This is a genomic window from Vibrio sp. 10N.222.52.C3 (assembly GCF_041474195.1).
Lineage (GTDB): Bacteria > Pseudomonadota > Gammaproteobacteria > Enterobacterales > Vibrionaceae > Vibrio > Vibrio crassostreae_C.
In genome coordinates, this window is the sequence record NZ_JBFRTQ010000018.1 from 1 (window position 1) to 57671 (window position 57671).

The window sequence follows — 57671 nt, forward strand, 5'->3', positions numbered from 1 at the left end:
CTTCAATTATTTGGTCATAAATAATTTCTAGATCTAAAGCTTTGACTAGCAAAGAACGTATCTCTTGATAATTCTCCGCATCAGAATCTGATACGTCAAAAACTCGGTGCTCTGCTGTTTCAGTATTAAATACAACGATATTTTTCATAACTCTCTCAACTGATCTTGAACATCAACACTCTGCCCGACTAGACAGGAACAACCAACAGCACACTTTAATTCACATATGCACCTAGAGTCACCAACTGAATGATAATTCTGCATTTCTTTTGTCCAAAAACAAAAAGCCCCGGTTATAGGAACCGGGGAAACAGGGTGGGATGAGTTTGGTGCGTGCCCGAAACCAAACTCTCCCCAAGCCTCACCTAAGACTCATGCTCTTAGGTAAAGGATTTCACATCATTATTGAAGCGTAGCGCCTTGCTCTACCCAAGTGCCGATGAGTGCGCGCTCTGCGTCGGTCATTTGAGTCATGTTGCCGAGCGGCATCACCTTGGTTGTTACGGTTTGAGCAACAATCCTTGGGACGTTGGCTTTGATCTCTTCTGGGGTATCAAGCATGACACCTGCTGGCGCAGCAGCAAAAGCGGCGTGGCTCGGGGTTGCAGAGTGACACACTGAACAACGCTCTTGAATGACTTTGTTAATGGTTTCAAAGCTTACACCTGCGCTAGCCGTTTGCATTGCGTGGTCTGCAGGTACAACTGGGGCATCTGCCGAAGTTGAAGCAGTGCTGTTCGAAACAGCCTCTTCTGTCGCCGATTCAGTCGCGCTTACTTGCATTTCTTGAACCACAGGAGCTTGCACAACCGGAGTCATCTGCTTTTTCGCGTAAGGTGAGGTAACAAACGCGAGAGTAATCATACCCAATGCCGCTACAGGTACAGTCCATGCAAACTTTTGGCTACCATGACGTGTGTTGAAGTAGTGACGCACTAAGATACTGAAGATCGCTAGCCCAGCAAGAATCAACCAGTTGTACTCCGAGCCATAAGTACTTGGGAAGTGGTTACTGATCATGATGAACAGCACTGGCAGTGTCATGTAGTTGTTGTGACGAGAACGCAGTAGACCTTTCGCTGGCAATGCAGGATCCGGTTCGCGCTTCTCTTCAATCGCTTTCACCAAGTTGCGCTGTGCAGGCATGATAACGCGGAATACGTTACCCACCATAATGGTACCAATAATCGCCCCTACGTGGATGTAAGCACCACGGCCACTGAACACTTGAGTTAGGCCATATGTTGCAGCGACTAGTAGTACAAACAGCACAACGCCAAGCAACACGGGGGTTTTACCTAATGGCGAGTCACACAGTAAGTCGTAGATAAACCAACCGGCAACGAATGAACCAATACCAATCGCGATTGCCGTTTTTGAATCAAGGCCAGAGCCTGGTGCAATCAGGTAGATTTCAGCGTTGAGGTAGTAAACCACACCCAGTAAACACACACCGGTGATCCACGTGAAATAAGCTTCCCATTTGAACCAGTGCAGGTGCTCTGGCATCTCTGGTGGCGCAAGTTTGTACTTCTCTAGGTGATAAATACCACCACCGTGAATCGCCCATAAGTCGCCTGAAAGGCCCGTTTTTGGGTTTACTCGGTTAAGGTTGTTCTCTAACCAAACAAAGTAAAATGATGCGCCTATCCACGCAACACCAACAATCATGTGAGCCCAGCGTATTGCTAAATTCAACCATTCTGTAATATGCGGATCCATAATAAACTCCTGTATCACAACGCTTTAGCTAAGCGTTGCTCTTCCTTATTGTCGTCCGTTGGCAAGTCGTCCAAATGCAATGCCACTCGGTCGCTGTCGAAATAAACTTCGTCACAGTTATGCCCTTCGCCGCCTCTATCGACGATCAAGAACTGGTCTTGATCGGTGAGGGCGAGAACTGGGTGATGCCACACCCCTTTGTGATAGTTCACTCCTTGACGGCCGTTGCTCAAGAAAGCTCGGCTATTGGCTAATGTTGGATCGTCGCCTTTTGGCGCAACAACAATTAAATAGGGTTGACCAAGTAATGGAATGAATGCCTGAGAGCCAAGTGGATGACGCTCTAACATTTTGATGGTCAGTGGGTAGCTCAGCGGTGTGGCTTGGAAGATGCTGATGATGGCTTCTCCGTCTTGGTCTTGCACATCCGTTGTCGCTAGCTTGTGGTAGCGACGTGTTGATCCACTGTTGATCATGAAGAAATCACTATTATCGGACTCGATAACATCGCCAAACTCTGCAAAAGCCTGCTTGGTTAACGGTTCGATAGATAAACGACGTATTCCATTACTCATACTCATTTCCTTACCTATTTCGCTTTCGTACCAAATAGACGCAAACGGCTGATACCACCATCTGGGAATATGTTTGCACGTACGTGGGTAATCGCACCAAGGTCGTTTACCTCAGAAATGAATTCGTGAATCTCATGCGCTTGCAGCTTTTGTGCTGGCAAGAGTTCACGCCAGAATAGGCTTTGTGTTTCCACTTGGTCATCGGTGCCACCTTTCACGTAAGCCGCTTGGATTGAGCAGCTGTCTGGGTAGTTACCTTTGAAGTGTGCCGTATCCACAACGATACGTTCGATGTTACCTGGGTGACCTAATGCCACGATAACCCAGTCGTTACCCGGTGTACGACGACGCGCTGTTTCCCAACCGTCCCCCATGTTTTCACCGCGGCCTGGACCTAAGATGTTGGCTTTGTTGCCGTAGTGCTCGTCACTACATGCGAGAGCTCGGCCACCGTGTTCAACGGCTGCTAGGTCGACTTGTTGCTGAGAATCAATTGCGTCCCAATCCACGCTTGGTCGGCCATAAACACGTAAGCGTGCGACACCGCCGTCTGGGTAGATGTTCAAACGTAGGTGCGTAAATACTTGGTCACTTTCGATTTCTTCAAGATGATGATGATCACCTTGTAGTGCCATTGAAGGCAGAATTTCTTGCCACTCTGTTGAGTCTGTTGGCTCACCTTGTGGTGAATAACACGCGTCAATTGATGCCGAAGGTGGGAAGTTACCTGTGAAGAATGAGGTATCAATATCAACGCCAGCAATGGTGCCAGCTAGACCAAGGCGAACGACACAGTAATCGTAACCTTCGCCGCGTTTACGTCTGCTTTCCCAACCGTCCATCCACTTGCCGTTGTCGTCATATAAGTCGTCTTTCCACTCTGGGGCTGCGTGGCTGAGAAGACGGCTTTTATCCGCGAAAAAATCGTCGGTAGCAAAGGTAGCTTCTGCACCGAGTTTTTCGTCTGCAAGGTTTATGTATTGTTCAAATGTTTGGGTCATGTCCGTGTAATCCTATCCAATTAATCAAGTAATAATAAAATGAGAACTTAGTGGTTTATTCGCTTATAAAGCGTGCTCTTAGCGCACTAAGACTGGGCTGAGATAGCTGTTAACTCCGTTAACTTACATATCCCAGAGACGAAACATCGCGATCTTGTTGATCTCTTGAATCGCCGTAGCAAACTCAGTTTCACTATCATTTCCTAATCGCATCTCGAACGACTCAAGAATTTGGTAACGATTGGCTCCCTTCACCGCCATGATAAAAGGGAAATTGAAGCGACTTTTGTAGCTGTTGTTGTAAGAAGTGAATTTTTCAAATTCTTCGGCGCTGCACTGGTCGATGCCCGCCCCCGCTTGTTCTTTGGTCGACGACTCGGTGAGTTCGCCGTTTACTGCTGCTCTGCCCGCTAAATCTGGGTGAGCATTGATCAAAGCCAACTGTTTGCCTTGGTCGGCATTTAACAAGGTTGATGCCATTTTTAGATGAAGATTCTCGATATGATCATCTTCGGCATTCAAACCTTGGTCATAAACCGCTTCAGCAACCCATGGGCTGTGTTCGTACACATCAGCAAAGTGCTCGACAAAGGTATCGCGGTTCATGGTTGTTGGTTGGCAAGATCGAAATTCAGTCACGTTAAGCCTCCTTGCTGTTCGTTCTAATTTTGTTGTTCGTTGTATGGGTGATGTTGGTGCCAGTGATTGGCGATATCGATTCGACGACATAGCCACACGCTGTCATGCTGTTTTACGTAATCTAAGAAACGTCTTAATGCAGCAATACGACCGGGACGACCAATAAGACGACAATGCAGTCCTACCGACATCATTTTCGGTGCGGTTTCGCCTTCCATATAAAGGGTGTCAAACGTGTCTTTTAAATACTGGAAGAACTGCTCACCCGAGTTGAAGCCTTGCGCGGTTGAAAAACGCATGTCGTTCACATCAAGTGTGTAAGGGATCACCAATTGCGGATGACCAGTTTCGGTGTGCCAATAAGGCAGGTCATCATCATAGGCATCTGAGTCGTAAAGAAAGCCGCCTTCTTCTGCCACTAAGCGACGCGTATTTGGCCCAGTTCGACCTGTGTACCAACCTTGTGGGCGTTGACCCGTCACTTGTTGGATGATCTCAATCGCTTTGGTCATGTGGTCGCGCTCTTCTGACTCATCAATGTATTGATAGTCTATCCAGCGATAACCGTGGCTACAGATTTCGTGACCCGCTTCGACCATGGCTTTGGCAACCTCTGGGTGACGCTCAATCGCCATTGCAACCGCAAATACGGTCAGTGGGATTTCATATTCATCGAACAAGCGAAGAACACGCCACACACCCGCACGGCTACCATATTCATAGATGGATTCCATGCTCATGTGACGTTCGCCTTTGATCGGCTGTGCTGACGGGATCTCTGAAAGAAAAGCTTCAGACTCGTCGTCTCCATGTAACAAACAACGCTCACCGCCCTCTTCATAGTTCAATACAAAAGAAACCGCGACGCGCGCATTACCTGGCCATTGAGGGTTTGGAGGGTTAGCTCCGTAACCGATCAAATTTCTTGAATAATCCTTATTCATCCAAGTACTCCTAACATAAGTGGTTGGCTTAGCCGCTCTTTAAGTAAGTCACCAAATGATTCAACCAAATGGATTCTCGATAAACAGAGCAACCTTACCCCTGTACATTTATTGTATACAATTATTTATCTCAATGTAAAGATTTTGTTATTCAAGTTAAATTTACGCACTATTACTAATTAAAAACAACAACTTAATAAAACCAAAACTCACCAAAAAACGATAATCAAGATCTATAAAGTCAGAAAAAACGACACAATAGTTAACATTTTTCCAACAATTAGCTTTACTAATTGTGTACAGTTCGTACATAGTTAGTGATAACAAAGTGACCAGTTGCATTCTTTGCAAGGTCGAAACAGACAGATAAACCACGGAACAGAGGAGCGCCAAAAGCGCTATTAAAGGACTATGGGAAGATTAACAACACACGTATTAGACACAACTCACGGCTTACCGGGTGCAGAGATCAAGGTAGAGCTTTATAAGGTCAATGAAGACTCAACAGAAAAGTTGGCGACGGTAATCACTAACTCCGATGGCCGAACCGATGCGCCAATTCTGGCAGGGAATGATTTCCGACCGGGGAAATATCAATTGGTGTTTTACGTAGCCGATTACTACAGAAGTAAAGGCGTGGAATTGGATGGCGTGCCTTTCCTAGACGATGTTGTTATTCGCTTTGGTCTAGATGATCCAGAAGCGCATTATCACGTTCCTCTTCTCGTCTCGCCTTACAGTTTCTCAACCTATCGGGGCAGTTAGTCCCGTGTCCTAGAACTTCGAACTAGGCCCAACCATCGAATAATAAACAGATTCGTGCGTGCATCTAAAATGATGCGCGCTCATTAAACACGCTCATATAAAAATACTAATAACGTTATTAGTTAGAAGTTGATGACTAATCAACTGATAGCTAAAGAAATAGCGGCTAGGAAAAAACCTTAAAACTTAATATTGAAATCTCGCTGTATTCAATAAATGGATCACAACATAAAAGGACTTGCTGACATGAGTGAGAGTAAAACAGAAATACTCAACCAAGATGCGAATAACGGAATTTTAGAGAAACTCTTTAAAATTAAGGCACACGGAAGCAGTGTGAAAAATGAGTTGGTCGGCGGTGTCACCACCTTCGCAACCATGGCTTACATCATCTTCGTTAACCCACAAATCATGGCCGCATCGGGTATGGATGCAGGAGCGGTATTCGTCGCAACCTGTATTGGTGCAGCTATCGGTTGTTTGTTAATGGGGTTATTTGCGAACTGGCCTGTCGGACTTGCGCCGGGCATGGGCTTGAATGCCTTCTTCTCGTTCACGGTAGTAAGCGAAATGGGCTACAGCTGGGAAGTGGCACTGGGTGCGGTGTTTATCTCAGGTATCTTGTTTGTCGGGATGAGTTTCTACAAAGTCCGCCAATGGATCATTGAAAGTATCCCTGTGAGTTTACGTTACTCCATGACTGCGGGCGTTGGTTTGTTCTTAGGTCTAATTGGTCTTAAAACAGCAGGTATCGTCGTCGAAAACCCAGCAACACTGGTATCACTAGGTGACTTCACTAAACCTGAAGCGCTACTGGCCGCTATCGCTTTCCTTATCATCGCTGTTCTGAGTGAGCGTAAAGTATTTGGTGCGGTGTTAATCGGTATTTTGAGTGTAACGCTCGTCGGTATGATGCTTGGCTTAGTGCATTACAACGGCTTCTTCGCGGCGCCACCAAGCTTAGCGCCTACGTTCCTAAAAATGGACATTATGGGCGCTCTCGATGTTTCAATGATCAGCGTTATCTTGGCTTTCCTTTTTGTAAACATGTTCGATACCGCGGGTACTTTGATGGGCGTGGCTGAGCGTGCAAACCTAACTAACCCTGAAACGGGAAAAATTGAAGGCCTGAGCAAAGCGCTCAAAGCCGACAGTATCTCAAGTGTGGCAGGTGCGTGTGTGGGTTGTCCGCCAGTAACCAGTTACGTAGAAAGTGCAGCGGGCGTTGCAGCAGGCGCACGAACAGGCCTATCTGCGATTGTGGTTGGGGTGTTGTTCTTAGCGGCAATTTTCCTATCTCCACTAGCAGGCATGATCCCCGCTTACGCAACCTCTGGCGCGTTAATTTACGTAGCGTTCGTGATGATGAGCAGCATGCAGCACGTTGATTGGAAAGACTTCACCAACGGTGCTCCCGCAGCCATTACAGCGTTGATGATGCCTCTGACCTTCTCTATCGCGAATGGTATCGCACTGGGTTTCATTACCTACACAGTGCTGAAACTGGCGACAGGTAAAACAAAAGACGTCTCGATTTCGATGTACTTCTTAGCGGCTATTTTTGTCGCGAAGCTCGTGTTCATCGGTTAATCACCCAACGTAACTATCGCTTGGCTTGTTCGCAGGCCGAGCTATCAAGACACATGCTAGAACAACATTTTTAAGAAAAAGCTAATTGTGCTAATCAGCGGAGCGCAGGCGCATTCCGCTCGGTTAGTGCACCTTTTTTATGACCCTACGCAGTTTGTAGAAGTCATTATTTGACCGCCAATCGCCTGTAAACGGAAACACAGGCAGAGGAATATCAAATGAAACTTCTGTACACCCTAAATGAAAGACCGCCTCACGGCTTAACCTTCCTACTCGCATTACAGCACATGCTCGCCTCGATTGGTGGCATCGTCGCTGTTCCCCTTATTGTCGGCGCGTCAATTGGCTTGCCTAACACCGAGATCGTTTCGCTGATCAATGCTGCGCTGCTGGCTTCAGGTATTGTAACCGTCGCTCAATGTCTCGGTTTTGGCCCTGTTGGCATTCGACTGCCCGTGGTGATGGGTTCGAGCTTTGCCTTTTTGGGCGTCGCCATTTCAATCGGTAACGAAGGTGGTGTCGCCGCAATCATGGGCTCAGCGCTTATCGGCTCGTTCGTGGTGATTGGTGCCAGCTTCTATATGGACAAGGTTCGAAAGCTGTTCCCAACCGTGGTAAGTGGTGTAGTGGTTACCTTAATCGGCTTAACCATTTTACCGGTTGCCATGAACTGGGTCGGAGACTCTCCTGCCAACACAGAACAATTCGCCACACTACCTAAACTGTTTCTAGCCCTTGTATCGCTAGGCATCGTGGTCGGCGTATCGGTTTACTGTAAAGGCGCGGTTGCCGCTTCAGCCATCGTGATTGGTTTGGCGGGCGGCTACATTGTGGCGCTATCACTCGGCATGGTCGACCTTGAGCAAATCAGCTCTGCCGCTTGGATCGGTGGACCTGAGCCCTTCAAATATGGCTTTACCTTTTCTGCGAGTGCCATCATCAGCATGAGCTTGGTGTACATCGTGGTTATCGCCGAAGCAACAGGTGACTTCATGGCACTAGGCAACAACTGCCAAACCCAAGTCAGCGGTAAAGACTTAAAACGTGGTCTATTGGGCGATGGACTTGGTAGTACCTTATCTTCGATTTTGACGGCAATGCCATTGGCGTCGTTCAGTCAAAACGTCGGCATTGTAGGTATCACAGGTGTAGCAAGTCGCTATGTAGTGGCTGCAACCGGTGGTTTACTAATTTTAGGCGGTTTATTCCCGAAATTAGCCGCCATTGCCGTCACGATTCCGAAACCTGTTCTAGGTGGTGTGGGTTTTGTGATGTTCGGAATGATTGCCTACGCGGGTATCCGCATGTTGATCAAGGCCGCAGACACCAAGCGAAATGCCTTGGTAATCTGTGTTGGTTTAGCGTCTGGCTTAGCCGTCACTTTCGAACCAAGATTGCTGCAACACTTACCGCATGATTTGGCGAACTTCCTTCACTCTGGCATTACCACGGGCACCATCATGACGGTTCTTCTAAACCTTGTGTTGCCGAAGTCTTCACGAGCAGAAGAGCAAGAAGCACTGGCCGAAAGCCAAGCGCAAGTTGAGCTAGAAATGAAAGAACAGGCTGAAGAAGAACGACACTCAGACGAGCAATTAGAGATTCGACAAGCAAGTACAGAAACAGACGTTCAAGCGGCATCAGAAAATCCTGAGCCCAAAGCGAACTAACTAGCTAACTCTCGAACTAATTAAGTCTGGAACTAACTAAGTCTCAAATTAACTGAGTCTAGAACTAACTGGTTCACTGACTAACGTAAAACCGATTTTCACAGAATCAGGGAATGATTAGAGCATTGAACGTTTTCACGCCCTGATTCGAATTTATCTTTCAACAGCAAATACCAATAAAGACCCTCTTCCCTGAAAAGGCTGAGATGGCTAAGGACTACTATGAATGGAAACCATCTGGATTAAGAATCCTCTCGCAATCTACACTGGCTCACTGGCTGATGCAGAAGGCGGTATTGTCATTAAAGGTAATACAATCATCGAGCTGGTTGGCAAACACAAAGAACCGACCTTACCCGTAGATTACAGCGTCGACGCCTCGCGTCATGTTGTGACTCCTGGGCTTATCAATGCGCACCACCACTTCTATCAAACCCTAACGCGTGCCTACCCCGGCGCACTGAATAAAGAACTCTTCCATTGGCTACAAAGCCTCTATCCAGTTTGGGCCAACCTCGATTCGGAGATGATGAGCCTTGCCACAGAATTAGCTCTGGTTGAGTTGATGATGTCGGGCTGTACCACAGCGTCAGACCATCATTACTTGCTGCCAAACGGGCTAGAGCACGCCATCGATTTACAAGTCGAGGCCGCAGAGAAACTAGGTGTAAGAGCGATATTTACGCGCGGTTCCATGAGCCTTGGGGAAGATGAAGGTGGGCTACCTCCACGACACACCATTCAAGCCGAACAAACCATCATTGATGACAGCCAACGCTTGATTCGCGATTACCACCAGCGTGATGAAGGGGCGATGATTCAAATCGCACTCGCGCCTTGTTCGCCGTTCTCGGTCACCACCGATCTAATGAAAGAGACCGCCAAGATCAGTGAGCGTGAGAACGTGATGATGCACACTCACCTATGCGAAACGCTCGATGAAGAGGACTTCTGTATCGAGAAGTTCGGTCTACGCCCTGTCGATTACCTAGAAGATGTGGGCTGGCTGAATGAACGCACTTGGCTTGCACACGGCATTCACTTCAATCCAGACGAGATCAAGCGCTTGGGTAAAGCAGGCATTGGCATCAGCCACTGCCCGACGTCCAACATGATGCTGGCTTCTGGTATTTGTAAGAACAACGACCTTGAAGCAGCTGGCGTTAAAGTCGGGCTAGGTGTAGATGGTTCCGCGTCAAACGATGGTTCGAATATGATTGCTGAAGTACGCATGGCGATGTACTTACAGCGCCTGCAGTATGGCTCTGCCAACGTTTCACACTTTGATGCACTGCGCTGGGCGACATCCGGTTCTGCCGCGGCAATGGGCAGAACCGACATTGGTACACTAGAGGTTGGCAAACAAGCCGATATCGCGATGTTCAAGCTCGATGATATTCGTTTTTCTGGCAGCCACGACCCACTGGCCGCATTACTACTTTGTGGTGCTCAACAAGCGGATAAAGTGATGGTTGCAGGTAAGTGGCGAGTGAACGATGGCGCTGTGATTGGCGTAGACATGGAACAACTAATGCACCGTCACCATGCAGCTGCGATGAAACTAGGAAAACTGGCAATGAATAATTAAATACTCTCTAACTAGAAAAGCGAAAAAAGGCCGACGTGATGTCGGCCTTGTTCATTCAGTTCGATTTTTAGAAACCGATTTACATCTTAATCCATCAAGCTCTTCGACTTAATCGCCTTCTTAGAAAGCTCTTTGGCAAAGGCTTTGATATCTGTTTCAAACTCATCGACGCTTTGGCGGATTTCATCCAGTTGAACGGTTTGCATTACACGGTTTTCCATTACGATTTGGCCGTTCACAATCGTCGTGTCGATGTTGCTTGGGTTCGCTTGGTAAACCAAGGTCGCGTAAGGGTCGTAATTTGGCATCATGTTCGCTGATGTTGTCTCTACAATCACGATGTCTGCCTTCTTACCCGCTTCAAGAGAACCGATTTGATCTTCCATGTGTAGGGCTTTCGCGCCACCTAATGTCGCCATCTCGATAACTTGCTCAGGAATCATGATAGTGCGGTCAGAATGCTTTAAACGTTGCATGTTCGCTGCGTAGCTTAATGTGCGCATGATATCGACTTGGTTAGAGCTCATTGGGCCATCTGTTCCTAAGCCTACTCGCATGTCAGCACGGTACATATCCCATGCTGGTGCGATGCCAGTTGCACCTTTAGCGTTCGCCATTGGGTTGTATGAGATCCCTGCGTCAGCTTGCTTTAGAAGCTTTTGATCGTTCTCCGAAAGATGGATACCGTGAGCAATGACTACGCGCTCGTCCAGCACACCAATTTCATCCATGTATTCGACTGGCGATGTTGCCTTAGTTTCATCTTTGATGCGTTTCTCTTCATTTGGGAATTCAGCAACGTGAATCAGCACCGGCACATCGTATTGAGCAGACAGCTTGTTGATTTCTTGCAGCTTATCTTTGCTCACGGTGTACACCGCATGTGGCGCATAAGCAGGCGTGATTAGCTCATCGTTTTTGTATTGTTCGATAAAGCCTTTGGCGTATTCAATGCCGCCGTAAGGTTCTTTGGCATCGACCACTGGGAACTTAATCACGGTTTCGCCGAGCACAGCGCGTAAGCCGACTTCTTTGGTCGCCTTGGCCATTTCATCCATGTGGTAATACATATCGGCATAAGTGGTTACACCGCTTTGTGCTAGTTCGATAGAGCCAAGCTTGGTTGCGTTGTAAATCAGTTCACGGCTTAGCTTTTCGGCTTCTAGAGGGAAGAAGTAAGCGAACAGACGATTCGAAATACCCTCTTCCCCTAAGCCACGAAACGCGATCATCGGTAAATGGTTGTGCGCGTTCACCATACCCGGCATGACGATTCCATCTTGAGCATCAATCACTTTTTCTGCGCGATATTGAGTCATTAAATCCTCGGTACCGACTGCGATGATCTGGTCGTTTTTCACTACAACAACACCATCTTCAATCACATCCATTTCTGAATTGATGGTGAGAACCTGTCCGTTGGTGATGATCAGATCAGCGTTGTATGTTTGCGTCGCGACCGTTGAACCGCAACCTGCAAGCAGAACTGCGCTGATGGTGCATGCCAAGCTTTTAAGCGTCATTGCTAAACCTTAATGTTGTGCGTGTAATATTGTTAGCGGCTTCATCTATAAGTTTCCAGCTTTTCGCTTTTCAGAAGAGTAAGTGCCGCCAATTTTCGCGATACTATAACCTGTCATTTAAATAAAATGGCATACCTAATCGAACCGAATTCAAGATAAATGAGTTATTGCACAACAGGTCACAAAAGAGGTTCTGTGCTTATAGTCACTCACACACCTAGATAAACGTTCAAACAACATTAGCTTTTCACACCACAGCCTTTAATCACCAACTGCGTGATGAACTGAGCGGCATCGGCATAGTCTTTATCATCGAGCTGTTCTTTCTGCATCACGCTGCAAATCTGCCAGCCAAAATCGGCGTAAGTTTGCGTAGCCGCCCAAATGGTGAACATGAGGTGGTGCGCAGGGACGTCGTCCATTAAGCCTTGCGCTGACCATGTCGAGAACTTATCAAGAATCATCTGGGATTGCTTATACAGCTCGTCACCAATCTCTTTCGGCAATACTTTAGCGCCAGACATCACTTCATTGGCAAATACCTTAGAAGCATGTGGATGGTCGCGAGAAATGATCAGCTTGGTTTGAATATATTGAGACAAGGCTTCAACAGGATCGCTCAACTCTTCAATCGGACGAGACGCTTCTAGTAAAGGCTGAGTGACGGTTTCAAGCACAGCGTTGTAGAGCTTATCTTTTGAGCTGAAATAGTAGAAGACGTTGGGTTTGGGAATGTCGGCCGCTTTTGCGATATCAGCCATTTTTGTTGCGGCATAACCATGAGTGGCGAATTGTTCACACGCGACTTCGATGATTAAATCTTGATTCTTTTGTCTGATCCTAGACATATTGCATCCTTTACAGCTCGTTACTAAAATCATAGTAATCAACGTGCTTCATTAGTCCAGAAGATAATCTCAGAACTCAAGGTCACCGCATTGATAACAATAAAATGGCCGCTCTATTTGTTAAGAAGCGACCATTCCATACCGTGTTTTTGAACTGTTCAAGTTAAAGAATCAATATCGCGCGGAAGTCATTCACATTGGTCAGCGTTGGCCCCGTGGTTAGAAGCACATCGACTTGCTTGAAAAAATCGTAGCTGTTGTTCGCATCGAGATAGTCTTGCGCTTTAAGCGACAGGCTAGAACCTAGTTGCCATGTTTGAGGCGTGATCCATGCTCCCGCATTGTCTTCAACACCATCAATCCCGTCGGTATCAGCAGCCAATGCAAATATGTTGTCTTGGCCTTTAAGCTCGTTATACAAGCTCAACAAGAACTCACAGTTACGCCCACCGCGACCATTCCCTTTAACGGTTACCGTGGTTTCCCCGCCGGAAAGTATCACGCAAGGCGTCTCAAATGGGTGCTTGTTATTAGCCACTTGTTTGGCTAGCGCAGCATGCACCTTCGCGACATCTCGCGCTTCTCCCTCTATGCAATCACTCAACACATAAGCGGGAATACCCAAGCCTTCAGCTTCTGCAGCAGCGGATTCCAATGCCGACATCGGGGTCGCGATAATATGGTGCTCTGCATTTTTCCAACATACGTCATCTGGCTTTACGGTTTCTGACTCTGGATTATTTAACCATTCAAATGCCGTGCGTGGTGTTTCTATTTGGTAACGCTCTAAAATTGCCATCGCATCAAAACGCGTGGTGGTGTCGGGTACGGTTGGGCCCGATGCAATCACACTGATGCCATCGCCCGGCACATCTGAAATAGCTAAAGAGACCACTCTTGCTGGGTAAGCAGCCTTTGCTAGTCGCCCACCTTTGATTGACGATAAATGCTTGCGCACACAGTTCATCTCATCAATGGCGGCGCCTGATTTAAGCAACGCCTTATTGATTTGTTGCTTCTCTGCTAGGCTGATGTCACCACCGGGCAAACTTAGCAAAGCAGAGCCACCGCCTGACAGTAGGCAAATAACCGTGTCGTCAGCACTCAAACTACTCACCAATTGCAGCATACGTTGGCTTACCTCTAAGCCCATCGCATCTGGTACTGGATGCGCCGCTTCAATCACCTCAATGTGTTCGCAAGGTGCGGTGTGCTCATAACGAGTCACCACTAAGCCTTCAAGATCACGCAGTGCGAGATCTTGCTGTTTCTTTGACTGCCAAACCGCTTCAAGCTCTGCGGCCATCGACGCGGCTGCTTTTCCTGCTCCTATCACCACAGTACGCCCGGCTTGATTAGCAGAGCGATAAAAAATGTCTTGAGGAAGAAAAGGTTCGATGTGATTTTTAGGTAGCGCCTGATTAACAGCACTTGAGAAAAGGGTTTGCAGAAACTGCTTAGCATCAATGTCCATCATCCACTCCTTAGTTGACGGAGAAAAAAAGAACCCCGATACAAGGCCAAAGGGTGCCTGCTAAGATCAAGTTGGAAAGGAACAACTTCAACCTTTGCCTCGTATCAGGAACGCGTATAAAAGGAGACGAAACTACGCGATTTATAAACAAACTGTTGGGCTACGCATCGATAGCAGCCCTAATTAATTAACGAATCGAGTGGTCAGAACGTTTCTCAATCGCTTGGATAAGCGCAGAGTGGTCCCAACCTTCACCGCCCATTTCGGCGCACTCGCCAAATAGCTCTTGAGCGTTAGCCGTATTCGGTAGTGCGACACCTAATTCTTGTGCGCCCGTTAGCGCAAGATTCAGGTCTTTCTGGTGAAGCGAGATTCTAAATCCAGGATCAAATGTACCTTCAACCATGCGCTCGCCATGCACTTCCAAGATCTTAGAGTTAGCAAAGCCACCTAATAGCGCTTGACGAACTCGTGCTGGATCAGCACCAGCTTTTGAAGCAAATACTAACGCCTCAGACACGGCTTCGATATTCAGCGCCACAATGATTTGGTTTGCGACCTTACAGGTTTGACCTGCACCGTTATCACCCACCAGCGTGATGTTCTTACCCATGATTTCGAAAAGAAGTCGTGCTTTATCAAAGGCGTCTTGCTCACCGCCCACCATGATAGTCAGAGCCGCGTTTATCGCGCCAACTTCACCACCTGAAACCGGAGCATCAAGGTATGAAGCACCACCTTCGTTGATTCGAGCGGCAATGGCTTTGGTTGCGATTGGCGAGATTGAACTCATGTCGATAACCAGTTTCCCAGTTGCTCCGCCCGCCGTGAGGCCTTTCTCGACGCCGTTGTCACCAAACAGGACATCTTCAACTTGAGGGGTATTCGGCACCATTAGGATAATGATATCCGCTGCTTCAGCCGCTTCTGCTGGTGAGTGGCAGACCGTTGCGCCTGCTGCCACAAGATCGGCAGGTGCTGCATTAAAGTGATCCGACAGAATCAAATCGTGACCTGCTTTTTGAAGGTTACTCGCCATAGGTTTACCCATGATGCCAGTTCCGATAAATGCAATTTTAGACATGTTGTTCTCCTTAACGTTTGAGGGTTACCAGACGCAATTAACGGTACTGGTGTAGCCAACCAAGGCCTTCTGTCGTTGTTGTTTTCGGTTTGTATTCGCAGCCAACCCAGCCTTGATAGCCAAGCTCATCAAGATAATTGAGCACAAATGGGTAATTGATTTCTCCGGTACCCGGTTCGTGTCGGCCTGGATTATCCGCCAGTTGCACGTGTGCGATTTGGCCAATGTTCTGCTGCATGGTCGGCGTTAGATCGCCTTCCATAATTTGCATGTGATAAATATCGTATTGGATAGAAAGGTTATCGCTCCCTACCTCTTTGATGATCGCTTTGGCTTGCTCTGTGGTGTTTAAGAAGAAGCCCGGAATATCACGGGTGTTAATCGCTTCTATCACTAAGCTGATGCCTTCTGCTGCTAGCGCGTTCGCCGCGTAATGCAGGTTAATCACAAACGCCGATTGCGCGTCTTGTTGGGTCACACCTTGCGGCACAATCCCGGCCAAGCAATTCACTTGAGTACAACCGAGTGCTTTTGCGTAAGCGATGGCTTTAGGTACACCTGCTTGAAATTCTTCAACTCGTGCTGGGTCTACCGCGATACCACGGTCGCCAGCGTCCCAATCACCCGCGGGCAAATTAAATAGCACTTGCTCTAGGTTATTAGCGTCAAGCTTTGCTTTGATTGCCTGAGCATCAAAGGCGTAAGGGAAAAGATACTCCACACCTTGAAAGCCCGCTTCTGCGGCAGCTTCAAAGCGATCCATAAAATCAACTTCCGTGAATAACATTGACAAGTTTGCTGCAAATTTTGCCATGACTCTGTCCTTATTCTTTATCTGTAAAAATCTGGTTGTTTGTAGTAAAGCCTCGCTCTATCGGAGGCTTTCCGTAGAGCTAAGCCTCTGCTCTACGGATACACATTACTTAATGATTACTTGTACGCTAGCGCGGTTGGAGCATCGTCGCGGCTTTCGGCAAGTGGTTCAAATTCGTTGATGGCGTTGATCTCTACGCCCATCGCAATATTGGTCACTCGCTCAAGAATCAGCTCAACAACAACCGGTACCTTATGCTTGTTCATCAGCTCTTTAGCTTGCTCAAACGCAGCGGCAATTTGCTCTGGTTCACGAACTCGAATCGCCTTACAGCCTAGGCCTTCAACAACTGCAACATGATCAACACCGTAGCCTTCAAGCTCTGGCGCGTTCTGGTTATCGAACGCTAGTTGTACACAATAGTCGATATCAAATTGGCGCTGTGCTTGGCGAATCAATCCTAAGTACGAGTTGTTCACCAACACATGAATGTATGGCAAGTTGAATTGAGCACCTACCGCCAGTTCTTCGATCATAAATTGGAAATCGTAGTCACCAGAGATAGCAACGATATCGCGATCTGGATCGGCCGCTCGTACACCCAATGCGGCGGGTGTTGTCCAACCCAATGGGCCAGCCTGACCACAGTTGATCCAGTTACGCGGCTTATAAACATGCAGGAACTGAGCGGCAGCAATTTGCGACAAACCAATCGTGCTCACATAACAAGTGTCACGACCAAATGCCTTGTTCATCTCTTCATAAACACGCATCGGTTTCATTGGCGCTTCATCGAAATTGGTTTTACGCAGCATGGTCGATTTGCGTTCCTGACACTCACTTGCCCAAGCATTTCGGTTTGGCAGCTTGCCAGCGTCACGCCACTCTTGCGCCACTTCAACCATCAGCTCTAGCGCTGCTTTCGCATCAGAGACAATACCTAAATCTGGACAGAACACGCGACCGATTTGGGTTGGTTCAATGTCTACATGTACGAACTTTCGGCCTTCGGTGTAAACATCCACAGAACCGGTATGACGGTTAGCCCAGCGGTTACCAACACCAAACACAAAATCAGAATTAAGCATGGTTTCATTGCCATAACGGTGAGAAGTTTGTAGCCCTACCATACCCGCCATTAGCTCATGATCATCTGGGATTGAGCCCCATCCCATCAAGGTTGGAATCACTGGTACACCTGTGATTTCAGCAAACTGCTGCAACAGTTCAGATGCGCCTGCGTTGATCACACCACCACCGGATACAATCAAAGGTTTCTCCGATTGAGACATCATGGTTAATGCTTTCTCAACCTGAGCGCGGGTTGCTTGTGGCTTGTAAGGTTCAAGTGGCTCATAAGTATCAATATCGAACTCAATCTCAGCCAGCTGCACATCTAAAGGCAGGTCGATCAGCACTGGGCCGGAACGTCCAGAACGCATCAAATGAAAGGCTTTTTGAAATGCGCGTGGTACTTGAGCAGGTTCCAGCACCGTGGTTGCCCACTTAGTGACTGGCTTGGCAATCGATTCGATGTCGACCGCTTGAAAGTCTTCTTTATGAAGGCGAGCACGCGGAGCCTGACCAGTGATACATAGGATAGGGATCGAGTCAGCGGAAGCAGAATAAAGACCCGTGATCATGTCCGTTCCTGCGGGGCCAGAAGTACCAATACACACACCAATATTATCCTGATTAGTACGTGTGTAGCCTTCAGCCATATGGGATGCACCCTCTACGTGACGAGCTAAGACGTGGTCGATTCCTCCGAGCTTTTTCATAGCCGCATACATAGGGTTAATTGCTGCGCCGGGAACACCAAATGCGATGTCTACACCTTCACGTTTAAGCACCTCTACCGCTGCTTCAATCGCTTTCATAATTGCCATTCGAACCTCCAATTCAGATTGTATACAATTAAACCAACTTTTGTGTACTATGAACCATCCTAGCTATTTATCAACCCCAAAATGAAACAATTTTGTTACATCACACAGCCGATTTGAGTAAGCACTAACCCTGAAAAGCTTACAATTCATTGCTTTACATAAAATATCTTTACGTAAAAATAAATTACAAAAAGACCAAATGATAAATAAATGTTAAATACCCTTTGCTTGTTTACAATTTATGCAATATAAATACCCTTAAAAAGAGCATTTTGTATACAAAGTAACATCGTATTGTTTAAAGGAGACAACAATGATGAATGACGTAAAAGAGAGAGAAGAAGTACAATGTATGCAGGTACTTGGGAAGATGGACAACTCCGAGTACAAAGAGATCTTGTCTAAAGATGCATTAAAATTCTTAGAAGCTCTCGTCAATAAGTTTGGAGATCGCCGTCATACCCTGCTAAGTGACCGCGACGTAAAACAAGCTCAATATGACGAGGGTGAGTTACCCAATTTTAGAAAAGACACCATTTCCATTCGTCAGAATAAAGAGTGGAAGGTAGCAACACCGCCACCAGAGCTGCTTGATCGCCGCGTAGAAATCACCGGACCTATCGAAAGAAAGATGGTGATCAACGCGCTAAACTCAGGCGCGAAAGTCTTCATGTGCTGCTTTGAAGATGCGTCTTCCCCGACTTGGGCCAATATGGTCGAAGGGCAAATCAACCTAAGAGACGCCAACCTTGGCACCATTAGCCATTTCGATGAGAAGAAGCAGAAGCGTTACCAATTAAACGACGATCCTGCACTGCTGATCGCTCGTCCACGTGGTATTCATTTACCTGAGCAGTCCATTCAATTCAACAATCAGCCTATCGGCGGTTGCTTGATGGACTTCGCCTTGTACTTTTTCCACAACTATCAATCACGAGCACAACAAGGTTTAGGGGTTTACTACTACATTCCCAAGCTTGAGAGCATGGAAGAAGCACAATGGTGGGACGATATTTTCAGCTTCACCGAAAACTATTTCCACGTACCCAAAGGCACCATTCGTGCGACGGTTTTGATCGAAACGCTACCAGCCGTGTTCCAGATGGAAGAGATCTTGTATGCAATGCGCGATCATATCGTAGCGATGAACTGCGGCCGTTGGGATTACATCTTCAGCTATATCAAAACGCTGAAGAACCATAAAGACCGCATCCTGCCAGATCGTCACGGAATCGGCATGGATCAAGAATTCCTCAACGCCTATAGCCAACTGTTGGTGCGCACTTGTCACGCTCGTGGTGCACTGGCAATGGGTGGTATGTCAGCCTTTATTCCAGCGAAAGACCCACAAGAGATGGCGCGTGTAACTGCCAAAGTAATTGAAGACAAACAGAGAGAATCTCAAAACGGACACGATGGCACATGGGTCGCGCACCCTGCACTGGTTGATTTGGCAATGTCGATCTTTGATAAGCACTTAGATGGCAAAGTAAACCAAATGGATTTCCAAAGCCCAGAGCATGTGATCAATGCAGACTCTCTGCTAAAACCTTGTGAAGGCAGCCGCGACGAAGCAGGAGTACGTAAAAATATCCGCATCGCGCTGTATTACATCGAAGCATGGATTCAAGGCTACGGCTGTGTACCTATCTACGGTCTTATGGAAGATGCGGCGACCGCTGAGATATCGAGAGCCAATATTTGGCAATGGATCCACCACGGGGTAACACTCGATGATGGCCAAACCTTTACCAAATCACTATTCCACTCTTGGCTTTACCAAGAGCTAGACACCATAAAACATGAAGTCGGAGACTCGCGCTATGCAGCAGGTCGATTTGAAGAGACAGCTGATCTTTTCTATCAACTTTCTACAGCCGATGAGTTCGCTGCCTTCCTAACTTTACCCAGCTATGGGCTGTTACAAGAGTCCAGTTAGGACTCTTGTACCGAACTGAATCAGTCAATGATGCTCACCAACAAGAGTCATGATTGGCTGACTTAGCTTGGTACACGGCCCCTTGAAAAACTAGGAGATAACATGGGAAGTTTGACTCTACAACAAGCGTTAACCATCATCGATGGAACCTTAAAAGCAGGAAACAAAATCCACACAGAACCTTTGACGGTCGCCGTCTTAGACAGCGGTGGCAAGCTGATTTCTCTGCAACGTCAAGACGGCTCTAGCATGATGCGACCAGACATCGCGATCGCTAAAGCGTGGGGGGCACTCGCACTGGGTTGTTCCTCTAGAAAACTCGCCCAAGATGCTGACAACCGACCAGCATTCATCTCCGCCGTAAACGTGCTCGCACACGGAAACATGGTGCCAGTTCCAGGGGGGCTACTGATTCGAGATAAGGATAAAACGGTACTTGGTGCGATTGGGGTCAGCGGTGACATCTCAGACATCGACGAAAGTTGCGCCATCAACGGCATTGGTTGTGCAGAACTGTTCAGTGACGAGATGCTGCAAGCTTAACTCGCCAATTCGCTGTACTTGAAGTTCTTAAACAAGCACAAAAAAACCGAAGCGATTAAGCTTCGGTTTTTTATTGAATCTAAAGGAAGATCAGAAAAACTACTCGTACGCGCTCAACCATGTTTTCAGAAGTTGGTTGGTGTTCTTCTTCTGACTCGCAGACAATGATTTAACCAGTTTTTTCTGCATTTCGACATGTTCAGTCATCATTTGGTCAATCAGAATAAGACCATCTTTAGTTAACTGGACACTCACGCTGCGTCTGTCTTCTTTGCTGTGTTCACGACTGATCAGCCCTTTGGCTTCTAGCTTATCAAGGCGATTGGTCATCGCGCCAGATGTCAGCATCATGGATCCAATCAGTTCAGATGGCGTCAGTCGGTAAGGCTTCCCAGAACGTCGCAACGTCGCCAGCACATCAAACTCACCCAGCTTCATGTCGTATTTTTTATGAAGCTCGGCAACTTGCGTCTCCATATACTTGGCAATACGCATAATCCGACCCATCATTGCCATAGGCTCAGTATCTAGTTCGGGCTTTTCCTTTGCCCATTGCTCTACTACGCGGTCGATAGCATCCATTTGCAATCTCGCTCCGTTGTTAGTCTGATTACTTCAAACTAGTTTAACATAAAGATACTTTACAACCACTAGTTCTCAGTATACAGTTCACACAATAGTTATCTTAACGTAAAGATATTTTAAATGAACATATTATTAGCAATGATCCCCGCGTTCTTTTGGGGAACAACCTATGCAGTGACGCAATTTACGCTACAGGAGTGGCCACCATTATTATTGGGTGCTTTGCGTGCGTTACCTGCTGGTTTGTTATTGCTAGCAGTAAAACCAACACTGCCTAAAAAAGGCGAGTGGCAAATCATTTTCACACTGGGCCTTATCAATATCGCGACCTTCTTTGGCTTGATCTTCGTGATGGCGCTAACGCTGCCTTCGGCAATCTCTGGCGTGGGCATGATCTCCGTGCCGGTGTTCGCGATGATCTTCCACTGGGTAGTAAAAAAACAGCGCCCGCATCTGATTCAAGCCCTTTCGGGTATTGGCTTGATCACCTTAGCGTGGATACTGTTTAACCCAAGCCAAATTGCTCTGAACCCAATCGGTTTAGGCGCAATGTTTGCCGCAATAATGTGTATTGTCATCGGCAGCAGCATTACCAAGTCACTGGGTAACCGCATGCACTGGTGGAAGGTATTAACATGGCAACTGATTCTGGGCGGTACGATTTTGTCTGTCGCGTCTGGCGTTCATGCATTCATCGATCCGCAGCCTTATATTAACGCTGTCACTCATTTCGATACTCGTAATGCTATGGGACTCGTATGGGTTATTGGGCTAAACACAGCGCTGGGTTACGGCATGTATGTGTGGTTGCTACAGCGTATGTCGGTGGTTGATTTCACCTTCGGTGGCATCGCAAACCCAGTAGCTGGCATCGTGACCGGTATGGTGTTGATGGGTGAATCATTCACTGCAGTACAATACTCACTAATGACCGGCATGATAGTGATGTCACTGCTACCACAACTTATCCTTGCGGTAAGACAATCCAAACAAGTTAAGCCTGTTACGCAGTAGACGCAGCCTCTTAAACGTATTGCTCAAAAACGCGCCTCATTAAGGGCGCGTTTTTTGTTGCTACGCTAACAGCAATAACCCAACAGCCATACTCGTTGAGTTGACCATTCCTTAAGTTAAATTAAACCTCACAAAGAACAATGACTTTACTTTAACTATCTAAAGCGAATTTATTTTCTATAAAATAATCATACTAGAGATTTAATTTCCACAAAAAACTCAAATTAGAGATAAAAAGACAAAACTTTTCTCCGACTACCTTTCTATACTGTGCCACGTCATTAAGGCGCTACAAGCCTATGATTTAAAATAATTATTAATGAGTAGTCACCATGAATTCGAAGTCTCTAACTATCTTGCTTTTTGTCTCTGTTTGCTTAATTTGGGGAACCACTTGGTTCGCTATGGAAGTAGCATTGCATTCTATCCCACCTATTTTTGCTACTGCGTTACGCTTTTTACTTGCAGCACCTCTGCTTGCGGTATTAGCGAAAGTCTTCAACCAACCACTGCTGTTCCCTAAAGGTAAGCGCCAATGGCTGCTTATTGTTGCGCTGATGTATTTCGCGATTCCGTTTACGTTGATGATCTATGGCGAGCAATACATCTCTTCAGGTTTAGCGTCGATCATCTTCGCCAACATGCCTGTGGTTGTGATGCTGATGTCTGGCTTATTCTTAGGTCTACGACTGGCGAAGCACCAGATATTCGGTTTGATTACTGCTGTTGTGAGCCTATGTTTAATCCTTGGCAACGAAATGCAGATGGGTGGCGATGACTACCTAATTGGCACGGTTTGCTTAGGCCTTGCTGTTGCGATTCACGCAGTTATGTATGTGCTGGTTCAAAAGCACTGCAAAGGTATTGAAGTACTAACCTACAACGCCGTACCGAGCCTGATTGCTGCTTTATTCTTATTCGCTGTTTCAGCTGTAGGTGAAAACGTGAATGTTGAATCCTTCACTGGGGATTCAATCTCAGCCGTGGTTTACCTAGGCTTTGTCGCGAGTGTTGGCGGCGTTGTGGCTTACTTCAAATTAGGACAGGTTTCGACACCTTTCCAAGCATCTATCTGCTTCCTAATTTTCCCTGTGGTTGCACTACTGATCTCTTGTTACATCAATGGTGAGGTTCTATCTGAACAGTCACTTGTAATGATGATTCCTCTACTTTGCGGCATCCTGCTAACCAAAGTACCAAAGGGAATCTTCAAGCTGCGTACCGAATTAAAAACCGTAAGAAACTGATCCGCGTGAAACCTATTTTGCGGATTAGATATACATATCCCACATAAACAAAAAGCTCCAATATCACTATTGGAGCTTTTTGCTTATTTCATAATATCGAGACCAACATTAGCGCCAGCTAAACATTCGCACTTCGTTGCCCTCTTCAGGTTTCTTAGGAATGTTTAAAGATAGCGCTAGAGAAACCACGGCCATCACTGCACCAATATAGAAAACCGTTGCAGGAGAAGACAACCAAATCACACCAAACACCACTGGAATAACGACCGCTGCAATATGATTGATGGTGAAAGAGACACCAGCAGTTGATGCCATGTCTGCCGGGTCTGCGATTTTCTGGAAGTAAGTTTTGATCGCTAGCGCCAATGCAAAGAACAGGTGATCGATCACGTAAAGTGCCGCCGCCCATTCCGCGCTTTGCACCAAACCATAACCGACAAACACACCAATCAAGCCAACATACTCGAAGATCAACGCTTTACGCTCGCCAACCACACCGATAAATCGACCAATGCGCTTCGCAAACAAGAAGTTAAATAGGTAATTAACCAAGAACAACAATGTGACGTCGGCAGCCGAGTAACCAAACTTCTCTACCATCAAGAAGCCTGCAAACACAGTGAAGATTTGTCTTCTCGCACCGCTCATAAACGTTAGCGCGTAGTAGAGCCAGTAACGCTTTCGCAGCACCAACTTCTTATTCTGTGGCGTTTTGGTCTGAAACTCAGGGAAGCCAAAGGTCATCACCAAAACCAGAATAAAACCAATGCCGCCAGTAATGCCGTACACCCAAGCAAAGTCGAGCTTCAGCTGTTCTAGCATCACCCAGATAGATCCGTAAGTGATTAAGGATGCCAACGCGCCAACGGAGATCATTTTACCCAGCATCTCGGGCGCTTCTTCTTTACTCAACCATTGCAGTGACAGAGACTGCTTCAGCGTTTCAAAATAGTGAAACCCCGTCGACATCAAAACCGTAGTCAGCAACAAGCCTGTGAGTGAAGGGAATAAACCGGTTATCGCCGTGCCCACGGTCAGCATCGCCAGCGATATCAACATAAAGCGTTGCTCTCGAATGAAGGCTAAAACAAACACCACGGTAAACGCTAAGAAGCCTGGGATCTCACGAACACTTTGCAACAAACCAATATCGGCGCCATCAAAGTTCGCTTTCTCAATCACGAAGTTATTAAGCAGAGCCATCCAGCTCGAAAACGCGATAGGGACAACAATCGAAATCAGTAATAAGAAGTTTTGCGGCGTTTTCCAGCTCGCGGTTCTATCGAACATTGACGGACTCCTGTTCGTCTAATTGAGTGAGCACTCGTAAGGTCAACTGCTCAGTATAAGGGTTGATCTTCCAGTGCTCTGGGCTCCAACCTTTTACGAAGCGTTGGAAATCGGACCATGCCACGTAAAACATTGGTCGCCATGCGGCTTCGACTTCATCAAATGAAAGCTGTGGTTGATAGTGCGCTAATGCTTCTTTCAAGTGCTGGAAGTAAGCACCTAGTACTTCTGATTCAAGCTCTGCGCAATCTTGTGGCCTAATCGCGCTGCTCATGAACAAGGCGACATCTTTCATCGCACAGCCGTGACCCACATATTGGAAATCGACCGCAGCCGCGCGTTCGCTTTTCGAATCAAAGCAAAAATTGGCGAGCTTAGCATCACCATGGACTAAGGTTTGATATGGACATTCTTTTAATAAACGGTCGATGTGCTTGGCTTGGTTCTTCAATGGTAAATCAGCCAAGGCATTGAGTTCATCAGGGCGTGTATCTAGATGCCAATAAGTACCGACTTGCCACAATGATGACAACTGCTCTTGATTGATATTGATGTGCTTTGCGTGAAAGTTAGCAAGCCATTTAAGGCAAGCATTACGTTGTTTTTGCTCTTCTCTTGTGTAACTAGATGCCTGATAGTCAGAAGCAGCAAGCACATCAAACTGAGAGATCAACGGGAAGCCAATATCCGCTAAGTCTTGCATCACTATCAGCCACTCATTCTCTTCTAGTTCACATTGCAGCCCAACAGGTACAGGGCAGCGCTCGTCCCATTGTTGGGTGAATGACTGATACCAAGCTGTTTCCACTTGGTAAGAGTGTACCTTTCGTTGGTGAGAGAGTTTGGTATTCCAACCCTTTGGGTGTTCAGCTTTATCTGGCAACGCGACATGTTTAACAATCACACTCTTGAGTTCCGCACTGCTTTCTTGAGAAAAGACTAAGCGAACTAACTCGCCATATCCACCCCATAGGCGTTGAATCACTTGGACATCAAACCCTTCATGACAACCCAGCGAGGTCGCTATTTTTTGATAAAGCTCATTTTGATAAAACTCTTGTTGATAAAGCTCTGGCTGATTTTGACTTGAACCCGCTTCAGGTTGAGCTCGATTATTCGACGATATTGATTGAGACATATTACTCGTTGTTATGCTTTATCGGATAGAAGGTGTGACCACTGTGGCTGCCTATTCATGTAGTGAACCACATAGCTACAAACCGGCACAATTTTGAAGCCCGCTTGTTCAATTTCAGGCAATACCGACTCCATCATCACCTTACCAAAGCCCTTGCCTTGCAGTTCATCAGGAATGCGTGTCGACGTGATATGTAGTACATCTCCGTCCTTTTGATACTTAACGACCGCGAACTGGTTGGGTTCTAACTCTACCGTGATCTGGTTCACTTCTTGATCCCATTTTACTGCCTGCATTCTCAACTCCTGCAAATAATTGATACGACAAACAATAAAAGTTTGAAGTATGAGTTCCTTGTAATAGACTAGCGCAAGTGCATATAAATAAAACTAAGTACTTACAAACACAGCAAATAATTCAGTGCAATCGGCTTAATATAAAATCAGCAATGATAAAAGGCACTCTATAAATCTATGTGAGTACGTCCACTAAATCTAGCACGTAATAACCCCTTGTTAGCAAGTTACCAGTATAACTAACAGACGCATGTTGGCGCATGGAGAACATATAATGAACGCACCCCTGAAGAAGCCTTTGGAGCATAATCAGGCACTTCAAGACCCTCGTAATCGCACCGTTTCCACCATCAATAGCACTGATGCACTGGCCATGATTGAGCACGGCAGTGAGCTGACATTAAATGTCTCGACTCCCGTTGGCACGAAGTTTCTCGCCACCACCAAGTTTATCGGAACGCACAGTGATAACTGTATTGTGGTTGAGGTTCCCGAGGTATCCAATGAAGATCTGAACTTTTTCTTTCAAGAAGGTTTTTGGATGACCGCTCGTGCGTATTCTCTACGAGGTGAAGGCGCGCTTATCCACTTTAGAAGCCAAATTCACCATAAGATTGGTGAACCCTTCCCTATTCTAGTGCTGTCTACACCAAGCACGATGCAAGTGACTCAGCTACGTAAAGAAACACGCTATGAAGTGAATCTGGCTTCAAGAATCATCTTCAACGACCAGCGAGCAAACTGTGAGATACGAGATTTATCGAAAAGTGGTTGTCGTTTCGTTACCTCACCAACCTCTCGTGCGATTCAGATTGCCGATCGAGTGTCTATTGAGATAACCCCTGAGAACTACAACGGACCATTGATTCCGCCATTGCGAGGCATCGTCTGTAATCTGCAGAAATCGACGCACTACGCTCGATACGGTGTTGAATTTGATGATATTGGCCGAGCTAACGCCAAACACCTTTTGGCAAAACTGAAGTTCGATGGCACCAAGCTCTGCTTGCGAAACGGTTAACACCATTTAACACGCAACTTTTACCGAATACCGTAAGCTGACCAAATACAAATAGCTCACTGGCAAACTAAACCTCAACCAACAAAAAAGCCATCGATTCTAGAATCGATGGCTTTTGCGTTTTGGCTGTTTGTTTATTTGTTTAGCTATCTAGATATTCAAACTATTTGCGCAGTGCGTTCAGTTTAGCTTGGGCGATACCAAAGATAGTATCAATTGGATAGCTACCCTCATCACTCGCCTCACCAGCGGCTTTGCCTGTGAACAGTTCAATCGCCTCTGTTACATGGTCAATCGCCCAGATATTAAACTCGCCCTTTTCAACCGCTTTCACAATATCGCTACGCAGCATCAGGTTGTGAACATTTGAACGTGGGATGATCACCCCTTGTTCGTTTGAACGCCCTTTGATTTCACACACATCAAAGAAACCTTCAATTTTCTCGTTCACACCACCAATTGGCTGAGACTCACCAAACTGGTTCATCGAGCCTGTAATTGCGATATCTTGACGGTTTGGTTGCTTAGAGAACGCTGATACAACCGCACAGAACTCGGCCATACTCGCACTGTCACCATCGACGCCACCATACGATTGCTCGAAGGTGATGTTAGTGGTGAGCGGGACTTTGGCTGTCTTACCAAATACGGAAGAAAGGTAAGCCGACAAGATCATCACGCCTTTTGAGTGAATGCTGCCACCTAGGTCTACGTTTCTTTCAATATCAATCACTTCACCATCGCCGTAAGCCGTGGTGGCAGTAATTCGGTTTGGCGCACCGAACATGTGATCGGTGGTGCTTAATACAGACAGAGCATTCACTTGCCCAACCGCCTGACCATCAACATGGATCAGTGTTGTGCCGTTGGTAAACGTCTCCATCACACTGTCTTGCAGTCGTCCGACACGCATCTGTTGGTTAGATAACGCTTGGTCGACGTGTGTTGCTCGAATCAGGTTCGACTTTGAACCTCTCGCCACGTAGTTTGACTCACGAAGCAGATTAGCAATGTGTGCCGAGTGCAGAGACAATTTACCTTGGTCACCCGCCTGACGAGAGCTGTGCTCAATGATGCGAGCGATCGCTTTACGGTCACAATGCAGCATGTTGTTGTCGTGCACGATACTCGAAATAAAGCGCGCGTAGTGCATTTCAGAATCGGGAGTACGCTTCATCTCATCTTCAAAATCGGCCGTCACACGGAACAATTCACCAAACTCTGCATCGTAGTGTTGCAGCAGTTGGTAAGTTCGGTAGTCGCCAAACAGGATGATCTTGACGTCCAATGGAATCGGCTCTGGATCAAGCGATACCGCGCCCGTTAAGGTCACCTCTTTCTCTAATGAAGTGAAGCTCAATTGACGTGAACGCAGCGCTCGTTTCAAGCCTTCCCAAACGTACGGCTGCTCAAGTACCTTCACCGCATCCATCAGCAATACGCCACCGTTAGCTCTGTGTAAGCTACCTGCACGAATCAATGAGAAGTCTGTAAAGACAGTGCCCTTGAACGTTGCCGTTTCTACATAGCCAAACAGAGAGTGATAATTTGGATTCTCTTCCACCACGATCGGCAGAGTCTCCTCCTTTTGGCTCACAATCACGTTAACCTTGTAGCGACGCGGCATTTTCTTATCCAAAGAAGCGGTTGCAACTTCGGCTTGCTCAGTGCTCTCTTCTAAGAAGATGTCAGCGTTGTCGACAATGTCTTTACGCAGTGCCGTTAGGTACTTTTTAATGTCTGGATATTGGCTGTAATCCTTCTTCAATTGCTTGATGAAGTGCGTGATCACGTCTCGCGCCGTATCATCATTCAGTTTTTGAATTTTCTCAGTGTACGTTTCTTCAAGTTCCGTCAACTCACGAGAAATGGTTCGCAGACCGACTTCCAATCCATCAATGGTTTTATCGAACTGGTCTTGCTCTTCCGGCGAAAGCAGATCAAAGCTCTCTTCGGTATGAAGATCATCACCATTCATGGCCACAAACTGGTAATCACCCTGAGTGGTGATCGTCAGGTTAATGCCCTTGTCTTTCGCTTCTTGGCTAATGCTTTCTAACGCGGCTTGTTGCTTAGCTGCTAATTGGTTTTTAAGCCTGTCAGCACGGCTAAAGTACATCTCGTTATCAAATGCTAGAGGCATACCTTTCAGCAGTTTACGCATCAATTTTTCAATATCTTGCTTTAAGCTGCTGCCAACGCCACGAGGCAATTTCAGTACCTTAGGTGTACGAATATCTTCGAAATTCGCGATATAACACCAATCAAAAAGCTCCTGCACTTCTTGAGGGTGACGGTTCAGATAGCGCAAGATCATGGTGCGTTTACCCAGACCATTTCGCCCTATCGCATAAATGTTGTAACCCTTTTCCTTGATTGACATCGCGAACTCAACGGCCTTTTGTGCACGTTCTTGCCCGACGATTTCGTCAATTGGAGCCAGTTCTTTGGTCGACTTACATGGTAGCTTATCGAGTTCCGCTACCTTATACAGCTGTTCTGTATTGAGTCTTTGCATCGCCATCGCCGCCTCCTTAGTCCTTCATTACTTGGGTGTAGATAAAATCAGTGTAGATGTAATTTCCTATAAATTTAGTGACTTACGCAACATCGCTGTTCAACTGAGCAAATAACGCACAATTTGAGCCATTTTTAAGAATAACCGGCCACTTTATTTACCAACTTAACATGTGAATGATTTTAGTTTGCATTTGATAATAAATATCATTAACATTTTCAGATATTATAAATTGAGGATGTGGATATGGAAATTGAACGATGCTGGATGCACTACCTAAAAGCTGAACAGTTAATGGAACAAGGTCACTGGCCAGAAGCACAGCGCCTGTATGGTGATGTTCTAACGTCTCTTCCTCACCACATCCAAGATGCTGCATACCAAAGCGACATCAAGCCCTGCCAATTTGCCTGTCTACTTGCAGGGCTTAGAGACGCAAGTGTCGCTCAATCAGAGATTTTCAACCGTTTAGGCCATCATCAGCAAGCCTTCGACACCTTGAATCAGTCTTACGCACTGATGCAATTTATCTCTCTCGAAAGCACAGAACTGATCCAACGCACCTATTCACTGCTGGAAAAACAGAGTGAAGATCTACTCAATCACTTGATCGCTTTTTGCAGTACTCAACGCAGTTCGTATTGGATGCTCGAACTAGAACAAATTCAACGTGCTCATCACCATTTTGGGCAACTTAAAACCACGTCAGAAGTGAAATCTTCACCTAATGTCTTAAATTGATAAGGATATATCATGTCGGACCGGGCCATTCTTAAAGTCAATAACCTCTCCGTTAGCTTCACAACCAATGATGGAATCATTGATGCGGTAAAAAAGGTTAACTTTACCCTTAATTCTAGCGAAACCTTGGCCATTGTTGGTGAATCAGGTTCAGGTAAATCAGTCTCTTCTAACGCACTCATGCGTTTGCTCCCTGATAACGCCATCATTGATGCTCAATCTGAAATAGAATTTGAGGGGCAATCAATACTTGGCAAGACTGAACGAGAAATGCAGTCGATTCGTGGCGACAGAATCGGTATGATCTTTCAGGAACCGATGACCTCTCTCAACCCATACCTGCGCGTGGGCACACAAGTGGCTGAAGCCATTATGTGCCACCGCAATGTATCGAAATCAAAAGCAAAACAGCGTGTGCTAGAGCTCTTCAATCTTGTGCATTTACCAATGCCAGAACAGGCTTACAACAAGTATCCGCATGAGTTTTCAGGCGGTCAGTTGCAGCGCATCATGATTGCAATGGCTTTGATCAACGAGCCCGATATTTTGATTGCCGACGAACCCACCACCGCATTGGATGTGACCGTACAAGCGGAAGTGCTTTCTCTTATCAAAGAAATCCAAAACAAAATGGGCATGGCAATTTTGTTCATCACCCATGACCTTGGCGTCGTGAAACATTTTGCCGACCGTGTTTTGGTGATGTGCAAAGGTGAGCTAGTTGAAGAAGGGATGACTCAAGCCTTATTCGAGAATCCAAGACACGATTACACACGCATGCTGATTAACTCGATTCCTAAAGGCGCTAAGGTTCCTGTTGAGGCGTCAGCCCCAGAGCTATTGTCTGCTGACGATATCCGAGTTCAGTTCTTGGTTAAATCACATTTCATCAAGAGTAAAAGTCAGTACTTCGAAGCCGTAAAAGGCATTTCGTTGAATCTTAAACAAGGCGAAACGCTAGGCATTGTGGGTGAATCAGGGTCAGGTAAATCGACCCTTGGACGTGCATTAATCGGCTTGCTGCCAAGTACCGGACGTATTGTTTACAAAGGCCAAGACGTTAGCTTATTAAATGATAAAGAGCCTCACAAGCTCAAGAAAGATGTCCAAATGGTGTTCCAAGATCCTTATGGTTCTTTATCACCACGCATGACAGTTGGGGAAATCATCACCGAAGGCTTAACGGTGCATCAACCTCATCTATCCAAGCAAGAACGTTTAGAAAGAGCGCGCAAAGCATTGATTGAAGTTCGCTTAGAGCCGAATTCAATAAACCGTTATCCACATGAGTTCTCTGGCGGACAAAGACAACGTATCGCGATTGCTCGCGCACTGATTCTAGAACCTTCTTTCATTTTGCTGGATGAACCGACTTCAGCACTCGATCGCTCAGTACAACTGACCGTGATTGACCTGCTAAAAGACATTCAAGCCAAGCACAATATCGGCTTCCTGTTCATCAGCCACGATCTCTCGGTAGTGAAAGCACTGTCGGATCGTGTATTGGTGATGCAGAAGGGTGAAGTGATGGAAGAAGGGTCTGCAGAAGATATTTTCAACAACCCGAAAAATGACTACACCAAGAAGTTAATCGCAGCGTCATTCGCATTCGACTTAGAAAATAAATCGAAAAAAAATGCGGCGTAACGGGAACTAATCAACATTAACAGCGTCTTATAATTACATTCTGAATAATCTCCTAATGGATTGAAATCTAGAATGGATATAGCAAAACTGGTTTGGCCGCCAAAAGAGAAATGTCGCATGGATGCGACATTTTTCGTTTCTGAAGGGAAATAATGTGTCTTTGACTGTAACTCCCTATGATTCAATCATTTCACAACTAACGATACAGAGACTTGGTCGACTCTCTGACGATTAAATCTATCGGTGGTAGTCGTGCTTCATGCCTCTCACCTGAAAGTAAGTTCAAAATCGACTGAGCACACACCTCTCCAATCTCTTCAATTGGCTGCCTTAATGTTGTTAACGCAGGTGTGAAATACTTAGACGTTGGCAAGTCATCAAACCCAATCACTGACACATCTTCTGGCACTTTGTAGCCGTGATCATGGAGCGCCTTAATCGCGCCGTAAGCCGTTTGATCATTGGCAGCAAACAGGGCTGAGAAGTGAATCTTAGATTCAATTAATTCCACGGTTTTCTCATAGCCAGTTTCACTACTGAAATCCCCTTGCTTGACGAGCTTTGGCATCACCTTAATGCCCGCCTCTTGCAGCGCTTTCTTATAGCCTTCAAAACGATTACCCGCATCTGGTTGACTCGAAAGCCCTTTGATATGGGCGATGTTCACATGCCCTTGTTGTAATAAGTGAAGCGTCGCCATGTAACCGCCTAGCACATTATCGATATTGATTGAACGAACGTTGTCTTCAGCGAAATCATAACCGACCGCGACAATCGGGATGTCTTGCGCGTACTTGGCAATATCCTCTTTGGTGATGCTGCCTGTTACGATGATCATTCCATCGACATTGCTCTTAGCCAGATACTCTAAGGCGTGTATCTCGAGCTTTTTTTGCCAATGCCCGGTTGCTATCACTAACGAATAACCTTGAGCGATCAGTGTTTTCTCCATGTCATTGAGAATACGGCTGGTATAAGGGCTGTCAGGGTGTTGCACCAATACACCAATGGTGAGCGAGCGTCGGTTGGTGTTTTCTTGCATTTGGAAGTTAGGTTTGTAGCCCGTGTCTTTAATGGCTTGCTCAATGTTTTGGCTTTTATCATCCGACACATAAGTGGTTCGATTAAGGAAGCGAGACACGGTGCTGGGAGAAACGCCAGCTAGCCTCGCTACATCGTATACGGTGGTTTTTTTAGTTTTAGTGCGCATCTCGATACCCTAATCCAGTGACATTTGGGGAGCCCTAGAGCTCCCCATCAGTTTCAACTCAACATTGCTCAATGTTGAAACCCATACTATTTAATTAATATAAGTAGGCGAAAATCATCCCCGGTCGGAAGTAGCGACCTGCGGTGTATTTCAACCCAGTGCTCAATAACCATTTATGAAGAACCATAGCTTGCTCCGCTGAGATTTCGCCTTGCAGCATACTAACAAATTTATCACTGTCTTTAGTCAGCTCAGGATTAACCCGACCGTCAGACAGCACACAGTTTTGCAACTTAAGTGCATTAATCCACTTTTTCGCATCATTTTGTGACAATTTAAAAGACTCTGAAAGATCTTTCTCATCAAATGAGACTGAACAATTGAACCCTTCTGGTGCGGCAAATGGAATCTTTGAATAGTCATACAGCGCGGTGTACACAGTATCCATCAATGTTTCTGCTTGCTGGTTTTTACCTGCCAGACTCAACGCCGTTGCGACACTAAACTGCACACCAATCCACACATCTTGAGCCTGAAATGCCTCATGCGGCGAACCATCGGCCAACGTCATATTCGCAACCCCAAGCTTAGGGCTGTTAATTTCGAAGTTATGCTTATAAACATAGTCTAGTGCGCGTTGGATGTTCTCTTGCGGGAAAATACCTTCTAAACCGATGAGCTTTAGGTAGCTGTCAGCCAATAAAGCATCGCCAAAGCTGTTGTCTGAATCAGGTACTAAATCTAAGTAGTCTTGTGTAAAGGCTTGAGGCGCGGTCTCGCTCAATAAGCGCTTCTTAGATACTCTTTGAGACACCTTGCTGATGCTGATTGAAGTATCTGTTTCATTGAGATAGGTATTGAGCGTGTTCTTATCGGCAATCGCATCGCCCGTCAAAGTTAGGCCTAAGGTTTCCAGAGCTTGGTAGCCTTCACCCGTTAGATGCTTGGCTTGAACTGGCGTCACGAAGAAGTGGTAGTAACCCTCTTTGTCATCCCACAAGCTTTGCTCAACCGTGGCTAACGCCTTTTTAGAACGTGTTAAGTAACCGCTAGCTCGCTCGCTTTCACCCATCAATTGTGCAAGTTCGCTCGCGGCTTGCAGGCCAGCAACCCACAGGCTCGCACAATAAATAGAGATGCCGTGAGAAGCTAGGTTATCAAAGGTATCGTCTGTGCCTCGGGTTAGTGGTAAATCGTCACCCTCAGCGATCAAATTCGATAAGAAATCGATGCTTTCAGTTACCGCTTGCCAGCACTCATTAACCACAGAGAGATCTTGGGTGTTTTGATAATGGCGGTACACCATCAGAATGTATTTCGGCGCTAAGTCCTTCCATTCCTTAACATTATGCCAGCTATACGCGTCAGGCTGAATGTCGAACGGGCTACCCAAATCGTGGATTACTGCACCTCGAATCGCACGCACACCTTGGTACTTTTCATCAATCAATTCGGCATTCGGGGTCGCTTCATATTCCCAGTAACGGCGCTGAGTGAAGTCTTCAGCCAAAATCGCTTTTGAGAACTCTTTCATTACGCAGCCATCAAGCTCCGGCAGCAAGTAAAGCAGTGAAAATGAGCCGTAAAAATACACATCCAGAGAGTTAAAGAATGGGTAATCAACACACTCTTTCACTAGGAACTTATCTTCTTTATCCCATACCGTAGATTCGGCTAAAAACGATAGTGAGTTCATCGCCATCGTCGCATAGCGCAGCGCTGATTCAGGCTGTGATATTTTGCTTTGAGCTTGCTCTAGGAAAGCGATCTGTTGCTCAATAATCTTCTGCTCAATCACCTCAAGCTTTGGCAAAACATCTTGTAACATCGGTAAGGCAGGCTTTGCTTGTGGGTAGAATTGCGTGTAAGCCTTGTCTGAGTGCCAGCCATTGAGCATAACTTTACTGTGTGCCATCACCTGTGCGAAACGCAGGTCAACGGATTCGCCCGGCTCCAACTCAACCTGAACCACGACCAATGCACTCAATGCTTCGCGCCCAGTGTAGATCCCAGTTTGGAATTCTGTATTAGTACGGCCTGTTTTCAGTGCGAACTCGGTTTGCTGGGTCACTTTCGAAGTATAAAGCGTTGGCTTAACAGACACCGATACCTTGCCAGATTTAGTCAAACGGTTTTCGGCTTGAACACCAAACACCACCTCACCCTCAATGTCACTTTGATAAGGGGACTGACTAGTGAGCTGAACACCAGTAAAACTGTGGCTTTCATCATTGACCTTCACCGCTTTATGCTGCTGAGCAATCGGGTTTTGAGATAAGGTACACGCCGAATCTTGAATCCCATCACGACCTTTTCGGTAGGTTGAACCAATCAAGTTTTGTAGCGGCTGAGCAAGCGTAATCACGCGTGGTTGCGATGAATTATTGGTTAATTCGAAGTGATTCCAGTGCATCGGTAAAGAGCAAAGGCGTTTGTTCTCTTTAACGATCGGAGAGACTACCTTACGCTTTATATTAATATCGTCGAAGCTATTGTATTTATATTCAGCCAGTGGATATAAAGCTTGGTATTCTATATCCCTGCCATTAACGCTATCTATATCACAGCTATTGAGACTATCCATATCATTATTATCACCCGCAGTGAGTGATAATAATCTCGTTGTATCATTTATTAATAAACCATTAAAGAAATCTAAGGCTACATATAATTGACAAATAGTTGAACCTGAATCTTCTTCAATCAACAATTGACTCTTATTTGAAAATTCAACGTTCCATTTTGTAAAGTTAGTTTTATTTTCTTGGTAGAATCGACCATTTTTTAATGCTGTTTGAATGAGACTAATCGCATTCGACATTTCTCTACTTTCAATCTTTTTGCCATCAAACAAAGCAGGATAGAAGTTCAGGTGAACGCTTAGCTCTTGTTCATTAAGAACTTGCAGCGTGTCGATGGTTGGCACATTCATCACTGACGCATAAAAATCATTAAAATTAATAACTTGCTCTGAACAATCGACAAAGATTCCCGGAATAAAGCTGAAGTTAGGCGTGTTGCCGTTTGGTGTGAGTGTAAATGTGTTACCAATTCCACCGACTGCCATACCGGTATTTTCTGGTGTAGTCGAAATTGGCGTGTACCAAGGTTGAATAAATTCAACTGCATCACCTTTTTTACACAAGTGTTCTGAATTTCCTGAGTAGCTCGTATATGGAATTTTATTATTCATTTTAAAACCGCCATTGAATATTTTTTCTTCTTGTTAATATCTTTTAAAAATGGAGACATCAACATGTTTAAAATTATAAATGAAAAATTTGGAAATATTGACTCTGTCACATTAATAAACCACCAACATGGTATAGAACTTCAAATAATCAATGGATTTGGTGCTGTTATTAATAAATATATCGTAAATAACAGTCCATTCTCTTTTATTTGTGGTTATCAGAATTATGATGAACTGATCAACCAACATCCGTTCTTTTCCCGCAGTGCTAAATTATTCCCTTTTCCAAACCGTTTAAACTTAGGTCGTTACAGTTTCGATAACCAAAACCATCAACTCCCAGCTAATTTTCCTTGGTCTGATCACGCCGTACACGGCCTGCTCTACAACCAACCTTTTTCAATCACAAACAGCGTAGCCACTGAAGAATCTGCCAGTGTGACGTTGCAGTATCAAACGTCGTCTTTGCATCCTGCTTTCCCGTTTGCGTTCAACCTTGAAGTCACCTTAACTATCGACATCACGGGTAGGCTCTCTTTCTCAACGACCGTCTCTAATCTGGGTGATTCAGCCTTCCCATTCGGTGATGCTTGGCACCCTTATTTTTCACTCGGCACTGAGCTAGCACAATGTGGACTCGCTATGTCGCCTTGCTCTGAGGTCATACACGAAAACGACCTACCCAATGGTGAAAAGCACGCTTTTGACCGTTTGTCTTTGGACGATTCACTCACCGATCAAAGCTTAAATCATTGCTTTGAATTTGATTCCAAGACAACCAATCAACTTGCGTTTACGCGCTCAGATTCGTCTGCCGCAATTCGCTACCAACAAGATGAAAGCTACCCATTCGTTCAGCTTTACACGCCAACTAGCGAGCAAAGTATTGCAATAGAACCAATGACTTGCCCAGCGGATGCATTCAATAACCAGATTGGCTTATTAACGCTTAGCCCGAACCAATCTCAAACCTTTACTTGGCAATGCCAAGCCACCTATCAGCCAACATAAAGAAAGCAAACTAAAGCAACTGCTGTATGCGAAATCAGCCCCCAGAGAACGCATTGCTAACGAAACAACTGCAACGAAAGAAGCAAACTAAAGAAGCAATAAAGGGCGCATAAAGCGCCCTTCTCTTTGTTAACCTAAAATCACCTCGATGGTGAGCTCACCAGAGGTAAATACTGGCGCTTTATTACCTGAAATCAGGTCACCATTTACCTTCATTTCAACCACACCCTTACACACGTTATTCGGGTTAGTGACATGAATATGATAAGTCGCACCACGGAACTGACGACGGACTTTGAACTCAGGCCACTCAGCCGGAATACATGGGTCCACCAGCAAGCCATCCACTTCAGGGCGAACACCCAGAATCCATTGCGTACCCGCAACGTATGTCCAAGATGAAGTACCTGAAAGCCATGCATTTCGGCCTAAACCAAACTGCTTATGTTCATCACCCAAAATGTTTTGTGGGTAGCAGTATGGTTCAGATTCAAAGGTATCAATGTCGTCGTTCTTAGAAGCAGGATTAATCTGACGGTAGTACTCGTAAGCACGTTCGCCGTTACCCATTTTCGCTTCTGCGATCATCACCCAAGGGTTGGAATGCAGGAATATACCGCCGTTCTCTTTTGCACCCGGTGGGTAAGTTGAAACACCACCTAGCTGCGGATCAAAGCCGTTGTAACCAGGAGTTGAAAGCTTGATGCCATTGGTGGTGTTTAGTTTGTTGTAAACCGAATCTAGCGCTTGCGTTGCACGTTCTTGAGTCGCGAAACCAGAGATTACAGGCCAGCTTTGGCCGTTGGTGTAGATCTGCCCTTGCTCGTTTTTATGAGAGCCAATTGGCAAACCTTGCTCATCAAAGTAACGAACAAACCATTCGCCATCCCAGCCGCACTCATTGACTGTGCTCTGCATCTGTTGGTACTGATCGTTAAACTTAGCTGTCAGTTGCACTTCGCCACGCAGCTCACACAAGTCCAACATATCGAGCAGTGCTTTGCCGTACATGTTAGCCACCATCATCGATTCTGCACCGGTTGGCAGGTTCACCGTGTCATTCCAGTCAGCGAAACCTAACAGCGGTAGGCCGTGCTCACCAGTATTGGTATAAGTAAATTCAATCGCGCGGCACAGGTGGTTCCAAACCGTTCCCGTTTCAACTGGATTGCCCGCTTTGTCTTTTTGATAGAACGGGATCTCTTTATTCAAGAAGTCTGCATTGCCGGTTTCTTTCACATATTGCGTCACCGCGTAGATGATCCACAGGTGATCATCGCCGTAATAATCAGGGCGATCTTCCTCTTCACGTGAGTCACCCGCGTTCGCTTCCATCGTTGATGGGAAGAACTGGTGCATCGCAGAACCGTTGGTGTTTTGCACAGATAACAGACGCTCAATGAACTCACGCGCTTCTTCTGGCATGTGAGTAATTACGCCTAACGTATCTTGCGAAGAATCACGGAAACCAATACCACGAGCGCCATAGCCAAGCTGATACAGAGACAGGTAACGAGACCAGTTTTTGGTTGTGTGGCATTGACGTGGGTTGTGTACGTTAAGCATCGAGTTCATCTCAGGGTCTGGCGTTTCAACCTGAACCGCTTGCAAGTATGTGTCCCAGTGCTCAGCCAGTTCAGCGAATGCCGAATCCACCACTTGGTGGTCTCGATATTTAGCTAACAAAGGCAATGCAGCTTCTAGGCTCTCTTCTTGTACAATTTGTACAACCGTACGCTCTGTCTGCTCTGGAGATAACCAACCCAAACGCAGATTAAGTGCACCAATGTTATCGCCACGTAGACATTCAGTATTGCCAAGCTCGTCGTTTTCTAACGCTTGCGGCGCAGCCCATGTACCGTAGCCAAACTGACCTAGGAATGATTGGCGGTCACCATCAAAGGACGTCGCAGGACGATCAGCAGTCATCAAGTTCACCGCGTAATCACGCTTCATAAAGGCATACTGCTCAAGCACGGTATGACCCGATTCTTGCTGGTGTGCTTTCAGTGTCATGGTTTGTGGAACCCAATCCGCATTCAATAGCTGCTTAAGCGCATCGAAGTGCGTGAATTCATACACCGGTACCACATCAACGTGCAGCGCTTTGTCTGAAATGTTGGTGACTTTGATGTCTTGCAGCAATACTTGGTCTGCTTTTGGTACGAAGAAGGTCGCTTCACAACGCACACCAAACGCTTCTGCAATGATGGTGGTGTAAGACAGGCCTGTATGGTTTTCAAACTTATCTAGCGGCTTCAGAGTCGGAGTGTAGAAGGGTGAGAACACCTCTACATTACCCGCTTCGTCACGCACCTTGAGGTACATGGTCGAACCTTTGAAATCTGAGTTTGGCAGTTGTGCGATGTACTTGGTGATACGGTTCAGTGCCGGGTCGCCCTTACACAACAACACACCGCCATTGCTATCGACAATGCCACCAAAATCTAATGTGCCAACATAGTTACACCATTTAATCGGTGTACATGGCGTGGTTGCTACGTATTCTTTGTTTTTATCGTCAAAATATCCGAATTTCATCATCACTATCCCTAGCCCCTCCCAAATCAGGAGGAGCCAAAACAATTTGTCGTAAGTAGGTTGGTATCAGCTCGTTAGCTGACTTAAATTGACTGGCTAGCTCGTAATTGACTAGCTCGCTAGCGAATTCTCACTCAGTGCATCGAATAGGTGGAAAGCATCCAGATCCAAGTAAAGCGTCAGCTCTTTCACATCCACTTCAGCAGCTTGGGTCTCAACCATCAGCGGTTGACCGCCGATTTCTGTTTTCAGAAGAATGCTCGCACCTAGCAGTTCCTTGTCTTTGATTTTCACAGGGAATGGCAACACACGATCGTGGTCAACTTGCTCAGCACGTAGGTGAATATCTGTTGGACGAACACCAAAGTGAAGCGCGAGATTTTTAGACGCCAGAGACTTAAAACGCTCCGGAAGTGGGATATGAACATCACCAAGTTCAACGAAGTATTCACCTTCTTTTTCAATCAGTTTCGCTTCCAACATATTCATTGACGGGTTACCAATGAATTGCGCGACAAACTTGTTAGCTGGGCGTTGGAACACCTCAGTTGGTGTGCCCACTTGAGCAACATAACCGTCTTTTAGGATCACAATGCGATCCGCCAGTGTCATCGCTTCGATTTGATCGTGAGTTACGTAGATGGTGGTGGTTTTAAGCTCACGGTGTAGGTGTTTGATCTCTTCACGCATCACGCCACGCAGTTTTGCATCTAGGTTAGATAGCGGCTCATCAAACAAGAACACTTTCGGCGTACGTACCATCGCTCGGCCCATGGCTACACGCTGACGCTGACCACCAGAAAGCTCTTTTGGCTTACGGTTTAGTAGTGGATCAAGCTCTAGCATTTTTGCAGCTTTGCGTACTTCTACGTCAATCTCTGCCTTTGGCATGCCCTTCAGTTTTAGAGCGAAAGCGATGTTCTCGTAAACCGTCATGTGTGGGTACAGTGCGTAGCTTTGGAATACCATTGCTAAGTCACGGTCTTTGGCGTCAACCTTGTTCATCACTTTGCCACCAACTACGATGTCGCCAGAGCTGATGCTTTCTAGGCCTGCAAGCATACGAAGTGTAGTCGACTTACCACAGCCAGATGGGCCAAGGAAAACCACAAATTCACCGTCTTCTACCGTAAAATCAAACTCTTTAACCACTTCAACATCACCGAATGATTTCTTGATGTTTTTGAATTCTACTTTAGCCATTATCTGTTCTCCTCAGCGCGCTCTTGAAGCATGTTTCGGTACGCAATTGCGCTCTGTTTCAGTGTTCTTTCTTGGGTGGTGTAATCAACATGGACGATGCCAAAGCGTTGGCAGTAGCCGAATGCCCACTCAAAGTTATCCATCAGGCTCCACGCAAAGTAACCATCGACTTTCACACCTGATTCAACTGCGTTGTGCACCGCTTCGATGTGGCCTTGGAAGTAACGAACACGTTGGTCATCCATCACTTGTCCGTTAACACGCTCGTCGTTACCTGCTGCACCATTCTCTGTGATGTAGATAGGCGGCATGTTTTCGTAGCGAGCATCCAGTCTTACCAATAAATCAGTTAAACCTTGTGGGTTGATTTCCCAGCCGATGTAAGTGTGTTCTGCGTCAGTCTGTTTTACTGATTCAATGTCGCCATTCTCATTGAAGCGAGCGACATTGCGTGTGTAGTAGTTGATACCGATGTAATCAACCGGTGCACTGATGATGTCTAGATCGCCTTCTAAAATCATCGGCATGTTCATCGCTTGACGGTCGACCACTGGCTGTGGGTATTCACCTTTCAGTACAGGGTCGATGAACCAGTGGTAGTTCTCTGCTTCACAGTAGTCTGCAGCGCCTTGATCTTGCGGTGTCAGTGGGTAAGCCGGAGTCGCATTAAATACCACACCATGCTTAGCATGAGGCGCATTCTTACGAAGAATCGGCATCGCCAAACCATGACCTAGCATTAAGTGGTGAGAGGCTAAGAAGCCTTCTTTTTCCCCCTTGATACCCGGAGCATGCTCGCCCCAACGGTAGCCTAGGAATGCAGACACAAACGGTTCGTTCAGCGTTGTGTAAACATCAATCTTGTCGCCAAAGTAGTTACTCACCACTTCTGCGTATTCTGCAAACTTGTAAGACGTTTCACGGTTTAACCAGCCGCCTTTGTCTTCAAGGTATTGCGGTAGATCCCAGTGATAAAGTGTCACGAACACCTTCATTCCACGGGCATGACATTCATCGATGATCTGCTCGTAAAACTCTAGGCCTTGCTGATTCACGACACCGTCTTGCGGCAAGATACGTGGCCATGCAATTGACAGGCGGTAAGCATCAACGCCTAAGCTTTGAATCATCTCGATATCTTGTTGCCACAAGTGGTAGTGGTCGCACGCCACATCACCACTGTCGCCGTTATCTACCTTACCTGGCGTCTTACAAAACGTGTCCCAGATAGACGGTGTACGACCGCCCTCTTCAACGCCGCCTTCAATTTGGTATGAAGATGTCGCGACACCGAATACAAATTCCTTACTGCGTAACTTTGAATCACTTGGAAGTTGAAATTTATTCATTGTTATAACCCTTAAACCTAACCTTTAACTGCGCCGGACGTTAAACCACTGATCATCTGTTTCGATGCGAACAGGTATGTAATCACGAGTGGTAAAATAGAAATGGTGGTACCTAGCATTACCGCGCCCCATGGCGTATTCGGAATACCTTGAACACTTCGTAGTGCCTGTGTGATGACGTAATTGTCTGGGTTGTTCAGCACCACAAGAGGCTGCATAAACATATTCCAGAAGAAGACGAACTGCACGATAGCAAGTGTTGCTAATGCTGGCTTCATCAGTGGCAGTACCACACTCCAGTACGTTCTGAACTGACCTGCACCATCCAACTTCGCTGCTTCTAACAGCTCTTTAGGAATCGATGCAATCACGTGCTGACGCATCAAGAAGATACCAAACGGCGTGGTTGTGAACGGTAGCCATACCGCCATGTGGTTATCCAACAAGCCTAAGAATTTCACGATCATGAAGTAAGGGATCAGGCTAAGCACTGGCGGAATCGCCATTGAGCCAACCAACATGCCAAACAACACGTTCTTACCGCGAAACTTAAACACAGCAAACGCGTAACCACCCATGCTACAAAACAGCAGCGAGATGGTTGTGCCCAAGAAAGCCACGTAAATCGAGTTAAACATCGCTTTCCAAAACGGCATGATTTCTAGCAGTTTTGCGTAGTTCACCATTAGGCTGTCGCCAATCGCAAAGCTGATGCCCGAGCCGAAGATCTCCGAGCGGTCACGTGTTGAAAGCAGTGCTGACCACACAAACGGGAACACCGTAATGATTGCGGAAACAATCAGTAATATGCCGAGCATGACCATCAAGATCTTAGTCATGATGTACATGGTGCGTTCGCTTGGCATTAGGCCACTTAATGGTGAGGTATTTGTCTTAATTGATGTCGACATCTTAATGTTCCCCTAAGCCTTTCTTACCGAAGAGTAAAAATTGAACCAATGTACAAGTCGCGATGAGTGCAAACAATAACCACGAGATAGCAGATGCTGTGCCCATTTCTAGCCATTCCCAACCCACTTTGTAGAGGTACATCGAGATAGTTAAACCAGATTGGCCAGTACCGCCTGTACCACGTGTTAATACGAACGGTTCTTCAAACATTTGCAGGTTACCGATGATGGTCATCGTGATAGCAAAGAAGATGAATGGACGAATCATTGGTAGTGAAATGTTCCAGAAGCGGCGGAAGGCATTGGCACCATCCATACGCGCGGCTTCTAAGATGTCTTTAGGAATCGTCATTAAACCCGTGGTGTAAAGGACGATGTTAAAACCGGTGTATTTCCAGAAAACCATGATTGCGATAGACGGCTTCACCATAGTGGCATCGTCTAACCAACGGATGGGTTGGAAATCGTTAACCCAAGCGAATGCCCAACCAAACAGCGTGCTATCGGCCAGAGCCATCAGAGTTTGGTTAATAATTCCTGAGTTAGGAGAGTACATATTGAAGAAAATCAGTGACGCTGCGACCGTTGATGTAATGAACGGTAAAAAGTACGCCGATGTTAGCCAGTGACGCATACGGTCACCCATTGAAACCAACATGTAAGCCACTGGAATAGCGACTAAGTGCTGAGCCACGCCCGAAGTGATCGCTAGCCAAAGCGTGTTCTTCAATGAACGCCATAGCCATGGGTCCGTTAAAGCAATGTGATAGTTCTCAAAACCAACGAACTCCATCGCATCCATGCCTCTTACCGGGTTCCACTCGTGGAACGACAGGTAAACAGAGAACAACAGCGGGAAGATCCCAAATACAGAAAAAATGATCAGAAACGGCAGAAGAAATCCATACGGTGTAAGCGCTTTCAAATTTTGACGAGAAAAAAGGCTTTTGTCCGCAGGTTCTATCGTTGTGCTCGCTGTATGATTCATAGTAACGACCTCTTAAAAAGGAAGCGCGTTATCCACGCTTCCTCACTTACTTAAAGTAAAAACAAATTAAAGATTACGCGTGCGACGCTTGATTAGACGCTCTGCCTCTTTAAGCGCAGTCTTGATGTCTTTACCTTCATCAAGTACTTCCATCAATGCGTTCTCTAATATAATAGAACGTGCAACGTGGTCGCCTTGAGCTGGAGATACTGGTTTGATGTTTTGCGCCACTTCAGCAAAAAGAAGACGGGCTTTTTGTCCACCTAGGAACTCCATCTCTTCTTGGAAAAGCTCATCGTCATACGTTGTGATGTTCGCTGGGAAAGCAGCAATCGTTTCGAAGTGCTTAAGCTGTACTTCACGATCCGTCGTCATGTATTCAATAAGCGCCCAAGCTTCATCTGGGTTGTCTGATTGAGTTGGAATTGAAAGGAATGAACCACCCCAGCTGCCGTAGATACCATCAGGTAGGTTTTCTACTGCCCACTTGCCTTTAGTTTCAGGCGCAATCCAGTTGTTTAAGTGACCAAGAAGCCAAGCGCCAGAAAGTTGAGTTGCAAATGTTCCGTTGCGGAAGCCTTCGTACCATTCGTTAGACCAAGCCAAAATGCGTCCGTCTAAGCCTTTGTCGCGAATCTCTTTTGCTACTTCAAAAGCGTGAACAAAACGCTCTGATGTCACCACTGGATTGCCATCTTTATCGAAGTACAGACCTTCACCTTCAGGAACGGTCGTGAAGATAATCGCTTGTGCCACGTCGGCTGCCGAAGCGATAAGTTGTACGTTTTGCTCTTTCAGTTTTTCACCAGCAGCGATGTATGAATCCCAATCTTTGATTGCTTCTTCTACATCAATGCCCGCTTTTTCGAATACGTCGGTACGGTAGTACATAACACCTGGACCTAGGTCGACAGGGATACCATACATATCGCCGTCAGCGCCTTTGCCTTGTGCCCATGCGTAAGGTGCGAATCGTTCTTCGTATTTATCTGCACCGTAGTTTTCAGACAGGTTAACTAGGCCGCCAGATCCAACAAATGGACCAATTTTCTCAACGTCGACAACAATCACATCACCGGCACCAGAACCCGTTGCAAGGTTCGTTGTGAGTTTCGTGTGGTGGTCACCGTGGTTGTTCATAAGGTAATCAACTTTGATACCCGTTTCCTTTTCGAAATCAGGCAGTAATACCTTTAGGCTGCTATCGAAATCAGGGAAACCGTCGAAGCGAATTTCTTTGTCTGCTGCATTTACAGCTGTTGTACCTAATCCTAAAGCAACCGCGCATGAAAGCGCTAAGGTCTTAAATTTCATGTTCTATCCTTAATATTTTTATAGGGTAACTGGTAAATCCGATACCGAGTTTCTAGTGACCAACGTCGGCAGCAATTTAAAGTTCACGTCATGTTTTATTTTTTTTAGCTTCTGTAGAGTGAGCTGTACTGCTTCAACGCTCATCTCTTCAATAGGGAAATTAATGGTGGTCAAACTAGGGGTCAGATAGCGCGCGAAGATGGTGTTATCGAAGCCCACCAGTGATACATCTTTAGGAACAGATAGTCCCTCTTGATGCAACACCTCGAAGGCGCCAAATGCCATGTGGTCATTCGAAGCAAATACTGCTGTGAAATGACACTTACGATTAATCAGCTTCTTCATAGCACTGATGCCCGTATCTTCAGTAAAGCCCGCTTCCGAGACTAATGCTTCATCGTATGGCACACCCGCCTCTTCCAATGCCTTTCGATACCCCTGCAAACGCCCCCTAGCATCTGCTTTATCTAAAGGCCCGGTAATACACGCGATATCTGTATGTCCCTTTTGCAAAAGATATTGAGTAGCGAGTAGCCCCCCGACTTCGTTATCAATATCAATGCAACTCATCGCCATTTCTGGGATGAAGCGGTTAATTAAAACCACAGGGGTCCCCTGTTCTTCCAATTCAATTAAATAATCATCACTGAGCAGTTGAGTATGAAGAATCAAAGCATCAACACGACGCCCCAACAGAAACTCCACAGACTCACGTTGCCCTTGCTCAGTATTCGAACCCGCTGTAACCACAGCGTGGTAACCAAAGCGGCGTAGGTTTTCTTCTATGCAATGCAAAATGCCTGAATAGAAAGAACCGCCAAGTTCTGGAACAACAACACCCACACTACCAGTACGACTTGAAGCCAAGGCTTGAGCGATAGAGTTCGGGCGATAACCCAATTCTTTGATCGCTTTTTCAACCTTTAATTTCTTGTCATGACTGACTCTGCTAGTGCCATTAATAACCCTAGACACTGTCGCCTGAGACACACCTGCATGTTCTGATACGTGTTTAATTGTTGCCACTCGAACCTCGATACTTCATTAGCTTGTAACCGCTTACAAAACGATTATTAAAGAAAGGCGTCTTGGTTGAAGTGAGTGTCATCACACTAAACTTGGAGGTAAAAAGGCTGGATTTGGAAATCTTGAAAGCGCTTACAGATTCACTTCACGCCATGAAACTGTTTCATGAGATTCTTGCTCACCTTATCAAAACAGCGAGCGGTTACTTGCTGCCAGGGTGAAAGTAAGAACGCTTAAACTCCATTTATCAAAAAGTACTATTCGGTGATGAACCTGCAACAGGCGGTAATATACAGAGCAATATTGACCTCATTATTTCAGTGGTCATGCAAAATTGTATGGGAACATTTCATAGGTACTTCGAATTCGCTTTGCAGAACCCGAAACTTGAAACAACAACGCCCAGCAAAGGCTGGGCGTGAAACAGTAGAGAGCTTAGAGTCGCCTCTAAATCTTGTTTTCTGATTGCTCGGCGAGCTTAAACTCTTGAGTTAGTGAGAATTGCTGCTGCGACATGGTTTCAAGCTGTTGACCATGAGAAAACAAAACCTGAGATCGTTGTGAGTTATCTTCAGCCAAGATGTGTATCTGGCTGATATTTTGAGTGACTTGAGAGGCAACCACTTGATGCTCTGTCGTCGCGGTCGCAATTTGATGACTTCTTTGCTCTACTTCGTTGAGAAGATCAGACACCGTCGATATCGAGTGATTCACTTCGCCCGTTTGCTCAACACATTGAACCATCCCCACCACACATTGATTGATTTGTTCAACCGCCAGTTTAGAGCTAGTTTGCAACTGCTCGATCTTGTTGTGTATCTCTTGCGTCGAGGCATTGGTTTTCGCTGCTAACACTCGAACCTCATCCGCAACCACAGAGAAACCACGCCCTTGCTCTCCAGCTCGCGCCGCTTCTATTGCCGCATTCAACGCCAGTAGATTAGTTTGCTCAGAGATCCCAGATATCACATCCAAAATGGAGCCAATGCTGGCGCTTTCACTTTCAAGCTGACCAATGGTCGCCGTTGATTCCGCCAGCTTATTTTCTAGGCTGCCCATCAATTCGACGCTTTTATCCATGGTCTTTTGCCCATCACTGGAACTGGATACCGCGTCGGTCACTAGCGTTAGAGTTTGGTTGGCCGCCTGAGTGATTTCCGTCACTGAGCACTCAATTTGTTCCATCGCTGTCGCTACCATCACCGTTTGATTGGTTTGTTCTTGCATCGCTTCACTCAGAGAACGACTGGTGCTTTGGTTCTCTAGGGACGCCTCTTTTAAGCACGTCGACGAATAACGCATGTTCTCAATCATTTGAGTCAGATGACTGATCACTAAGTTGACCTTGTCGCTCACTGAGCCGAACTCATTATTGGCTTGATACTGCACCATCGCGCTCAAGTCTTTTTTGGCGACTTGGTCTAGTGCACTTTGCAGTAATTTACTTGGCTTGCGAATCCCTTTAGCGATGTTCAGCCCGATTAGCAGCGCAATAATAACCGACCCAATAGCAATGATGGCCTGCATCAACAGTGCTTGATGAGAGAAGTCCATCGACTCGTGATATAAACGTTTAGCCGTGTCTTCCGCGTACATAGAAAGCTCATCAAAATGGCTTAACTGCACATCAATGAGCTGTTCGACCTCCACTCTTTGCAGAGCAAGGCTCTCATGTAGCTTCACGGTTTCCATATGCGTTGACACAGATCCTTGCGCTGAAAATACATGTGAAGCGAGCAGTGATAAAGACTGTTTACTGCGGCGTAGCAAAGATGAGTCCAGATTATCCAAGTCTGATACAGCTTGTTCGAATCGCTCTTTACGGCTTTGTAGGCGACGCTCAACACCACGAACCTCCGATGAAGTTTGCAGAGAGAAAGCTTCATTCGCTTCTGCTGCAATCAAACTCAACTGAACCAACAAGGCTTCTACCGCTTTTTGCGTGTTGCCCGAACTCGTACTCGCCAATTGATTAACCAAGGTGTTATTGAGTTGTCCTACCACAGATTGAAATTGTTCCTGATCCATCGAACCGAGATCTTTACTATCCAAATAAGAGACGTATAAGTTTAAGGACTGTTCTATCTTATTGATGGTGGCAACGCCCGCTTCTTCAATATTTTGGAGCATGGGTTCAAGTGGTGAGCCCGATTCAGCCTTGCCATCAAACCAATTTAACTGCTGCTGATATCGCTCGATATTACTCAAAACGGTTTGTTTCAGCGGTTCGAGCTCATCAATGTAGTTGGCGGATAAATAGGGAGTAGTGCTGCGATTAATATCCAAAAAACGGATGGTGAGCGTGGAGGATTGGAGCATTAAAGGAGTGGCTTGTTGAGTGATGGTTTCGATGTGTGAGGTTATGTTCTTGTTGCTGCTAATACTCAACCATGCGCTACCAAGCATGATCACGATCAGCGTGAAGAAACCTAAATAAACTCGAGACACGATGGAAGAAAGTCTCATCGTTATTCCTTGATCTAGTGGCGAAAAAAAGGGCACAAAAATGTGCCCAAGAATGGAGTTAATTGAAACGTGCCCTAATCAATCTGCCTTTAGGGCTAAAATGGACAGTATTACGTGCTCTTAACAAGCATAGATATTTGAAAGCATGGCTCCTTGAAAATATGCCGAATTCAAAGAGCAGCGCTTTCTATACCTGTGATTACCACCAAGCTTCAAACATTGCGCCGAACGACAATGTATCAACACTGGTTGTCTTCACTGTGTTGCCTTTCGTTTCTACATCACCCACGGTTGTGTAGAAGCGAAGCATTGGACGACTCCAAGGTAAGCCACCTAAAGATACGTTTTGAGACAAAGTGACTTTCCACGCGTTCTCTTCACCGTCATCATCGTAATCAACCATGCCGTAGCCAGCTTCTAACCATGTAGAGTGAACATCATCCCATTGGTACTGTGGACGAACGATACCCGCGTATTCAGTATTCTCACGATCTAAGTCTGAGCCAGAGTTGTCTTTGTAAGACACTAAGTAATCAATGATGAACTGTTCAGATGCAGCGTAGCTACCCTCAACACTTGCATAAAAAGTCTGGTAATCACCTTTAAGGTCATATACCGATGAATCGGCACCGTCACCGTACTTAACAACCAACTTGTTAGACTCACCCAAGCCTAATGTTGCACCTACTAGGTAGGCCGTTTCATCACTGACTTTTTGTCCTTGAGTCACGACAGGCTGCATTGAATCTGTCACTGGATCGTATACGTACTCAGTCGTCGTAGACGTATCCGCTTCGCTCGATGCAAAACCGTAGTTCGCGTAAAAATCCAGATTACCAATACCTGCGTCAATACTGTGTAGCTTCGCTGTCACGGCGTATCGGCCATTGTCATTTACGAGGCCGCCTTTCACTTGGCCAACAAAGCCCATATCTAGCTTAGCGCCGCCGAAATCTAGGTTGTTAAAGCCAGCGCCTTGACCATCGTGTGTCATCCAGAAGTAATCGTTCAAACCTTGTTGCGGACGTTGATGGAAGTCGCGACCAGCCCACATATAAAGTTCTGGTTGGCTTTCAAATACGTTAGTTACACCTGCGTACATTTTTTTCATACTCAGGCCGCCGTCGTCAGCCCAAGCGTCTGCTTCCCAGTGGTCAGCCATGAATACGATGTCCCAAATCGCACCATTGTCAGCTTGGAAAAGCTTAGCTAGCTGAACCTCACCACCATTAGCTTCGTTACCCAAACGACCGACAGAACGACCTGTTGTACCGATGTCTACGTAACGCTCATCACCGCTCTTGTAGTGAGCGCCGTAACGAGCATAACCAGAGAAGACGATACCGTCTGGCACAGTTGTTTCTGAAGTTAGAACCGCTTGTTGCTGATCATCAACATACTTGATGTCCCCAACTTGAGATTCCAACTCTTGGATTCGTTGCTCGAGAGCAGCAAGATCCGTTTCTGCAGCAAAAGAAGAGAGTGAAGCAAGCGAAGCCGCCACTGCGACCGTTATTGGCAAAAGCTTAAATTTTTGCATTGTAATTCCCTATTATTTTTTTGAGTTTTCATCGAACAGGGAAATATTAAGCAATGAAAGCGTTGAAAAGTTGGTCGCTGTTCACACTGATAAATTAGGTCGAGAGCCATGAAACTTTTAGAAAAGTCATACCCAAAACTATTAATTTAATATCAGAAACTTAGGAAAGGAAACGCGTAAAATATCAGCTTGAAATCGCTTTCATTTCATCAGTAATGGTGGCGGCTATCACGTAAAAGGGTGCCGAAAAGCAAAGAGAACGAGGTGTGAATTTGATTGGTTTTCATATATATGAAAAACCTCAAAATCTAAGGCAGATTTTGAGGCTTTTTGGTCTGAGTTAAATACCCAATTATCTAAAATCAAGTATTCGCTAAAATGAATCTAGGGACTCTATTCCCATATTGAACAGGGTAAATGCGTAGATATCAGCAGTGAGATCGATAGCTTTACTCAGCGGCATACCTGCCCCATGCCCTGCATTGACGTCAATACGGATCATCACGGGCGCGCCGCCTTCATGCTTATCTTGCAGCTCTGCAATGAACTTATAAGAGTGTGCGGGCACCACGCGGTCATCATGATCCGCGGTCGTGACCAAAGTTGCTGGGTAGTCGACACCGCGCACAACGTTATGAACCGGAGAGTAACCAAGCAGGTATTCGAACATCTCTTTGTTTTGCGCGGAGGTACCATAGTCGTACGCCCAACCTTCGCCAGACGTAAAGGTATGGTAACGCAACATATCTAGCACCCCAACAGCAGGCAGAGCCACTTGGAAAAGCTCCGGCCTCTGTGTCATACACGTACCCACCAGCAATCCACCGTTAGAGCCGCCACGAATCGCCAACTTGTCACTACTAGTATAGTTCTCGGCGATTAAGAACTCTGCTGCAGCGATAAAGTCATCAAACACATTCTGCTTTTGCTGCTGAGTACCCGCTTTATGCCACGCCTTACCGTACTCACCGCCGCCTCTCAGGTTGGGAACTGCGTACACGCCACCTAATTCCAACCAACTGCCCACCGTCCCCGAGAAAGAAGGCGTTAGGCTGACATTAAAGCCGCCATAGGCGTACAACATGGTTGGGTTATTACCGTCCAGTTTTAGTCCCTTCTTATAAGAGATAAGCATCGGAACCTGAGTGCCATCTTTTGAGGTATAAAAGACCTGTTTAGACTCAAACTTATCCGATTCAAACGGTGACTCAGAGCGCTGATAAACTTCTGAACTGCCCGACTCAATATCAAAAGAGAAAATGGTTGGCGGCGTAACATAGTTGGTAAAGGTGTAATAAAGCTGAGTTTGCTCTTTCTTACCACCTAAGCCACTGGCCGTTCCCAACCCAGGTAAATGGATTTCACGAACTAGGTTGCCTTGGTAATCCAGCTGCTCAATTTTCGACACCACATCCACCATGTAGTGGGCAAACAAGTATCCGCCGCCAGTACTGATGTCTAATGGCTGTGGCTTTTCTGAGATGATATCTCGCCACTGCTCAGTGCCGCTATCAAAGCTCACAACCTTGCCGTTCGGCGCATTAAGATTGGTGTACAGAATGAAGTTCTCACCTTGGTTATCGATGAGATACGTATCGCTATCCACATGATCAATCAGTGTGTTCAAAGACTGCTCTGATGATTTTAAATCGATATAGAACAGTCGATTACCTGATGTCGACTCCTTGCCGAGGATGATCAAGTATCGATCGTCTTCGGTGGTGTAACCGGATACATAGCGGTGCTGCTCGGCGTTATTCTCACCAAAAACCACTTTGTCGTTGGCTTGCTCTGTACCCAACTCATGGAAGTAAAGTTTGTGCTGTTCGGTACGTGCAGAAAGCTGGCTGCCGTCAGGCTTGTCGTAGCTAGAGTAATAAAAGCCACGATTACCCAACCAAGAAATGCCGGTAAATTTGGCGTCAGTGATTTCGGCTTCAAGCTGCTGTTTAGTCTCGGTATCAATCACAAAGATCTTACGCCAGTCGCTACCACCCTCTGAAATACTGTACGCCACTAGGCTGTAATCTTTAGAAAACGACACCGAACCTAGTGATGTGGTGCCATCTTCCGAGAAAGTGTTCGGATCTAGGAAAATTTCTTCTTGTTGCCCTTCTTTGTGACGATAGAGAATACTGTGATTCTGCAGGCCATCGTTCTTATAGAAATAGGTGTACTCACCTCGAACAAACGGCTGCGAGCTCTTTTTGTAGTCTTGCGCTTTCGCTAATCGCTCTCGCAGGTCATCGCGATACGGAATTTGAGCAAGGTAATCGAACGTGACTTCATTTTGGCTCGCCACCCACTGCGCGGTTTCGTCGCTTCTGTCGTCTTCTAACCAGCGATAAGGGTCTTCAACTATGTGATCAAAATAGTCATCGCTGACGATCTGTTTGTTGGTGATTGGATATTGATACTCTTTTAAATAGCTCATCGTGATCCTTATTAAAAATAGTGAGAAATCGTCAAGTAGCGCGTTCTGATATGTTCAATCAATAACTTAATCTTGTTTGGTGGCTGGCGAGTAAAAGGGTACACCGCATAAATTCCCAACTTTTTGCCTACCAAATCAGGGAAGATATCCACCAGCTGACCATTGCGAATGTCGTGATAAACCAGACAACGTGGTACGTACGCCACACCATGCCCACCCAGCGCCGCTTTTCTTAACGCGGTCGCATTGTCAGTCGAAAAAGAGCCCGCAACACGCACGATATATTTGTCATTGTCGGTACAGCCATCTTTACTATGCAGAAACTGCCATTCGCTAGCACCCGTTGTTTGATAGGCGTATTGCAAGCAATTGTGCTGCACTAAATCTTTAGGCAGCATCGGCTTACCGTTCTTAGCAATATAAGACGGCGAAGCGCACACCACCCATTGTGAATCCAATATATGACGAGCAATGAGGCTTGAATCTTCCAAGTAGCCGGTTCGAATCACCAAATCGAGACCATCCTCAACCAAGTCGACAAAGCGATTATTCAGAGACATATCGACCGTTAAACCTGGGTGCATATTACAAAACTCGGCCACAGCGTCTGCGAGAATCAAATCTCCGGAGATAGTAGGCACTGACATTTTGATATGACCACTGACATTTTCACCAAAGCCTGAAACTGCGTCCATAGCCTCTTGAGCTGCCTGCTTCACATTTTTGGCCCCGTGTAACATTGCCTTGCCCGCCTCAGTCAAGGTCAATTTACGCGTGGTTCGATATAATAATTGCACGCCAATCTCTTCCTCTAAACGCGCAATTCTTTTACTAACTACCGAATTTGTAAGGTTATTTTGCTCTGCCACCTTACTGAAGCTGCCTAGTTCTACCACCTGTGAAAACAGGATCAAATCGTCTGCTCGCATCTGATTATGCCAATTTTGGAATTAATTATTTTCATTATTTCCCTATATCAATAAAAAATAAAGGGGTAAATTCACGCCAAATTAACAAAACAATTACAAAAACAGTCATTCCAATTACAAGATTCGCCTAAAGAAGGTTCCCGTTTAGAGGCCAAAGCGATTCAAATAATGACAAACCATAACGTGATCTTTACTTCAAACATGAACGTTTGAAAACAGTACGAGGAAGTACCCATGAGTGAAACTCTACTAGCCCTATTGGCATTTTCACCAATAGTTGTTGCAGCGATTCTGCTGGTTGGCCTTAACTGGCCTGCAAAAAAAGCGATGCCTGTGGCATTTGCCTTAACCGTTGCTATCGCCCTACTTGCTTGGGACATGTCTGGCACTCGCGTGCTGGCTTCTGTATTCCAAGGCTTCGGCATTACAGTGTCGGTTCTCTGGATTGTGTTCGGCGCCATCTTCTTATTAAACACTTTGAAACACACCGGAGCTATCACCACCATCCGCAACGGATTCACTGATATATCCGCTGACCGTCGTGTTCAAGCAATCATCATTGCTTGGTGTTTCGGTTCATTCATTGAGGGCGCATCTGGCTTCGGCACACCAGCTGCCATCGCTGCACCACTGCTGGTTGCTATCGGCTTCCCTGCGCTGGCTGCGGTACTGATGGGCATGATGATCCAATCTACGCCAGTATCATTCGGCGCGGTTGGTACACCTATCATCGTTGGTGTGAACAAAGGATTGGACACGCACAACATCGGTGAAAGCCTGATTGCTCATGGCTCAACATGGGATGCTTATCTACAACAAATCACGTCAAGCGTTGCGCTAATTCATGCTTCTGTTGGTGTGATGATGCCTGTATTGATGGCAATGATGCTGACTCGCTTCTTCGGTAAGAACAAAAGCTGGACTGAAGGTTTAGATATCCTGCCGTTCGCACTGTTCGCAGGTGCTGCTTTCACTATTCCTTACGCACTAACAGGTGTTTTCCTAGGCGCTGAATTCCCATCACTGATTGGTGGTTTGGTTGGCCTTGCGATTGTGGTTACTGCAGCAAAACGTGGCTTCCTCGTACCAAAATCAAAATGGGATTTTGAGAGCGAAGACAAGTGGCCTGCAGAATGGCTAGGTTCTCTGAAAATCGACCTTGACGACAACAATCAAGGCCATAAGAAGATGAGCATGGCGATGGCATGGGCACCATACGTGCTGCTAGCGGTGACCTTGGTTGCGAGCCGCGTGAGCCCTGAATTCAAAGGCCTACTGAAGAGCGTTAGCCTATCGTTCAGCAACATCCTTGGTGAAACCGGTGTGAGCACTGCGATTCAGCCTCTGTATCTACCGGGCGGTATCTTGGTCTTCGTCGCGCTGGTTGCTGTTCTCATGCAATCTCGCAGCGCAACGCCACTGGCTAAAGCCTTCGGTGAATCGAGCAAGACTCTGATTGGCGCAGGCTTTGTGTTGGTGTTCACCATCCCAATGGTTCGTATCTTCATTAACTCTGGTGTGAACGGCGCAGATTTAGCAAGTATGCCCGTAACCACGGCAAACTTCGCAGCTGACCTCGTTGGTAGCGCATTCCCAGCATTGAGTGCAACGGTTGGTGCGTTAGGTGCCTTCATTGCAGGTTCGAACACAGTTTCAAACATGATGTTCAGCCAGTTCCAATTCGAAGTAGCGCAGACTCTGACTATCTCTAGTGCGGTGGTTGTTGCTCTACAAGCCGTTGGTGCAGCAGCAGGTAACATGATTGCGATTCACAACGTGGTAGCGGCATCAGCAACTGTTGGCTTGCTAGGACGCGAAGGTGCAACCCTACGTAAGACAATCATTCCAACGTTCTACTACTTGGTGATGACAGGCATCATCGGCCTAGTGGTTATCTACGGATTCAAAATGACCGACGCACTTATGTAAACCATAAGTCGTTCAAAAGCACTTGGCGTTAATACTCAATTCCCCGACAGCGACACCGTCTAATAAGACAGTTGATGAGTTCCGGGATGGATACTAGAGCACATCAACACCCATGGGTATTAACGCCATTTTCCCGAATTAAAGCAGCCCAAACCAAGCTCTCAAAGAAGAGCAACATCCCAAGAATTTAGGACTGAAATTATGATCATATCCGCATCGACTGATTACCGCGCCGCAGCAAAAGCGAAATTACCACCGTTTCTTTTCCACTACATTGATGGTGGCTCTTACGGAGAACATACCCTACGTCGCAACACGGCTGACCTAGCTGAGATTGCGCTAAAACAACGCGTACTCAACGACATGTCGGACCTAAATTTGAAAACCGAACTATTTGGCGAGAAGCTAGCGATGCCAATCGCACTGGCGCCTGTTGGTTTAACGGGTATGTACGCAAGACGCGGTGAAGTACAAGCAGCAAAAGCCGCCGACAACAAAGGCATCCCTTTTACCATGTCGACCGTGTCGGTATGTCCGATTGAAGAAGTTGCACCTAAGATTGAACGCCCAATGTGGTTCCAACTTTACGTGTTAAAAGACCGTGGCTTCATGAAGAACGTTCTTGAACGCGCTAAAGCCGCTGGCGTCACAACACTGGTCTTCACCGTGGATATGCCCGTACCCGGCGCTCGCTACCGTGACATGCACTCAGGAATGAGTGGTCCAAATGCAGCAGTACGCCGCGTATTCCAATCTATGCGTCATCCTAGCTGGGCAGTTGATGTCGGCTTACTGGGTAAACCACACGACCTAGGCAACATATCTACTTATCGTGGTTCTCCTACCAAGCTGGAAGACTACATCGGTTGGTTAGGTGATAACTTCGACCCGTCGATTTCATGGAAAGATCTAGAGTGGATTCGTGATTTCTGGGACGGTCCAATGGTCATCAAGGGCATTCTTGATGAAGAAGATGCAAAGGATGCGGTGAGATTTGGCGCAGACGGCATTGTGGTTTCAAACCACGGCGGCCGCCAGCTTGACGGCGTTCTATCAAGTGCCAAAGCGCTGCCTTCGATTGCTGATGCAGTTAAAGGCGACACCAAAATTCTGGTCGACTCTGGCATTCGTACTGGCTTGGATGTGGTTCGCATGATGGCATTGGGCGCAGACTGCACCTTGCTTGGCCGTTCTTTCGTTTACGCATTAGCAGCGCAAGGACAAGCCGGCGTTGAGAATCTACTCGACCTTTACGACAAAGAGATGCGCGTTGCGATGACATTAACAGGCGCGAGGACAATCAAAGACTTAACTCGTGAATCTTTGGTGGGGTTAGATTAAATCTCCACGATTCAGACTCATGCTTTGGTCTACTTAGGCTGAAGTTCAATCGGTGTCACAGCAATTCCACTACCGTTGTGACACCGTTTAAGCACTGGAAAATAAAATAAAAAGCTAGGGCGTGTTGATCTTTCGAGCTGATTTTTGCAGCGAGTTGCTGGGTATTTATACAAGGCAGAGG

General features: G+C 46.2%; 43 protein-coding genes. 14 read left to right on the top strand and 29 right to left on the bottom strand.

All coding sequences use genetic code 11. From position 1 onward, the window contains the following. Positions 1-402: 402 nt before the first annotated feature. From AB4517_RS02455 to puuE, 5 genes are all read right to left on the bottom strand, one after another. Positions 403-1722, bottom strand: a complete 1320-nt coding sequence (locus AB4517_RS02455) for a urate hydroxylase PuuD (RefSeq protein WP_372147831.1) — start codon at positions 1720-1722, stop codon at positions 403-405. Positions 1723-1736: 14 nt separating this feature from the next. Then, positions 1737-2297 carry an ureidoglycolate lyase gene (locus tag AB4517_RS02460; protein WP_004732859.1) on the bottom strand — a complete coding sequence of 187 codons (561 nt, stop codon included), beginning with the start codon at positions 2295-2297 and terminating at the stop codon, positions 1737-1739. 14 nt (positions 2298-2311) lie between these two features. Beyond that, the gene (gene alc, locus AB4517_RS02465) at positions 2312-3298 is read right to left on the bottom strand and encodes an allantoicase (protein ID WP_372147833.1); all 987 of its coding nucleotides are present in this window, start codon (positions 3296-3298) and stop codon (positions 2312-2314) included. Positions 3299-3421: 123 nt separating this feature from the next. Continuing rightward, positions 3422-3937, bottom strand: coding sequence for a 2-oxo-4-hydroxy-4-carboxy-5-ureidoimidazoline decarboxylase (gene uraD / locus AB4517_RS02470; RefSeq protein WP_372147834.1), 516 nt, complete (start codon positions 3935-3937; stop codon positions 3422-3424). Between the two features lie 23 nt (positions 3938-3960). Beyond that, on the bottom strand, positions 3961-4881 hold the full coding sequence (puuE, locus tag AB4517_RS02475; protein WP_372147835.1) for an allantoinase PuuE: 921 nt from the start codon (positions 4879-4881) through the stop codon (positions 3961-3963). A gap of 411 nt (positions 4882-5292) precedes the next feature. On the opposite strand from puuE, the gene uraH reads away from it, so the two are divergent. From uraH to AB4517_RS02495, 4 genes are all read left to right on the top strand, one after another. Further along, the gene (gene uraH / locus AB4517_RS02480; protein ID WP_017083063.1) at positions 5293-5646 is read left to right on the top strand and encodes a hydroxyisourate hydrolase; all 354 of its coding nucleotides are present in this window, start codon (positions 5293-5295) and stop codon (positions 5644-5646) included. 246 nt (positions 5647-5892) lie between these two features. Further along, positions 5893-7236: an NCS2 family permease gene (locus AB4517_RS02485; RefSeq protein WP_017061593.1), complete on the top strand. Its 1344-nt coding sequence runs from the start codon at positions 5893-5895 to the stop codon at positions 7234-7236. Positions 7237-7454: 218 nt separating this feature from the next. Continuing rightward, entirely contained in the window at positions 7455-8906 is a 1452-nt protein-coding gene (locus AB4517_RS02490) for a nucleobase:cation symporter-2 family protein (RefSeq protein WP_108195230.1), read from the top strand. 226 nt (positions 8907-9132) lie between these two features. Further along, a complete protein-coding gene (locus tag AB4517_RS02495) occupies positions 9133-10494 on the top strand; it encodes an 8-oxoguanine deaminase (protein WP_372147836.1) in 1362 nt (453 codons plus the stop codon). Between the two features lie 86 nt (positions 10495-10580). On the opposite strand, the gene AB4517_RS02500 is transcribed toward AB4517_RS02495, so the two are convergent. The 6 genes from AB4517_RS02500 to gcl all read right to left on the bottom strand — a co-directional run bounded on the left by AB4517_RS02500 (position 10581) and on the right by gcl (position 18126). Beyond that, complete coding sequence (locus tag AB4517_RS02500) at positions 10581-12017, bottom strand: amidohydrolase (RefSeq protein ID WP_136982323.1); 1437 nt, start codon at positions 12015-12017, stop codon at positions 10581-10583. A gap of 239 nt (positions 12018-12256) precedes the next feature. Continuing rightward, a complete protein-coding gene (locus AB4517_RS02505) occupies positions 12257-12865 on the bottom strand; it encodes a TetR/AcrR family transcriptional regulator (protein WP_372147837.1) in 609 nt (202 codons plus the stop codon). A gap of 163 nt (positions 12866-13028) precedes the next feature. After that, positions 13029-14339, bottom strand: a complete 1311-nt coding sequence (locus AB4517_RS02510) for a glycerate kinase (protein ID WP_372147857.1) — start codon at positions 14337-14339, stop codon at positions 13029-13031. A 187-nt stretch (positions 14340-14526) separates the two neighbouring features. Continuing rightward, the gene (locus AB4517_RS02515) at positions 14527-15423 is read right to left on the bottom strand and encodes a 2-hydroxy-3-oxopropionate reductase (RefSeq protein WP_372147838.1); all 897 of its coding nucleotides are present in this window, start codon (positions 15421-15423) and stop codon (positions 14527-14529) included. A gap of 37 nt (positions 15424-15460) precedes the next feature. Further along, the gene (gene hyi, locus AB4517_RS02520) at positions 15461-16237 is read right to left on the bottom strand and encodes a hydroxypyruvate isomerase (RefSeq protein ID WP_017075254.1); all 777 of its coding nucleotides are present in this window, start codon (positions 16235-16237) and stop codon (positions 15461-15463) included. A gap of 116 nt (positions 16238-16353) precedes the next feature. Beyond that, a complete protein-coding gene (gene gcl / locus AB4517_RS02525; RefSeq protein ID WP_372147839.1) occupies positions 16354-18126 on the bottom strand; it encodes a glyoxylate carboligase in 1773 nt (590 codons plus the stop codon). Positions 18127-18439: 313 nt separating this feature from the next. Here gcl and aceB point away from each other — a divergent pair, with 313 nt between their 5' ends. After that, positions 18440-20065 carry a malate synthase A gene (gene aceB, locus AB4517_RS02530; RefSeq protein WP_372147840.1) on the top strand — a complete coding sequence of 542 codons (1626 nt, stop codon included), beginning with the start codon at positions 18440-18442 and terminating at the stop codon, positions 20063-20065. 102 nt (positions 20066-20167) lie between these two features. Next, positions 20168-20608, top strand: a complete 441-nt coding sequence (locus AB4517_RS02535; protein ID WP_008220964.1) for a heme-binding protein — start codon at positions 20168-20170, stop codon at positions 20606-20608. Between the two features lie 99 nt (positions 20609-20707). Here AB4517_RS02535 and AB4517_RS02540 read toward each other — a convergent pair whose 3' ends face one another. Continuing rightward, a complete protein-coding gene (locus tag AB4517_RS02540; RefSeq protein ID WP_017061583.1) occupies positions 20708-21190 on the bottom strand; it encodes a MarR family winged helix-turn-helix transcriptional regulator in 483 nt (160 codons plus the stop codon). A 123-nt stretch (positions 21191-21313) separates the two neighbouring features. Between AB4517_RS02540 and AB4517_RS02545 the strand changes: the two genes are divergently transcribed. Then, positions 21314-22207, top strand: coding sequence for a DMT family transporter (locus tag AB4517_RS02545; protein ID WP_017067653.1), 894 nt, complete (start codon positions 21314-21316; stop codon positions 22205-22207). 332 nt (positions 22208-22539) lie between these two features. Further along, positions 22540-23454 carry a DMT family transporter gene (locus AB4517_RS02550; RefSeq protein ID WP_372147841.1) on the top strand — a complete coding sequence of 305 codons (915 nt, stop codon included), beginning with the start codon at positions 22540-22542 and terminating at the stop codon, positions 23452-23454. 108 nt (positions 23455-23562) lie between these two features. Here AB4517_RS02550 and AB4517_RS02555 read toward each other — a convergent pair whose 3' ends face one another. From AB4517_RS02555 to AB4517_RS02565, 3 genes are read right to left on the bottom strand one after another with little or no spacing between them, the layout of a single operon-like run. Beyond that, on the bottom strand, positions 23563-24744 hold the full coding sequence (locus AB4517_RS02555) for an MFS transporter (protein ID WP_102320832.1): 1182 nt from the start codon (positions 24742-24744) through the stop codon (positions 23563-23565). Then, entirely contained in the window at positions 24734-25882 is a 1149-nt protein-coding gene (locus AB4517_RS02560; RefSeq protein ID WP_372138530.1) for a phosphotransferase, read from the bottom strand. Before AB4517_RS02560 ends, AB4517_RS02555 begins: the two co-directional genes overlap by 11 nt. Before the next feature lie 11 nt (positions 25883-25893). Then, positions 25894-26178, bottom strand: coding sequence for a GNAT family N-acetyltransferase (locus AB4517_RS02565; RefSeq protein ID WP_004732803.1), 285 nt, complete (start codon positions 26176-26178; stop codon positions 25894-25896). Positions 26179-26452: 274 nt separating this feature from the next. Between AB4517_RS02565 and AB4517_RS02570 the strand changes: the two genes are divergently transcribed. Beyond that, positions 26453-27199, top strand: a complete 747-nt coding sequence (locus AB4517_RS02570) for a flagellar brake protein (RefSeq protein WP_017065025.1) — start codon at positions 26453-26455, stop codon at positions 27197-27199. Positions 27200-27362: 163 nt separating this feature from the next. Here AB4517_RS02570 and AB4517_RS02575 read toward each other — a convergent pair whose 3' ends face one another. Beyond that, complete coding sequence (locus tag AB4517_RS02575; RefSeq protein ID WP_372119223.1) at positions 27363-29723, bottom strand: Lon protease family protein; 2361 nt, start codon at positions 29721-29723, stop codon at positions 27363-27365. Positions 29724-29963: 240 nt separating this feature from the next. On the opposite strand from AB4517_RS02575, the gene AB4517_RS02580 reads away from it, so the two are divergent. Next, the gene (locus AB4517_RS02580; protein WP_372147842.1) at positions 29964-30458 is read left to right on the top strand and encodes a hypothetical protein; all 495 of its coding nucleotides are present in this window, start codon (positions 29964-29966) and stop codon (positions 30456-30458) included. A gap of 12 nt (positions 30459-30470) precedes the next feature. Next, complete coding sequence (locus tag AB4517_RS02585; protein ID WP_372147844.1) at positions 30471-32105, top strand: ABC transporter ATP-binding protein; 1635 nt, start codon at positions 30471-30473, stop codon at positions 32103-32105. Between the two features lie 196 nt (positions 32106-32301). Here the strand turns inward: AB4517_RS02585 and AB4517_RS02590 are convergent, their stop codons facing one another. Next, on the bottom strand, positions 32302-33315 hold the full coding sequence (locus tag AB4517_RS02590; RefSeq protein ID WP_137001361.1) for a LacI family DNA-binding transcriptional regulator: 1014 nt from the start codon (positions 33313-33315) through the stop codon (positions 32302-32304). A 94-nt stretch (positions 33316-33409) separates the two neighbouring features. Further along, positions 33410-36508, bottom strand: a complete 3099-nt coding sequence (locus AB4517_RS02595; RefSeq protein ID WP_372147845.1) for a GH116 family glycosyl hydrolase — start codon at positions 36506-36508, stop codon at positions 33410-33412. Positions 36509-36571: 63 nt separating this feature from the next. Here AB4517_RS02595 and AB4517_RS02600 point away from each other — a divergent pair, with 63 nt between their 5' ends. After that, positions 36572-37519, top strand: a complete 948-nt coding sequence (locus tag AB4517_RS02600) for an aldose 1-epimerase (protein WP_372147846.1) — start codon at positions 36572-36574, stop codon at positions 37517-37519. A 129-nt stretch (positions 37520-37648) separates the two neighbouring features. Here the strand turns inward: AB4517_RS02600 and AB4517_RS02605 are convergent, their stop codons facing one another. From AB4517_RS02605 to AB4517_RS02655, 11 genes are all read right to left on the bottom strand, one after another. Beyond that, complete coding sequence (locus tag AB4517_RS02605) at positions 37649-40063, bottom strand: GH36-type glycosyl hydrolase domain-containing protein (RefSeq protein ID WP_372147847.1); 2415 nt, start codon at positions 40061-40063, stop codon at positions 37649-37651. 108 nt (positions 40064-40171) lie between these two features. Further along, complete coding sequence (locus AB4517_RS02610; protein WP_105058728.1) at positions 40172-41263, bottom strand: ABC transporter ATP-binding protein; 1092 nt, start codon at positions 41261-41263, stop codon at positions 40172-40174. Continuing rightward, positions 41263-42612, bottom strand: a complete 1350-nt coding sequence (locus tag AB4517_RS02615; protein ID WP_372147849.1) for a GH1 family beta-glucosidase — start codon at positions 42610-42612, stop codon at positions 41263-41265. The genes AB4517_RS02610 and AB4517_RS02615 overlap by 1 nt, the downstream gene beginning before the upstream one ends. Positions 42613-42629: 17 nt before the next feature. Beyond that, on the bottom strand, positions 42630-43478 hold the full coding sequence (locus tag AB4517_RS02620; RefSeq protein ID WP_372147858.1) for a carbohydrate ABC transporter permease: 849 nt from the start codon (positions 43476-43478) through the stop codon (positions 42630-42632). A 46-nt stretch (positions 43479-43524) separates the two neighbouring features. After that, positions 43525-44511 carry a carbohydrate ABC transporter permease gene (locus AB4517_RS02625; protein WP_372147850.1) on the bottom strand — a complete coding sequence of 329 codons (987 nt, stop codon included), beginning with the start codon at positions 44509-44511 and terminating at the stop codon, positions 43525-43527. Positions 44512-44577: 66 nt separating this feature from the next. Further along, positions 44578-45825 carry an ABC transporter substrate-binding protein gene (locus tag AB4517_RS02630; protein ID WP_017077014.1) on the bottom strand — a complete coding sequence of 416 codons (1248 nt, stop codon included), beginning with the start codon at positions 45823-45825 and terminating at the stop codon, positions 44578-44580. A gap of 18 nt (positions 45826-45843) precedes the next feature. Further along, the gene (locus AB4517_RS02635; protein ID WP_372147851.1) at positions 45844-46851 is read right to left on the bottom strand and encodes a LacI family DNA-binding transcriptional regulator; all 1008 of its coding nucleotides are present in this window, start codon (positions 46849-46851) and stop codon (positions 45844-45846) included. 447 nt (positions 46852-47298) lie between these two features. Beyond that, on the bottom strand, positions 47299-49317 hold the full coding sequence (locus AB4517_RS02640; protein WP_372147852.1) for a methyl-accepting chemotaxis protein: 2019 nt from the start codon (positions 49315-49317) through the stop codon (positions 47299-47301). 199 nt (positions 49318-49516) lie between these two features. Next, positions 49517-50857: a carbohydrate porin gene (locus AB4517_RS02645; RefSeq protein WP_372147853.1), complete on the bottom strand. Its 1341-nt coding sequence runs from the start codon at positions 50855-50857 to the stop codon at positions 49517-49519. A 373-nt stretch (positions 50858-51230) separates the two neighbouring features. Then, on the bottom strand, positions 51231-53291 hold the full coding sequence (locus tag AB4517_RS02650) for a prolyl oligopeptidase family protein (RefSeq protein WP_372147854.1): 2061 nt from the start codon (positions 53289-53291) through the stop codon (positions 51231-51233). An 11-nt stretch (positions 53292-53302) separates the two neighbouring features. Beyond that, positions 53303-54220 (bottom strand): LysR family transcriptional regulator, encoded by a 918-nt coding sequence (locus tag AB4517_RS02655; RefSeq protein ID WP_017068571.1) that lies wholly within the window; start codon positions 54218-54220, stop codon positions 53303-53305. Positions 54221-54454: 234 nt separating this feature from the next. Between AB4517_RS02655 and AB4517_RS02660 the strand changes: the two genes are divergently transcribed. Together AB4517_RS02660 and lldD are read left to right on the top strand one after the other, a co-directional pair. After that, on the top strand, positions 54455-56149 hold the full coding sequence (locus AB4517_RS02660) for an L-lactate permease (RefSeq protein WP_017061561.1): 1695 nt from the start codon (positions 54455-54457) through the stop codon (positions 56147-56149). Between the two features lie 201 nt (positions 56150-56350). Then, positions 56351-57490 (top strand): FMN-dependent L-lactate dehydrogenase LldD, encoded by a 1140-nt coding sequence (lldD, locus tag AB4517_RS02665; RefSeq protein WP_372147855.1) that lies wholly within the window; start codon positions 56351-56353, stop codon positions 57488-57490. Positions 57491-57671 lie beyond the last annotated feature (181 nt).

Coding starts and splice junctions, on each gene's coding strand:
- AB4517_RS02510 (WP_372147857.1), bottom strand. CDS start 14,339: ATGGACATTGATGCTAAGCAGTTTCTGCAAACCCTTTTCTCAAGTGCT.
- AB4517_RS02660 (WP_017061561.1), top strand. CDS start 54,455: ATGAGTGAAACTCTACTAGCCCTATTGGCATTTTCACCAATAGTTGTT.
- AB4517_RS02540 (WP_017061583.1), bottom strand. CDS start 21,190: ATGGATGCTATCGACCGCGTAGTAGAGCAATGGGCAAAGGAAAAGCCC.
- AB4517_RS02455 (WP_372147831.1), bottom strand. CDS start 1,722: ATGGATCCGCATATTACAGAATGGTTGAATTTAGCAATACGCTGGGCT.
- AB4517_RS02550 (WP_372147841.1), top strand. CDS start 22,540: ATGAATTCGAAGTCTCTAACTATCTTGCTTTTTGTCTCTGTTTGCTTA.
- puuE (WP_372147835.1), bottom strand. CDS start 4,881: ATGAATAAGGATTATTCAAGAAATTTGATCGGTTACGGAGCTAACCCT.
- AB4517_RS02500 (WP_136982323.1), bottom strand. CDS start 12,017: ATGACGCTTAAAAGCTTGGCATGCACCATCAGCGCAGTTCTGCTTGCA.
- AB4517_RS02620 (WP_372147858.1), bottom strand. CDS start 43,478: ATGCCAAGCGAACGCACCATGTACATCATGACTAAGATCTTGATGGTC.
- AB4517_RS02485 (WP_017061593.1), top strand. CDS start 5,893: ATGAGTGAGAGTAAAACAGAAATACTCAACCAAGATGCGAATAACGGA.
- AB4517_RS02590 (WP_137001361.1), bottom strand. CDS start 33,315: ATGCGCACTAAAACTAAAAAAACCACCGTATACGATGTAGCGAGGCTA.
- AB4517_RS02555 (WP_102320832.1), bottom strand. CDS start 24,744: ATGTTCGATAGAACCGCGAGCTGGAAAACGCCGCAAAACTTCTTATTA.
- AB4517_RS02490 (WP_108195230.1), top strand. CDS start 7,455: ATGAAACTTCTGTACACCCTAAATGAAAGACCGCCTCACGGCTTAACC.
- alc (WP_372147833.1), bottom strand. CDS start 3,298: ATGACCCAAACATTTGAACAATACATAAACCTTGCAGACGAAAAACTC.
- AB4517_RS02495 (WP_372147836.1), top strand. CDS start 9,133: ATGGAAACCATCTGGATTAAGAATCCTCTCGCAATCTACACTGGCTCA.
- AB4517_RS02460 (WP_004732859.1), bottom strand. CDS start 2,297: ATGAGTAATGGAATACGTCGTTTATCTATCGAACCGTTAACCAAGCAG.
- AB4517_RS02595 (WP_372147845.1), bottom strand. CDS start 36,508: ATGAATAATAAAATTCCATATACGAGCTACTCAGGAAATTCAGAACAC.
- AB4517_RS02645 (WP_372147853.1), bottom strand. CDS start 50,857: ATGCAAAAATTTAAGCTTTTGCCAATAACGGTCGCAGTGGCGGCTTCG.
- AB4517_RS02585 (WP_372147844.1), top strand. CDS start 30,471: ATGTCGGACCGGGCCATTCTTAAAGTCAATAACCTCTCCGTTAGCTTC.
- AB4517_RS02605 (WP_372147847.1), bottom strand. CDS start 40,063: ATGATGAAATTCGGATATTTTGACGATAAAAACAAAGAATACGTAGCA.
- AB4517_RS02580 (WP_372147842.1), top strand. CDS start 29,964: ATGGAAATTGAACGATGCTGGATGCACTACCTAAAAGCTGAACAGTTA.
- AB4517_RS02505 (WP_372147837.1), bottom strand. CDS start 12,865: ATGTCTAGGATCAGACAAAAGAATCAAGATTTAATCATCGAAGTCGCG.
- aceB (WP_372147840.1), top strand. CDS start 18,440: ATGATGAATGACGTAAAAGAGAGAGAAGAAGTACAATGTATGCAGGTA.
- AB4517_RS02615 (WP_372147849.1), bottom strand. CDS start 42,612: ATGAATAAATTTCAACTTCCAAGTGATTCAAAGTTACGCAGTAAGGAA.
- AB4517_RS02655 (WP_017068571.1), bottom strand. CDS start 54,220: ATGCGAGCAGACGATTTGATCCTGTTTTCACAGGTGGTAGAACTAGGC.
- AB4517_RS02515 (WP_372147838.1), bottom strand. CDS start 15,423: ATGTCTAAAATTGCATTTATCGGAACTGGCATCATGGGTAAACCTATG.
- AB4517_RS02560 (WP_372138530.1), bottom strand. CDS start 25,882: ATGTCTCAATCAATATCGTCGAATAATCGAGCTCAACCTGAAGCGGGT.
- lldD (WP_372147855.1), top strand. CDS start 56,351: ATGATCATATCCGCATCGACTGATTACCGCGCCGCAGCAAAAGCGAAA.
- uraH (WP_017083063.1), top strand. CDS start 5,293: ATGGGAAGATTAACAACACACGTATTAGACACAACTCACGGCTTACCG.
- hyi (WP_017075254.1), bottom strand. CDS start 16,237: ATGGCAAAATTTGCAGCAAACTTGTCAATGTTATTCACGGAAGTTGAT.
- AB4517_RS02545 (WP_017067653.1), top strand. CDS start 21,314: ATGAACATATTATTAGCAATGATCCCCGCGTTCTTTTGGGGAACAACC.
- AB4517_RS02575 (WP_372119223.1), bottom strand. CDS start 29,723: ATGGCGATGCAAAGACTCAATACAGAACAGCTGTATAAGGTAGCGGAA.
- AB4517_RS02600 (WP_372147846.1), top strand. CDS start 36,572: ATGTTTAAAATTATAAATGAAAAATTTGGAAATATTGACTCTGTCACA.
- gcl (WP_372147839.1), bottom strand. CDS start 18,126: ATGGCAATTATGAAAGCGATTGAAGCAGCGGTAGAGGTGCTTAAACGT.
- AB4517_RS02625 (WP_372147850.1), bottom strand. CDS start 44,511: ATGAATCATACAGCGAGCACAACGATAGAACCTGCGGACAAAAGCCTT.
- AB4517_RS02650 (WP_372147854.1), bottom strand. CDS start 53,291: ATGAGCTATTTAAAAGAGTATCAATATCCAATCACCAACAAACAGATC.
- AB4517_RS02630 (WP_017077014.1), bottom strand. CDS start 45,825: ATGAAATTTAAGACCTTAGCGCTTTCATGCGCGGTTGCTTTAGGATTA.
- AB4517_RS02610 (WP_105058728.1), bottom strand. CDS start 41,263: ATGGCTAAAGTAGAATTCAAAAACATCAAGAAATCATTCGGTGATGTT.
- AB4517_RS02640 (WP_372147852.1), bottom strand. CDS start 49,317: ATGAGACTTTCTTCCATCGTGTCTCGAGTTTATTTAGGTTTCTTCACG.
- AB4517_RS02570 (WP_017065025.1), top strand. CDS start 26,453: ATGAACGCACCCCTGAAGAAGCCTTTGGAGCATAATCAGGCACTTCAA.
- AB4517_RS02565 (WP_004732803.1), bottom strand. CDS start 26,178: ATGCAGGCAGTAAAATGGGATCAAGAAGTGAACCAGATCACGGTAGAG.
- AB4517_RS02535 (WP_008220964.1), top strand. CDS start 20,168: ATGGGAAGTTTGACTCTACAACAAGCGTTAACCATCATCGATGGAACC.